General features: G+C 43.4%; 51 protein-coding genes and 1 tRNA gene (2 of these 52 running past the window's edge). 17 read left to right on the top strand and 35 right to left on the bottom strand.

What is annotated here, in order from left to right; all coding sequences use genetic code 11:
* Positions 1–2,823, bottom strand: the 5' portion of a protein-coding gene (locus IEV39_RS11815) for a beta strand repeat-containing protein (protein WP_005283057.1). 2,394 nt of this gene lie to the left of the window's left edge; the window shows 2,823 of its 5,217 coding nt (coding positions 1–2,823); the start codon lies at positions 2,821–2,823; the stop codon falls past the left edge of the window.
* A 516-nt stretch (positions 2,824–3,339) separates the two neighbouring features.
* On the opposite strand from IEV39_RS11815, the gene IEV39_RS11820 reads away from it, so the two are divergent.
* Positions 3,340–3,416, top strand: a tRNA-Arg gene (locus tag IEV39_RS11820).
* A gap of 41 nt (positions 3,417–3,457) precedes the next feature.
* On the opposite strand, the gene IEV39_RS11825 is transcribed toward IEV39_RS11820, so the two are convergent.
* Positions 3,458–4,756 (bottom strand): SRPBCC family protein, encoded by a 1,299-nt coding sequence (locus tag IEV39_RS11825; RefSeq protein WP_005283060.1) that lies wholly within the window; start codon positions 4,754–4,756, stop codon positions 3,458–3,460.
* 367 nt (positions 4,757–5,123) lie between these two features.
* On the opposite strand from IEV39_RS11825, the gene IEV39_RS11830 reads away from it, so the two are divergent.
* Both IEV39_RS11830 and IEV39_RS11835 read left to right on the top strand, forming a co-directional pair.
* A complete protein-coding gene (locus IEV39_RS11830) occupies positions 5,124–5,621 on the top strand; it encodes a YcxB family protein (protein ID WP_032868683.1) in 498 nt (165 codons plus the stop codon).
* A 33-nt stretch (positions 5,622–5,654) separates the two neighbouring features.
* Positions 5,655–6,299, top strand: coding sequence for a fumarylacetoacetate hydrolase family protein (locus IEV39_RS11835; RefSeq protein WP_005283066.1), 645 nt, complete (start codon positions 5,655–5,657; stop codon positions 6,297–6,299).
* A gap of 75 nt (positions 6,300–6,374) precedes the next feature.
* Here the strand turns inward: IEV39_RS11835 and IEV39_RS11840 are convergent, their stop codons facing one another.
* Positions 6,375–7,175 (bottom strand): AraC family transcriptional regulator, encoded by an 801-nt coding sequence (locus tag IEV39_RS11840; RefSeq protein WP_005283068.1) that lies wholly within the window; start codon positions 7,173–7,175, stop codon positions 6,375–6,377.
* 107 nt (positions 7,176–7,282) lie between these two features.
* Between IEV39_RS11840 and IEV39_RS11845 the strand changes: the two genes are divergently transcribed.
* Positions 7,283–8,188: a DMT family transporter gene (locus IEV39_RS11845; RefSeq protein ID WP_005283071.1), complete on the top strand. Its 906-nt coding sequence runs from the start codon at positions 7,283–7,285 to the stop codon at positions 8,186–8,188.
* Positions 8,189–8,214: 26 nt separating this feature from the next.
* Here the strand turns inward: IEV39_RS11845 and IEV39_RS11850 are convergent, their stop codons facing one another.
* Complete coding sequence (locus IEV39_RS11850) at positions 8,215–9,465, bottom strand: YihY family inner membrane protein (RefSeq protein WP_005227359.1); 1,251 nt, start codon at positions 9,463–9,465, stop codon at positions 8,215–8,217.
* Positions 9,466–9,577: 112 nt separating this feature from the next.
* Here IEV39_RS11850 and wrbA point away from each other — a divergent pair, with 112 nt between their 5' ends.
* Entirely contained in the window at positions 9,578–10,177 is a 600-nt protein-coding gene (gene wrbA, locus IEV39_RS11855) for an NAD(P)H:quinone oxidoreductase (protein WP_005283074.1), read from the top strand.
* Here wrbA and IEV39_RS11860 read toward each other — a convergent pair.
* Both IEV39_RS11860 and lgt read right to left on the bottom strand, forming a co-directional pair.
* Positions 10,174–10,539, bottom strand: coding sequence for a hypothetical protein (locus IEV39_RS11860; protein WP_005283077.1), 366 nt, complete (start codon positions 10,537–10,539; stop codon positions 10,174–10,176). The two genes, wrbA and IEV39_RS11860, sit on opposite strands and share 4 nt — an antisense overlap.
* 102 nt (positions 10,540–10,641) lie before the next feature.
* A complete protein-coding gene (lgt, locus tag IEV39_RS11865; RefSeq protein WP_005283080.1) occupies positions 10,642–11,454 on the bottom strand; it encodes a prolipoprotein diacylglyceryl transferase in 813 nt (270 codons plus the stop codon).
* Positions 11,455–11,560: 106 nt separating this feature from the next.
* Between lgt and IEV39_RS11870 the strand changes: the two genes are divergently transcribed.
* Positions 11,561–12,343 (top strand): NRDE family protein, encoded by a 783-nt coding sequence (locus IEV39_RS11870; protein WP_005283083.1) that lies wholly within the window; start codon positions 11,561–11,563, stop codon positions 12,341–12,343.
* Positions 12,344–12,393: 50 nt separating this feature from the next.
* Here the strand turns inward: IEV39_RS11870 and IEV39_RS11875 are convergent, their stop codons facing one another.
* The 4 genes from IEV39_RS11875 to tatA all read right to left on the bottom strand — a co-directional run bounded on the left by IEV39_RS11875 (position 12,394) and on the right by tatA (position 15,990).
* Positions 12,394–14,379 carry a PhoX family protein gene (locus IEV39_RS11875; RefSeq protein WP_005283087.1) on the bottom strand — a complete coding sequence of 662 codons (1,986 nt, stop codon included), beginning with the start codon at positions 14,377–14,379 and terminating at the stop codon, positions 12,394–12,396.
* 181 nt (positions 14,380–14,560) lie between these two features.
* Positions 14,561–15,325, bottom strand: coding sequence for a twin-arginine translocase subunit TatC (gene tatC / locus IEV39_RS11880; RefSeq protein WP_005283090.1), 765 nt, complete (start codon positions 15,323–15,325; stop codon positions 14,561–14,563).
* Positions 15,322–15,762, bottom strand: coding sequence for a Sec-independent protein translocase protein TatB (tatB, locus tag IEV39_RS11885; RefSeq protein ID WP_005283095.1), 441 nt, complete (start codon positions 15,760–15,762; stop codon positions 15,322–15,324). The genes tatC and tatB overlap by 4 nt, the downstream gene beginning before the upstream one ends.
* A gap of 12 nt (positions 15,763–15,774) precedes the next feature.
* Positions 15,775–15,990, bottom strand: a complete 216-nt coding sequence (gene tatA / locus IEV39_RS11890; protein WP_032876465.1) for a Sec-independent protein translocase subunit TatA — start codon at positions 15,988–15,990, stop codon at positions 15,775–15,777.
* A gap of 153 nt (positions 15,991–16,143) precedes the next feature.
* Here tatA and IEV39_RS11895 point away from each other — a divergent pair, with 153 nt between their 5' ends.
* Positions 16,144–17,031 (top strand): AEC family transporter, encoded by an 888-nt coding sequence (locus IEV39_RS11895; protein WP_005283098.1) that lies wholly within the window; start codon positions 16,144–16,146, stop codon positions 17,029–17,031.
* A 17-nt stretch (positions 17,032–17,048) separates the two neighbouring features.
* Here IEV39_RS11895 and rdgB read toward each other — a convergent pair whose 3' ends face one another.
* From rdgB to IEV39_RS11945, 10 genes are all read right to left on the bottom strand, one after another.
* A complete protein-coding gene (gene rdgB / locus IEV39_RS11900; protein ID WP_005283101.1) occupies positions 17,049–17,672 on the bottom strand; it encodes an RdgB/HAM1 family non-canonical purine NTP pyrophosphatase in 624 nt (207 codons plus the stop codon).
* 59 nt (positions 17,673–17,731) lie between these two features.
* On the bottom strand, positions 17,732–18,277 hold the full coding sequence (locus IEV39_RS11905; RefSeq protein ID WP_005283104.1) for a hypothetical protein: 546 nt from the start codon (positions 18,275–18,277) through the stop codon (positions 17,732–17,734).
* 142 nt (positions 18,278–18,419) lie between these two features.
* Positions 18,420–19,007: a tetratricopeptide repeat protein gene (locus tag IEV39_RS11910; RefSeq protein ID WP_005227336.1), complete on the bottom strand. Its 588-nt coding sequence runs from the start codon at positions 19,005–19,007 to the stop codon at positions 18,420–18,422.
* Positions 19,004–19,597: a methionine biosynthesis protein MetW gene (gene metW, locus IEV39_RS11915; RefSeq protein ID WP_004775800.1), complete on the bottom strand. Its 594-nt coding sequence runs from the start codon at positions 19,595–19,597 to the stop codon at positions 19,004–19,006. The genes IEV39_RS11910 and metW overlap by 4 nt, the downstream gene beginning before the upstream one ends.
* Positions 19,597–20,757, bottom strand: a complete 1,161-nt coding sequence (gene metX, locus IEV39_RS11920) for a homoserine O-succinyltransferase MetX (protein WP_005283108.1) — start codon at positions 20,755–20,757, stop codon at positions 19,597–19,599. Before metX ends, metW begins: the two co-directional genes overlap by 1 nt.
* Positions 20,758–20,883: 126 nt before the next feature.
* The gene (leuA, locus tag IEV39_RS11925; protein WP_005283111.1) at positions 20,884–22,581 is read right to left on the bottom strand and encodes a 2-isopropylmalate synthase; all 1,698 of its coding nucleotides are present in this window, start codon (positions 22,579–22,581) and stop codon (positions 20,884–20,886) included.
* A 536-nt stretch (positions 22,582–23,117) separates the two neighbouring features.
* The gene (locus IEV39_RS11930; RefSeq protein WP_005283113.1) at positions 23,118–23,552 is read right to left on the bottom strand and encodes a Fur family transcriptional regulator; all 435 of its coding nucleotides are present in this window, start codon (positions 23,550–23,552) and stop codon (positions 23,118–23,120) included.
* Between the two features lie 312 nt (positions 23,553–23,864).
* Entirely contained in the window at positions 23,865–24,548 is a 684-nt protein-coding gene (locus tag IEV39_RS11935) for a Fe2+-dependent dioxygenase (protein WP_005283116.1), read from the bottom strand.
* Positions 24,549–24,654: 106 nt separating this feature from the next.
* Entirely contained in the window at positions 24,655–26,952 is a 2,298-nt protein-coding gene (locus tag IEV39_RS11940; RefSeq protein ID WP_005283120.1) for a TonB-dependent receptor, read from the bottom strand.
* A 507-nt stretch (positions 26,953–27,459) separates the two neighbouring features.
* Entirely contained in the window at positions 27,460–29,634 is a 2,175-nt protein-coding gene (locus IEV39_RS11945; protein ID WP_005283123.1) for a TonB-dependent receptor domain-containing protein, read from the bottom strand.
* Positions 29,635–29,882: 248 nt separating this feature from the next.
* On the opposite strand from IEV39_RS11945, the gene tig reads away from it, so the two are divergent.
* The 4 genes from tig to IEV39_RS11965 all read left to right on the top strand — a co-directional run bounded on the left by tig (position 29,883) and on the right by IEV39_RS11965 (position 34,402).
* Positions 29,883–31,214, top strand: a complete 1,332-nt coding sequence (gene tig / locus IEV39_RS11950; protein WP_005227325.1) for a trigger factor — start codon at positions 29,883–29,885, stop codon at positions 31,212–31,214.
* 364 nt (positions 31,215–31,578) lie between these two features.
* Positions 31,579–32,184, top strand: coding sequence for an ATP-dependent Clp endopeptidase proteolytic subunit ClpP (gene clpP / locus IEV39_RS11955; RefSeq protein ID WP_004775790.1), 606 nt, complete (start codon positions 31,579–31,581; stop codon positions 32,182–32,184).
* A 39-nt stretch (positions 32,185–32,223) separates the two neighbouring features.
* On the top strand, positions 32,224–33,534 hold the full coding sequence (clpX, locus tag IEV39_RS11960; RefSeq protein WP_005227324.1) for an ATP-dependent Clp protease ATP-binding subunit ClpX: 1,311 nt from the start codon (positions 32,224–32,226) through the stop codon (positions 33,532–33,534).
* 151 nt (positions 33,535–33,685) lie between these two features.
* The gene (locus IEV39_RS11965; protein ID WP_005283126.1) at positions 33,686–34,402 is read left to right on the top strand and encodes a DUF2846 domain-containing protein; all 717 of its coding nucleotides are present in this window, start codon (positions 33,686–33,688) and stop codon (positions 34,400–34,402) included.
* A gap of 22 nt (positions 34,403–34,424) precedes the next feature.
* Here the strand turns inward: IEV39_RS11965 and IEV39_RS11970 are convergent, their stop codons facing one another.
* The 3 genes from IEV39_RS11970 to IEV39_RS11980 all read right to left on the bottom strand — a co-directional run bounded on the left by IEV39_RS11970 (position 34,425) and on the right by IEV39_RS11980 (position 37,602).
* Positions 34,425–34,967 (bottom strand): DUF2059 domain-containing protein, encoded by a 543-nt coding sequence (locus IEV39_RS11970; RefSeq protein WP_005283129.1) that lies wholly within the window; start codon positions 34,965–34,967, stop codon positions 34,425–34,427.
* Positions 34,968–35,069: 102 nt separating this feature from the next.
* Positions 35,070–36,596: a fumarate hydratase gene (locus IEV39_RS11975; protein WP_005283132.1), complete on the bottom strand. Its 1,527-nt coding sequence runs from the start codon at positions 36,594–36,596 to the stop codon at positions 35,070–35,072.
* 145 nt (positions 36,597–36,741) lie between these two features.
* A complete protein-coding gene (locus tag IEV39_RS11980; protein ID WP_005283134.1) occupies positions 36,742–37,602 on the bottom strand; it encodes a helix-turn-helix transcriptional regulator in 861 nt (286 codons plus the stop codon).
* Between the two features lie 183 nt (positions 37,603–37,785).
* Here IEV39_RS11980 and IEV39_RS11985 point away from each other — a divergent pair, with 183 nt between their 5' ends.
* Together IEV39_RS11985 and IEV39_RS11990 are read left to right on the top strand one after the other, a co-directional pair.
* Positions 37,786–38,691 (top strand): DMT family transporter, encoded by a 906-nt coding sequence (locus IEV39_RS11985; RefSeq protein WP_005283136.1) that lies wholly within the window; start codon positions 37,786–37,788, stop codon positions 38,689–38,691.
* Positions 38,692–38,760: 69 nt separating this feature from the next.
* Complete coding sequence (locus tag IEV39_RS11990) at positions 38,761–39,438, top strand: DUF6348 family protein (RefSeq protein WP_005283139.1); 678 nt, start codon at positions 38,761–38,763, stop codon at positions 39,436–39,438.
* A gap of 34 nt (positions 39,439–39,472) precedes the next feature.
* On the opposite strand, the gene pta is transcribed toward IEV39_RS11990, so the two are convergent.
* The 3 genes from pta to IEV39_RS12005 form a co-directional block, all read right to left on the bottom strand.
* Positions 39,473–41,608 (bottom strand): phosphate acetyltransferase, encoded by a 2,136-nt coding sequence (gene pta, locus IEV39_RS11995; RefSeq protein WP_005283143.1) that lies wholly within the window; start codon positions 41,606–41,608, stop codon positions 39,473–39,475.
* A 35-nt stretch (positions 41,609–41,643) separates the two neighbouring features.
* On the bottom strand, positions 41,644–42,819 hold the full coding sequence (locus IEV39_RS12000; protein WP_005283146.1) for an acetate/propionate family kinase: 1,176 nt from the start codon (positions 42,817–42,819) through the stop codon (positions 41,644–41,646).
* A 294-nt stretch (positions 42,820–43,113) separates the two neighbouring features.
* Complete coding sequence (locus tag IEV39_RS12005; RefSeq protein WP_005227310.1) at positions 43,114–44,379, bottom strand: glutamate-5-semialdehyde dehydrogenase; 1,266 nt, start codon at positions 44,377–44,379, stop codon at positions 43,114–43,116.
* Positions 44,380–44,733: 354 nt separating this feature from the next.
* On the opposite strand from IEV39_RS12005, the gene IEV39_RS12010 reads away from it, so the two are divergent.
* Entirely contained in the window at positions 44,734–46,047 is a 1,314-nt protein-coding gene (locus tag IEV39_RS12010) for an alpha/beta fold hydrolase (RefSeq protein ID WP_005283150.1), read from the top strand.
* A 68-nt stretch (positions 46,048–46,115) separates the two neighbouring features.
* On the opposite strand, the gene IEV39_RS12015 is transcribed toward IEV39_RS12010, so the two are convergent.
* The gene (locus tag IEV39_RS12015; RefSeq protein WP_005283153.1) at positions 46,116–46,958 is read right to left on the bottom strand and encodes a class I SAM-dependent methyltransferase; all 843 of its coding nucleotides are present in this window, start codon (positions 46,956–46,958) and stop codon (positions 46,116–46,118) included.
* Positions 46,959–47,244: 286 nt separating this feature from the next.
* A complete protein-coding gene (gene nagZ / locus IEV39_RS12020) occupies positions 47,245–48,270 on the bottom strand; it encodes a beta-N-acetylhexosaminidase (RefSeq protein ID WP_005283156.1) in 1,026 nt (341 codons plus the stop codon).
* Between the two features lie 237 nt (positions 48,271–48,507).
* On the opposite strand from nagZ, the gene IEV39_RS12025 reads away from it, so the two are divergent.
* Positions 48,508–50,691, top strand: coding sequence for a carboxy terminal-processing peptidase (locus IEV39_RS12025; protein WP_005283159.1), 2,184 nt, complete (start codon positions 48,508–48,510; stop codon positions 50,689–50,691).
* 248 nt (positions 50,692–50,939) lie between these two features.
* Here the strand turns inward: IEV39_RS12025 and IEV39_RS12030 are convergent, their stop codons facing one another.
* The 6 genes from IEV39_RS12030 to IEV39_RS12055 all read right to left on the bottom strand — a co-directional run bounded on the left by IEV39_RS12030 (position 50,940) and on the right by IEV39_RS12055 (position 54,766).
* On the bottom strand, positions 50,940–51,383 hold the full coding sequence (locus tag IEV39_RS12030) for a DUF2147 domain-containing protein (RefSeq protein WP_005283162.1): 444 nt from the start codon (positions 51,381–51,383) through the stop codon (positions 50,940–50,942).
* 207 nt (positions 51,384–51,590) lie between these two features.
* Positions 51,591–52,034 (bottom strand): DUF2147 domain-containing protein, encoded by a 444-nt coding sequence (locus IEV39_RS12035; protein ID WP_005227299.1) that lies wholly within the window; start codon positions 52,032–52,034, stop codon positions 51,591–51,593.
* 87 nt (positions 52,035–52,121) lie between these two features.
* On the bottom strand, positions 52,122–52,790 hold the full coding sequence (locus tag IEV39_RS12040) for an LrgB family protein (protein ID WP_005283165.1): 669 nt from the start codon (positions 52,788–52,790) through the stop codon (positions 52,122–52,124).
* Positions 52,791–52,801: 11 nt separating this feature from the next.
* A complete protein-coding gene (locus IEV39_RS12045; RefSeq protein WP_005283168.1) occupies positions 52,802–53,164 on the bottom strand; it encodes a hypothetical protein in 363 nt (120 codons plus the stop codon).
* A gap of 43 nt (positions 53,165–53,207) precedes the next feature.
* The gene (gene hflX / locus IEV39_RS12050; protein ID WP_005283172.1) at positions 53,208–54,551 is read right to left on the bottom strand and encodes a ribosome rescue GTPase HflX; all 1,344 of its coding nucleotides are present in this window, start codon (positions 54,549–54,551) and stop codon (positions 53,208–53,210) included.
* Between the two features lie 74 nt (positions 54,552–54,625).
* Entirely contained in the window at positions 54,626–54,766 is a 141-nt protein-coding gene (locus tag IEV39_RS12055) for a hypothetical protein (RefSeq protein WP_005227295.1), read from the bottom strand.
* Between the two features lie 190 nt (positions 54,767–54,956).
* Here IEV39_RS12055 and IEV39_RS12060 point away from each other — a divergent pair, with 190 nt between their 5' ends.
* On the top strand, positions 54,957–55,787 hold the full coding sequence (locus tag IEV39_RS12060; RefSeq protein ID WP_005283175.1) for a lysophospholipid acyltransferase family protein: 831 nt from the start codon (positions 54,957–54,959) through the stop codon (positions 55,785–55,787).
* Here the strand turns inward: IEV39_RS12060 and IEV39_RS12065 are convergent.
* Positions 55,780–57,342 carry a phospholipase D family protein gene (locus IEV39_RS12065; protein ID WP_227554517.1) on the bottom strand — a complete coding sequence of 521 codons (1,563 nt, stop codon included), beginning with the start codon at positions 57,340–57,342 and terminating at the stop codon, positions 55,780–55,782. The genes IEV39_RS12060 and IEV39_RS12065 overlap by 8 nt on opposite strands.
* 169 nt (positions 57,343–57,511) lie before the next feature.
* Between IEV39_RS12065 and IEV39_RS12070 the strand changes: the two genes are divergently transcribed.
* A protein-coding gene (locus IEV39_RS12070; protein WP_005283181.1) for a metallophosphoesterase crosses the window boundary here: on the top strand, positions 57,512–57,671 show its beginning. It continues 851 nt past the right edge of the window; 160 of the gene's 1,011 nt are visible here — the first part of the coding sequence; the start codon lies at positions 57,512–57,514; its stop codon lies off the right edge, out of view.

Here is a 57,671-nt window from a genome sequence, read left to right on the forward strand (position 1 = left end):
CCCGTTACCAATACCGTAGTTGTGTTCACCGTTGCCTGCACCGACACCATTTAATAAACCACCACCGACACCATTCCCTGCCGTACCACCAACACCACTACTGCTATTGCTATTATTAATGCTGTCATTGTCCTGGAAATAGTTGGTGGTTTTGGTCGATGAGTCATTGACCGAGTTTGAAGTGGCATTGCCAAAGATTGAGAAGGCATTTCCCGAACCACTGATTGGCGTTGTGATGGGTGCGACCACACTTGAATCATTGCCAATACCATTGCCAATACCATAGTTATGATCACCATTCCCTGCAGCAGGGCCATTACCCCAACCACCCACGCCATTGCCAGCAGCACCATCTGTCAGGACCGTACCACTGTTACTATTGTCAGTCGTGTCATTGTCTTCATAATGATTGACGGCTGTGGTCGATGAATTGTTGACTGAGCTTGTGGTTGAGTCTCCAAAGACCGAGAAGGAGTTGCCCAAGCCGCTGAGAGGGGTGGTGATTGGCATGACCACACCAACGTCATCACCATTACCGTTGCCAATACCGTAATTATGTTCGCCGTTGCCAGCGCCGACACCATTGAGTAGGCCGCCAATGCCATTGCCTGCACCACTGCCAACACCGCTGTTGCTATTGTCCGTTGTATCATTGTCTCGGACAATATTGGTGGTGGTGGTCGAAGCATTGTTATGCGATGCGTTATTGGCATCCCCAAAGAATGAGAATTCATTGCCTAGGCCATTGATTGGCGTCGTGATCGGGGTGGTAATGCCGACGTCATCGCCGTTACCATTACCGATGCCATAGTTTTGCTCACCATTGCCTGCGCCAATACCGCTCAGTAGACCTCCGATGCCATTGCCGGCAGCACCTGCGCCACTATTACTATGGTCGATATGATCATTGTCTTCGACGATGTTGGTGGTATTGGTTGATCCATTATTGACCGAGGTATTGCCGGTATGAGTCGGATCATTGCTGCCAAACCAGGAAACATTATTTCCCATGGCATTGATCGGAGTCACCACAGGCGAAGTCCAGTCTGCGTCATCACCGTTACCATTGCCGATGCCGTAGTTGTGTTCACCATTACCGGCGCTGATACCGTTGAGTAAGCCACCCAGACCATTGCCAGTGCCGCCGGTACCTGTACCACTATTGCTATTATCCGTGCTGTCATTGTCCTGAACATGGTTCAGTGTGGTGGTCGGTGCCGAATTGGTTGATGAATTATTGCCACCACCGCCAACAGAATTGCCGAGTACATTTAAAGGTGTGGTCCAAGGCACCGTAATGTCGACATCATCTCCATTACCGTTACCAATACCATAGTTTTGTTCGCCATTCCCCGCAGCAGGGCCATTGCCTAAGCCCCCCACACCATTACCGACGCCACCCGTAGCTGTACCACTATTACTATTATCGGTCGTGTCATTGTCCTGAATAATATTGGACGTGGTTGTAGGAGCGGTATTGGTTGAGTTCACATCGCCATCACCCAAACCTGCAAAGGAATTGCCGAGTACATGCACAGGTGTGGTCCATGGTACGGTTACGCTGGCATCGTCACCGTTGCCATTGCCAATACCGTAATTGTGTTCATCATTGCCTGCACTAATACCATTCAGCAATCCGCCTAGTCCATTACCGCTACCCCCGGTACCTGTACCGCTGTTGCTATTATTGGTGGTGTCATTGTCCTGGAGATTAGTCGTCGATGTGGTCGGTGCGGTATTGACGGAATTCACATCTCCACCGCCAAGACCTGCAACTGAATTGCCGAGTACCTGAAATGGTGCAGTGACGGGTGTAGTGACACTGGCATCGTCACCGTTACCATTGCCAATGCCATAGTTTTGTTCACCGTTACCAGCGCCCACGCCGTTTAACCAGCCACCATCACTGCCATTACCCGCGGCACCGGTGCCAGTATTGCTGTTATTAATGCTGTCATTGTCCTGAATATTGGTGGTCGAAGTGGTCGGTGCAGTATTAACTGAATCAATATCGCCACCACCCAGACCCGCAATCGAATTGCCCACCGCTTGAACGGGTGTGGTCCATGGGGTAGTCACTGTGGCATCGTCGCCGTTGCCATTACCGATACCGTAATTATGTTCGCCATTTCCAGCTGCTACGCCATTGAGTAAGCCGCCACCGTTGCCGTTGCCAGCTCCTGTACCCGTATTACTATTATTTGTGGTGTCATTGTCCTGAATATTGACGCTAGAGGTAGTTGGTGTGGTATTAACCGAGTCCAGTCCGCCTTGACCCAGTGCGGCAACTGAATTGCCCAAGGCCTCGAATGGCACTGTGACCGGGGTTGTCAGGTTGGCATCGTCACCGTTGCCATTACCGATACCGTAATTATGTTCGCCGTTGCCAGAGGCGATACCGTTTAACACGCCACCATCACTGCCATTTCCAGCGCCTGCGCCAGTATTGCTATTATTGATGATGTCATTATCGTGAACCTGGGTCGAAGCGCTGGTGGTGGCGGTATTAATAGATGAAGAGTTGGCCGACCAGGGAAATGAATTTCCTAATGAGTGAAAAGCTGTGGTGAAAGGAAGGGGAAAATTAAGGTCTTGGGCATTACCAACGCCAACACCGTAGTTTTGAGGACCATTGCCTGTAAGTACACCGCCGAATAAACCGTCACCAGAACCATTACTATTATTGGTGATGGTGGTATCTTCGACCTGAACATGATTTGTTGTCGATACGGTGTTGACAGGAATTGGCGCCGTTGTTTGGCTATTACTACTCGAGAATGAGAGAATACCCGTAATTGGTGATAAAATATTTTTAAATAACATGTCGATATACCTATAATTATTGGAGTTTTGTTTTATTTAGCTTAATAATTATGTGACTCCTGTCGCATAATATACCAATTAGTATTGGTTGATTAACGCTTTAATGTCAATATTGCAGTATGTATCATATTTTTTAATGAGCTATAAAAATTATATAAAACAAAGAATTGGATTTTGATTTTGGAACTTGGATTTTTAATTGCTATTAATATTATGAAATTATAGATTATTTATAAAAATTACAGAGTGGTTTGAAGTGCCTTTTATAGACTGTTATTTATTTAATTGAATTTTAATCGTTAATTTATATCCAATAGTTTGCAAGCGCTGATTTGATTTGGCCTGTTGTGAAATTTCGCGGAGTAGGAATGATTTCTGGCATGGTTCGGTCGGTTTGCCACAGTCGTGGTGATTTAATCTGAATAAAACGCTGAATCTATAGCCAGTTGATCACTCATGCTTGAAAAAGGCCTTATCTTTTAGCAAAAAGTGCGTATAATGCCCTCCATCAAATATGCGCTCATAGCTCAGCTGGATAGAGCACTTGGCTACGAACTAAGGGGTCGGGAGTTCGAATCTCTCTGAGCGCACCAATTTGAAAAAAGAAACCGCTTAAATGCGGTTTTTTTGTGTCTTAAATTTTTGCCTTGAGCTTCTGTACAAATACCGCATTCCCACCAACCGCAGGTAGCACGTCATGATAAGGCAGGCTTCGCATTGCCCTGAGTAAAAAGGGTGCCTTTTCATCGACTTTCATGCTTGTTGTCATTTTAAATAAGGTCCCTTGATCTTGAGCAGCAAGGCGCATTTCTCCTTTGATAAAGCGTAAGTCTCCGCCATTGGCATAAAAACGATTCTCAGTCGTGTTGGGATAGTTAAAATGCAGTTTAAAAGCAAAGGGAATATTGATCACGCCCAAACCCACATTGACCTGTAGATCGGCATCCTGGGCCTGATTCTGAACAGGTGTCGTGACCACTTTCTTGATTTGGCGGGGGAACAGTTCCTGATAGGCATTAGGACTCAACCATTTTTGTAAGGGTTGAGGGGATTGCGTATAAAAACGATAGGTTGTGGTAAAGCGCATGGCTTCACGTCCATGGGTATAGAGTACACTGGTGGGCGCATGTAGAAAGCTCACCGGCTGCTGGGCATTCTGGCTCAGTTGTGCGATTTTTAGCAATTGTGCGCGATTCAGTTGCGGGCTGGGAATTTGTCCGGCATTCAGGGCGATTATATTTTGCTGATTAAAACGGTTTCTGAGCGCCTCCATTACAAAAGCATTGGTACCGCTGGGAATGCCCAGCTTGACTTCAGGAATGGCATTCAGAATTTTCTTAAAAATAAATCCCTTGGGTTGGTTCAGATCTCCCCATTGGGTTAAGGTGATTAAGGTGTGGTGTTCGTCCAGAGAAAACCATTCAAATTTACCTACGCCATAAGGAATGGGTGCATCAATCACCAGACTGGAAATACTATTGGGTTGAATCTGATGCTGTAAGGTGACATCTTCATTGAAGTTCAGCACGGGAATAGGTGTCGGAATCGAGACCCGATATTTCATCTGTACAATATTGCCTGAGTGTTCCAGGGCTTTGGCGGATTTTAAGGTCGGGAATAAACCGACATATTGCTTAAAATCAGTTAAGGTTTTGGCCACCTGCTGGGCGTTGACCGGTACAATCATCGCAGCCGAATTGAAACTCACGCTGGGTTGAGGATTGGTTTTTAAGGTGGGGAGTGCCGTTTTTGTGACAGGATGTCCATAGATAAAAATCGTGTTTTGGGTATAACCTGCCAGTATTTTGGGGTTATTTTGAAATGGCTGTAAGGCACTGGGGATATTGTCATTCCACGACAACAGTTGAGCAAAACAACTTTGTGTTGTGCCTAGGAAAATACAAGAGATAAGTAGTCCATTCAAATAACGCATCACATTCCTTTGCTTTTTATTCGTGATTTGGTGGGCAGGAATTAACACCCTGTGATTGAGTGTATTCACGCCCATTATTAATAAGATTTTTTGGTGTTAAAAAATAGTCGCATTGTGTAAAACTTCGCCAGAAACTTGATTTGATTGGTTGAGCATATAAATATATATGCAGGCGATTTAAGAACAAAAGACGATATTTTGCAGGACTTTAAAATCAAAGCATCGGGATAAATTGATATAAAAAAAGAATCATCAAGTCAGCTTAAATCGCAGATTGAAATTTTGTATCAAAACGCCAGAAAGGTGATTTACCTGTGAAGCATTTATGTTCTAATAGGTCAGTTTTTTTCAAATGTTAGAAATCAAAATGTCTGAACAACGTCCAACGGTCTCTGTGCGCTATTATCTGAATCTGGAAGAATCACAGGATGGTTTTGCTCTGGTCACTTTTGGTAAAAAGACCTTTAGCCGTTTTCTAACACCCGTGATTAGTATCGCGATTATCCTATGGGGGATTTATTTAGGCTTCTCAGGGGTCGGGCGCTATTATGTGGCGTTGGGTGCGTTCTTTCTACTGATGCAGGGCGTGATGCGCTACTGGTTATTGCCGATGTTATTCAAGCGCCAGTTTGTCCGTTACCAGTTTGGTAAAAGTGAGCAGGGGATTGATTTATATCAGGATCATTTTGAACTGTACGCAACAGGCAAAACCCAGAGAACTCAGTATACCGAAGTACAATCTTTTGCAATTGGCAAACTGACCTATATGCTGGAACTGAAAAATCATACCGTGATTATTGTACCGAAACGTGCATTTGCAAATACTTCAGATCAAACCAAATTTGAAAATAGCTTTAAAAAGTAAATTTATCAGCGGTTCAAAGAACAAGGAACATTCATGAGTACACGTCCTTCAAAAATTGTGTGTGTCGGCCGAAATTATGCAGAACATGCCAAAGAGTTAGGCAACCCTATTCCTGATCGTGCGATCTTATTTATCAAGCCACCGAGCAGTCTGAGTCCTTTATCACAGGGAATCAGCTGGAATCAGGCTTTAGGGGAGTGTCATTATGAATGTGAAATCTGTTTGAAAATCACCCATCCTCTATCTCAAGAAACGGATCAGGTCAAAGCTTTGGAAGCCGTTGGTGCTGTGACCTTGGGGCTGGACTTAACCTTGCGTGATTTGCAAGGGGACTTAAAAGCCAAAGGCGAGCCATGGGAACGTGCTAAAGCCTTTGACGGAGCCTGTCTTCTGGCGGACTGGATCGAAGCGGATGAAATTGGCGACTTGCAGGAGCTGGAACTCATTTTTACTATTAATGGGGTGGAGCGTCAGCATGGATTTAGCAAAGACATGATTCGGGACATTGGTGCGTTACTGGTTGAGATCAATCAATGTTTTAGTCTGGAAGCAGGAGATGTCATTATGACCGGTACACCTGCAGGTGTCGGCGCTTTACGTGCCAATGATCAGTTGACCATGAAACTGATTACCCAGTCTGGTGAATATGATTGGGATAGCTTTGTAAAAGCACAATAAAAATAGCAAGATAAAAAAGCGCTGCTCAATAAATAGCAGCGCTTTTTTATTGGAAGGCCGCTATCCAAGCAAAGCTTAACTGCCTTGATAGAGCTTGCGAAACTGGTCAGGGGTGAAATGCATCCAGCGTTTAAACATATAAATAAAAGCAGATGAGCTGGCATAACCCAAATCCAGCGCAATACTTTCAATGGTCTTACCCTGATTGAGCATCGACATGGCTTTCATGACTTTTAATCGCTGCCGCCACTCATGCAGCGACATGCCCAATTCTTTCTGGCTATAGCGGGCCAGCGTGCGTTCGGTCATGTTGATCATGTGGGCAAGCTGTTTAAGGGTGCTGTTATCGGCAGGAAATTCATGCAAATGGCTCAGAACCTTAGCCAGTGCCGGATGTTGCGTGGTGGGCAAATAGCTGCCGACCAGTTCAGCATGGGTCAGTGCGTCCAGTAAAACCTGAAGTAGGCGGATATATTCGGGGTCATGTTCTGAAAATGCGGTGTGACGAAGATGTTCCAGCAGCGCGGAAACCAGCGGTGCGGACAGTAAAATCCCGGCCTGTTGTGGCATCCGTTGACATAATGATTCATGGATATAAAGCGTACAATAGGTCACATCATTCCGGTTAATCCCGCTATGTTGCAGATGCGGTGGCAGCCAGATGCCATAAGGCGGCGGGGTCAGGTAATTGATCTGCTCAATATTGACTTCAAGCACCCCGTCAAAGGCATAAATAAACTCCCCCCAGGCATGCGCATGTTTAGGATAAAAAGTCTCTGCAGGTGCATCCCGAACCCGTAACCATAAAGGTGCCGGAATATCATTGTAGGTTGGAATGGCCTGAAAATCCTGAATCCGTTGTGCTGACTTTTTCATAAGAAGAGAATTGCCCGAAAACACGCATGTCTTGTCAGATTTTCACTATATCATGAAAATCTGACAGCCTTATATTGGTGCTCAAATAATAGAATCGGGAGCGTGCGATGGATGAGCGCAAAGCATTAGATGCAACTGCATCGGGCCTGATGGTCGTACTGTGTATGATCTGGGGCTTACAACAAGTCATTTTAAAAATGGCAGCTCCCGATATTTCGCCCTTAATGCAGATTGCATTGCGGTCAGGTCTGGCTGCAATTTTGTTATTGCCGTTGCTGTATCTGGATAAAGCCAGTCAGTTATTCAATTGCCAGAATCTCAAGGCAGGGGCACTGGTCGCTTTTTTATTTTCTTTGGAGTTCTTTCTGCTGGCGCAGGCCTTGCAATGGACATCTGCATCTCATGCGGTGGTGCTGTTGTATACCGCTCCCATTTTTGTGGCTTTGGGGCTGCACTGGAAACTGCCTTCCGAGCGTTTAAGTGTATTGCAGTGGAGCGGTATCGCCATTGCATTTTTAGGAATCGTGGTCACTTTTATGAGAGCAAATCAGGGTGCCACCCAGCTAGAACAGCAGATGTTATGGGGTGACTTACTCGCTTTGGCAGGGGGGATTGCCTGGGCGGCAACCACGGTGACAGTGCGTTTATCTTCACTGGCTCAGGCCGCCGTTACCCAAACCTTGTTTTATCAACTGGCAGGCAGTTTTGTATTGCTGTTCGGTTTGGCATTTTTTCTCGGACAAGCCACCATTCATTTTACCCCGCTGGTGATCGGCAGTCTGGCCTTTCATACCCTGATTGTGTCCTTTGCCAGTTTTCTGGCCTGGTTCTGGTTATTACGCAATTATCTGGCTTCGCGATTGGGTGTATTTTCATTCCTTACGCCGTTATTTGGCATAGCCTTTGGCGTCTGCTTGCTGGGCGAAAAAATTGAACTGAATTTTGTGATGGGCTCAGCCTTGGTATTACTTGGCATTGTGGTGGTCAGTCTGCAAGGCTGGATCAGAAAATAAAAAAGGCCTCGATTGAGGCCTTTTGACTATTTCTGTTCAAAGATGGTGGACAGCGGAATGGAGAGCTTGGCAGCTAAATAATCATTACTTTCAATCAGGGATGGGCCGAGTCGTTCCATCCATTCATCGTCCTGATGAATATTTTCAACATCGGGACGTAACGGTAATGGATAAGGCAGGGCGGTAAAGAAACTCCAGAAATCGACCTGCGCCAGATTCCGCACCAGTACATATTCGTCTTTATCGGTACGCATAATCAGGTTCTGCTGTTCCAGTTGCAGGATATAAGCCGGTAGTCGACCTAATTCGCCACGACCGATAATATTTAACAGCTCTTTCTCACTGACACTTTGTCCAATCTGCTGCTTCTTGTAAAACAGTTCCAGAATGTCGAGTAACATCAAGATCGGATGACGTTTCTGTTCTTTGCCAGAGTGAAAGGCGGTGAGAGCATAGCTGATTTCAACCCCCAATAAAATGATATTCCAGGACAGATAAATCCAGAGCAGGAAGATCGGCACTGCGGCAAATGCACCATAAACGATTTCATAGCTGGTGAAGTTGCTCATCACCCAGCCGAAAAAACGTTTTAATATTTCAAATACGGTCGCACTAAAACAGGCAGCAATAAAGGCTGAAAAAACCGGGACAATACGGTTCGGGATGGTCCAGTATAAAATAAAGAAGCCAACAACGGTCAGTAAAAACGAGATCAGCCAGAGCAGGAAGGCACCATCCAGCTGATAGCCTGCAAAATTATTGCTGAGAATACTCATCGAGGCGACAGTTGAAGACAGTACAAAAGCACTACCTAACACAATTGGGCCCAGTGAAATAATGGTCCAGTAACGCATAAAACCGACCAGACCCGTGCGAGTTTCCTTAACACGCCAGATGCGGTTAAACACATTCTCAATCGAAGTCAGCATCAGCACGGTGGTAACAAACAGGAACAGCACACCAATCACGGTAAGATTGCTGGATTTCTCGGTAAAGGCATTCAAGGCCTTGTCAAAAGCAATGGTACTTTTCGGTAGAAAGTTACTATAGATTAGCTGTTGCAGCTGTTGCCGCGCAGGTTCTAAAGCTTTAATCGAGGAGATAATCACCAGAAAAACAGTCAACATGGGAACGACTGCAAACAGGGTGGTATAGGTCAGTCCTCCTGCCTGTTCCCGACAGCGATCCGCTTCAAAACGTCGTAACACAAACACAATAAATTGAAACCATGTTTTTTCTAAAAAAGGCAGTTTTTTTAGATAACGGTCTAAGATCATGGGTTCTATCCTAATTATTTTTAATAAGATCCTGCAAAAGCACAGGACTTGTAACAGCCTAAAATGTATAAAATGTCGTATAGTGTCCTTTTTAACAAAATTCTTGAAAGTGATGCAACCTTACGTTCTTGTTCTTTATTACAGTAAATATGGTTCCACTAAGCAAATGGCACATCTGTTTGCCGATGGCATTGAAGCTGCAGGTGTGACAGCACGCATTCGAACCGTGCCGAATTTAGCCACCGTCGTCACTGAAGCGGCGCCTAGTATTCCAGCAGATGGCGACCTTTATTGCACTTTGGACGATCTCAGCCATTGCTCCGGTTTGGCCTTGGGTTCGCCAACGCGTTTTGGCAATATGGCCAGTGAGATGAAGTACTTTTGGGATCAAACCACCAGTTTATGGCTGAATGGCGCTTTGCATGATAAACCCGCCTGTGTTTTCACCTCTTCAGGTTCCATGCATGGCGGGCAGGAAAGTACGTTATTGACCATGTTGCCGCCATTATTCCATCACGGCATGATGATTTTGGGCTTGCCCAATTCGATTCCAGCCTTGTCGAATACCAAAACCGGTGGAACACCGTATGGCGCCAGCCATGTCAGCGGGCCTCGCCATGATCAAAGCCTGAGCCAGGATGAAAAGGTTCTGTGTGAAGCACAAGGCAAGCGTTTGGGTGAAGTCGTTAAGGCGTTGGCTGGAAAATTTTAAGTCTGGGACAGTCGGTATTGTTGTCCGACCCGAACCAATTGCCAGAAGTGTAGAGGATCGGTTGGATAGGCAATCACGCTCTGATTTTCACTGAGCAGTGAGATCTTATCGAGATTGCCTTGTGCTGAGATCAACATGGCATAGACATAATCAAGCAGATCGATAGCACTGAAAACCTGTTTATAGGCATCTTGCAGTTCAGCATTTTGATTGGCAAAACATACCCGATGTGGCTCATCTTCATTAAGGAAGGAAAGGCCAAGTGTCTTTTCTATTGCTGTCACAATCTCCCGATTTAATTGTAAAGGGGAGAGCGATAGAACGAGTTGGTGGCTTTTAAAGCCTGCATGGTGATCTAGCATCGCTTTAACCTGTTGCGATTGGGATAGTTTCTAAAATCACTATACGCTTTTTATTGATGATAAATACAGCGCAAAAAAATGGGAGCTTTTGCTCCCATCATTTTATTTCTTTAACTGCCAGTCATAGATGTTTCGACGATAGGCGTACCAGATCATCCACAGACCAATAATAATCATTGGGAAACTGAGGATCTGGCCTTTGGTCATCCAGCCAAACAGGATAAAGCCCTGGTCTGCATCGGGTTGACGGAAGAATTCCATAAAGAAGCGGGCAACACCATATCCGGTCAGGAACAGCGCAGAAACCGCCATACGTGGACGTGGCTTGGAACTAAACCACCACAGTACGATAAACAGGATCAGTCCTTCACAGATGGCTTGGTAGATTTGTGAAGGATGACGGACCAGACCTAATGGATCGGTCGGAAAAATCATCCCGAACGGATAGTTTGAATCTTGCACCTGACGGCCGTAGAGTTCCCCGCCAATAAAGTTACCAAAACGTCCAAACATAAGGCCTGTCGGTACACATGGTGCAATAAAATCCAGGGTTTGAAACCAGGTTTTCTGATACTTTTTGCACCAGAACAACATGGCAATCATGACACCCAGGAAACCGCCGTGGAAGCTCATGCCGCCGGTCCACACCTGAAATAACCATAGAGGATTTTCCAGAAACTTACCGAATTCGTAAAACAGCACATAGCCGACACGTCCACCCAGCACAACACCCAGCGCACCGTAAAACACCAGATCTGAAACCATATCGGCAGTCCAGCCATCACGTTGTTTAGCGCGGTACGATGCTAAACCCCAGGCACATAGAAAAGCCAACAGATACATGAGTCCATACCAGTGCACCTTGACTGGTCCTAAGCTCAGCGCAACTGGATCAATATTTGGATAGGTCAGCATTGCTGTTCCTCAATGTAGAATTTGAAATTAAGTTTTGATCAGATTGTAGCGGAATGATGTGAAAAATGTTGTACATTCAATGTGTAAAGATGTGAGAACCAAATCAATGTGTATTGTCGCTTTCGCATGGCATGTACTGGATGAGATGCCATTATGTCTACTTTCAAACCGTGATGAATTTTATCATCGTCCTAGTGCCGCTTTACATCAGTGGCCCGCGAGTCCGATTGTGGCCGGACAGGACTTGCAGTCAGGCGGGACCTGGATGGGCGTGACTGCATCGGGACGATGGGCCATCCTCACCAATTTCCGTAATGGCCGGGATCAGCAATCCTACACCACTTCACGTGGCCATCTGATCCAGTCTTTTCTGGAAAGTGAGCTGGCACCGATTCGTTTTGCCCAGCAACTAGAACAGCAACAGCAGGATTATGCAGGCTTTAATCTGTTTGTTGGTGATCGGGAGCAGGCCGTTTACATGAGTAACCGGGGTGAAGCGCCTCAGGTACTGGCAAATGGGGTATATGTGGTATCGAATGGCTTAATGTCCGAAGATTGGCAAAAGACCCAACATTTACGCAAGCGCTTTACCCAGGAGTTTTTACCGATGCTGCAACAAGCACAAATATCTGAGGCCGAGCTCAGACATGTGGCCTGGGATATTCTGGAAGATGAACGTAAGGTCATTGCAGACCTGTTGCCTGACACCGGCATCAGCACTGAAATGGAAGCCTTATTGTCTTCGACTTTTATCCAGAGTCCGGTCTACGGCACACGCTGCTCAAACTTTTTAAGACTCAACTCAACACAATGGCAATGGCTGGAAAAATCCCAGCAAGGGCAACAGCAGGGACAGATTGTTGCGTTAGAGCTCGAGTTGAATCCATAAAAAATGCCGACATGAAGTCGGCATTTTCTTTTTGCAATGAAAGCTTGGATTTAAGCTTTTTTCTCAATTGATGGTGCAACTGGGTCAGCAGTGATGTAGCCGACGCTGGCACTATAACCACCATTGTAGTTGGCTAAAACGGTTGCTTTCAAGTCAGCAGGCAGTTTTGAGCTATCGCCTGCATGCTGGAAATTGCTCATGATATAGGTCCAGCCATTGACTGAATCAACCGCATGTAAACCGGTTGATTCTGCACCTGCTGGTGTCGAAAGAATTCGGTCTAAAGATTTGGTATCCACGTTATATGCCCACAGGAAGTTATTGGTATGGTTACCGCTATCTTCACCGATGAACAGGGTACGTAAGGTTTCAGAGAATTTTAGGTTATCTGGACTGGCGATATTGTCTGGATCAGCCGTATTGCCCAGACCGTCCACAGGAATATCCTTGCCCATCAAGACCATATGACTTTGATAAGGTGTCCATTCACTGTTGATGACACCATTTAAGTGATCGATCTGGCTGCCTTTAAGGTCATGTGCAAGTACACCACCGGCTTTCAGGGTGTTTTTGAATTTCACATTATGTTCAGCCACCCAGCCTGATTTACCTTCAATCATGGAGTCCTGAATATTGGCCAGTGCAGAATAAGCCACTTTATCCTTGATATTGACCGTGGTGCCTTCCATTTTGGTGAAAGCCATACTACCGCCTTTGAGCGCCGCATAACGGTGAGTTTCAAGGAAAGCTGCCGCCAGTTCGATTTCGGCTTTGCTGAAACCGTTATTGGCCTCTTTTAACTTGACCCACAAAGTTTTCTTATCCAGTACAATCTGGGTATAACCGGTCAAATCTGCTGGAGCAGTGCTTAAGCTTTCCATAATATTTTCAGCTTTAATGCCACGAACATTGACCAGATCTTCAATGGTTTTACTGTTGGTATGGCCCAGTTTGATCCACTTAATCGGTGCAGTAGAGGTTTCATTCAATTCAGCTGTGTATTTCGCAACGTATAGGCTGCCTGCAGAAAGATCTTTTTCTTTATCTGCAACAAACATAAAGAAACCGCCGTTGGTATAGTCATCGCCCATGATCACGGTGCGGTTATCTGGCATCACCTGAATCAGTTCGTGTGAAATACGGCCTAGGCAATAATGTTTAACCGCAGTACCACGACCTTTACCATCCAGAATGATTTCTGGTAAATGGCCATAGTTATAGACATTCGCCGTATTTTCATTGCCATACAGATTTTTACTATAGGCTTTCAAGGTTGCGAGGCTGCTACCGATCTGATCAAAAGCATCTGGTTCATATTCTTCACTGGAAAGATGGGTATTCCAAGGGGAGAGGCTCGCACCACAGGTAATCCATAGCCCGTGCACTTTGGACATATCGACATTGAAGTATTTTTTCAATGCCAGATGACCTGTTTTCTGATCCTGATCTAAAGTCAGTACCGCAATTGGAGAAGGTAATTGCCCATACATACTTTGTTGAGCCAGGTTTTGTGTGGTGTATTCGAACTGCACCACATGGAAGACTGGATTATTGACGCCCGGTACTTGTGCACCTTGAAGATGAATCATTGACGAACCATCTGGACAGTCAGAGAAGAATTGACGTTCCTGACCTGCAACCGAGGTATCCCGGATCGGTTTATTGTTGATGTCGTAATAGCTACCGGCAATAATTTTTCCACCATCGATATTGTCGACTTGCATGCCTGTGCGGAAAAATTCCTGATAACCCAGTTTATATTCGGTGGTGGTGTTGTCTTCCCAGGTCACGGTCAGGCTAGACTTGACTGAAGTAGTGGCCATTTCTGCTGTGGTTGAGGGCGCTGCCATAGGGGTAAATTTGGCATTTTTAAACTTAACCAGTTTTGCTGGGGGTGTAACAACATTGTTATCGTTGTCATCATTACAACCCGTTAAAGCTGCAGCTGTACCCATTGCCCCCAATGGTAAAAATGGAACGCCAGCGAACCATTTTAAAATATCACGACGACTTGGCTGATTAGTATTGGCTGTCATAATAATTCCGTATCTATAATATAGGGTAAATAAATCCTGATCGATTCTATGAAGTGGAGATGACAGTTTTTTGACAGTTTGAAGGCAGTTTCAAGACAATTGAATTTTTATAAATAGCTAAAAAATATAAATTTAAAATAGAAAATCCCTGAAGCATGCTCAGGGATCTGATTCGGTTCACTTAAGCGGATGCTTTACGTTTTTCGAGTATTTTTCCAAACAATAAACCCAGTTCGAATAACATCCACATCGGTACCGCCAGCATAATCATCGACAAGGCGTCAGGTGGGGTTACAAACATGGCAACAAAGAAACAGCCGACCACAATGAAACGGCGTTTCTCAATCAGGCTCTGGGTACTCACCACACCAATTAAAATCAGAACCAGGGTAATGATGGGAATTTCGAAGGTAAAACCAAACACCAGAAACAGTTTTAAACAGAAACTTAAATAACTGTTGATATCGGTCATTGGAGCAACGGTTTCAGGTGAAACACTGATAAAGAAATGTAAAATTGCCGGCAAGGTAATAAAATAGGCAAAGGCCACACCCAGATAAAACAGCACGATACTGCCCAGTAGCAGAGGAATAGCCAGATGGCGTTCCTTTTCATACAGGGCCGGTTTGATAAATGACCAGATCTGGTAAATGATATACGGCATGGCCAGCATGAATGCTACAAACAGATTCAGCTTGAATGGCGCCATGAATGTTGCCGTGACATCAGTCGCAATCATGGTTGAACTGGCTGGTAGCTGTTGTCTTAACGGTTCTGAAAGCCATTGATAGGTCGTGTTTCTAAACGGCAATAAACAGAAGAACAGCAGAATCGTCACCCCAACAATCTTGAACAGATATTGACGGAGTACGATCAAATGCTGCATCACTGGCATTTGTTGCAGGGTTTCTTCAGGATTTACTGAGGTCGAAGGTAACTGGCTCATACGGCAATCTTTAATTCTGTATCAAACGTTTGAGTCGATAGACTCGGCTCAGGCTTGAAAGGTAATTGCTTGTGATATTCAAGACTGAACGGCAGGATCGCTTGCTGCGGACTCAACGTATAGATGTTAGAAGCTTTAGTCTCGGCTTTGACTTGTTCACTCTCGGAAGGCGTTTGTGTATTTTTAAGCGCATCTAGCTGTTGTTGCATCCTGCGTTCAAGTTCTGTGATTTTATCAATTTCTTTTTGCATTTCTTCGCGGAACTCGGAAAGGCGAAGTTCGCGGTCAATTTCATTCTGAATATTGTTGATAAACTTTTTAATTTTTCCATACCATTTCGCTACGAACCGGGCAGCTTCTGGTAATTTATCAGGACCGAGCACCAGCAATGCAATCACTGCAAAGCAAAAGATTTCGGTCATTCCCAAATTCAGCATAGTCGTGCTCGCTTAACTTTTTACCGAGCTTTCAGTATTTTTAACTTGAGCATCAATAGTGCGAGGTTCATTTAAAGAGGCCGCCGTTTCGTCTTCTTTCATGGATTTCTTGAAGTCTTTCACTGCGCCACCGACATCTTTACCCAGATTTTTAAGCTTTGATGTACCGAAAAGTAAAATCACCACGATTGCAAAAATCAGTACATGCCAAATTGATAAACCCGCCATCATTCTATTCCTATAAAACTTTGGATATATCTCAACAGTTTGGCATGACAAAGATGTGACATTTATATTGCAGTTTTAAGACAGTGCATTTATCCCATACTAAATAGTGCTAGCATAAGCAGCCTATCAAGACACGATAAAAAATAGATCGACATGACCTTCATTCTTCCAGTAAGTGCCTTTATATTCGGGCTATTGCTTGCTCAGTTCAAAGTCGCAGAACAGGCGAAGAAAGTCCTATCTTCCTTATTGGCACGGCTTTTTATCCCGGCGGTGATCATTTACAACATGGTGTTTTATCAGGCAGGTAGCTTGGCCTTGATGGGATTTAGTTTTATTACATCGATTATTTTATTTTATGGTTTTTTCCTTCTTTCGAAGGATCGCTTACAAGCGCTCTGTGTGAGTTATAGCAACATCGGCTGGTTGGGTTTTCCATTTGCTATCGCCTTATTTGGAGAGCAGGTCAGCGCAGCCATGATTGCGTTATATATTGGTGGTTCACTGTTTGGTAATATCTGGGCGGTGGCTGCGGTTTCAGACGGGCCGACGGATTACCTTGCAACATTGCAAAAAGTACTGAAATCACCCCCTGTATTGGCCTTGTTCGCAGCCTTGGTTTTATGGCTGTTGGGAGGGCATGATTTGCAGGGCAATGCGCTGGTAGAAGGAGTGTATGAGATTGCCAAGTTTGGGATGAGCTTTGCCGGCATGTGCATTCTGGGAATGTGGCTGAGACATACCCGTGTACATGTAGCTGATTTGCTGCTGAGCACTAGAACCCTAATGTTCAAGCTATTCTGTGGCGTCATCATATGTACCATGACTTATTATTTTATCGCCATGCCGCAGATTGAATTTTTGATTCCAGTTCTGTTTTTCTTATTCTGTCTACCGCCTGCCGCCAATATTGTGGCATTGGAGACGCATTACCAAGGTACGGGCGTTTCAGCTCGCTATATTGCTGCAGGAACCATCGTCAGTTGTATTGTGATTGTGATCTATGGTCTATTGCTACATATAAAAAGTGCCCTCATATAGGAGAGCACTTTAGGGTTTTAAACCAGACTGGCTTTAAATAGCTGCATGGCTTGGCCACGATGGCTGATCTTGTTTTTCTCAGCTTTGCTGAGTTCAGCACTCGACATATTGAGTTCAGGTAGCCAAAATAAAGGGTCATAACCAAAGCCATTTTCGCCACGCGCTGCTGTTAAAATCTCACCTTTCCAGATACCTTGGAAAATTTGTGGCAGCGGGTCTTCTGCATGAGTGACCAGTGCAAGTACACACACAAACATCCCTTCAATCACTTCGCCGTTTTTACGAAAAGGTGCAAGATCGGCCAGCAACTTTTGATTATTGGCAGCATCGTTACCATGTTCGCCTGCGTAGCGCGCAGAGTAGATGCCAGGTGCACCACCTAAAATCGGAACGCATAGCCCTGAGTCATCTGCTAGCGCAGGTTTACCCGAAAGCTTAGACGCATGACGTGCCTTGATAATGGCATTTTCAACAAAGCTGAGACCATCTTCGATCGCATCTTCAATATCCAGTTTGCCTTGGGGAATAATTTCAACAGGAAGGTTGAGCTGTTGAAAGAGGTGTTCAAATTCGACAACTTTGCCTTTGTTATTACTTGCAAGCACAAGGCTGCCTTGGTTGAGCCAGGATTGGGTAGACATGAGTTAAACCTATTTAAGTTTTGTGTATTTTAACGCATTTCCAGCATGAAATAGCGGTATTATGAATATGGGCGAATAGAACATTTTTTCTGATTAAAAATAATTTGGGCTTTATAGTTTTCTGTTTCAATAAAAGAAGTTTGTTGCGGGCGCTTACTTTTACAATCGAAAGAAATACCACCATGAATCGATGGGAGATTGAGGTCAATATACGAGATAGGATAAGAATGCTCTTGAGAATATGAAGGGAGTTGAAAATAAAACTGATGATTTGTCTTTTGTAAGATGTTACTGATCTCTATATCTGTATTTTTTCTAAGCATAGGCAGCATTAAGATGGTTTCACGTTGTAGGTGGGTTGTGATAAAGGGAACAAAATAATCAGATTCATACATTGCATAAGCCGCTGAATTAATTTGCTTTAACTCATTTAAAAAATCATTTTTTGTATAGCCATTTTTATAAGATATAATTTGAAGTGTAAAGTCTAACTTTTTTGAGTGATCAAATAAGCGGGGTTTTAATAGCTGAAAAATAATAAGACTGACAATTATAATAAAAATACTGATATAAATTGATTTCTTAAGTATATTTCTCTCAAACATTAAGCTTTCTCTTTTTAATAACTTTAAGCGAATAAGCATTATTTCTTATGGGATGTTCTATTTTTACTGGGCTCGAACCATGGTAATAAAAAACCGACTCTTACAAGTCGGTTTTTATATCACTCAATAGCTCTAAACAAGATTATTGCGCTTGAATCCATTTATCAGCACGGTCACGTGCAGTACGAATCTGGTCTTGGGTCAAGTTTGCAGCCAACGCCGTTTTCTTACCTTCAGAAAGTTTGATCACTTTGGTATCGAGCATGCCATCACGGGTTGAAAGCTCGTACCACTGATAAGCGCCCATATAGTTTTTCTTTTGCTCTTCCATCATGGCAAGATTAAAGCTGGCACGGTTATCGCCATTGCTGGCTGCTTTCTCGAAATATTTACGAGCCAAAGCTTCATCTTTCTTGGTGCCAATACCATCGGCATACATACGGCCCACATTCAATTGTGCTGCAGATAAACCTTGATCCGCAGCAGCCTTGAATAAGGTAAATGCCTGTTTCTCATCTTTAGCCACGTCTTTACCATACTGATAACGGGTCGCTAAATAAAACTGTGCCCCCGCCTGACCAGATTTGGCTGCGCTTTGTAATCCACCGATGTCCATCACTGAATAACGCGCTGCCTGTGTTGCGACCGATTGTGGTTGGGCAACATAGTCAGCGTGCGCTTGTATACTGATCAGACCAAATAAAAATGTGCTGATTAATGTCTTTTTCATAGAGCGCTCACTCGATAAATTGCGACTTCACCAAATAGGTTCGGCATATGCTTGCTGAGCATACTACCTTGTTGGTCACCATTAACGGCAAGTCGATTAATAATTTTAATCCGGTTCTCGGCACATAAGGCTTCAAAGTCACGGAAAGTACATAAATGAATATTCGGGGTGTTATACCACATATAAGGTAAAGCTTCCGAAACAGGCATTTTCCCTTTTAATGCAAGAAAAGAACGCGTCTTCCAATGCGCAAAGTTTGGAAAAGTAATAATTGCCTGTTTGCCGACACGCACCATATCACGGAGTAATACATCGGGTGCATCTACAGCTTGCAAAGCTTGTGCCATTACAACAGAGTCAAAAGACTGGTCGGCAAAGCGGCTTAAACCGAGGTTCAAGTCCTGTTGGATAATATTTAACCCCCGACTGATGGCAATTGCAATCTTTTCTTGATCAATTTCTAACCCATAGGCACGAATATTGTGCTGTTTGCTCATGTGAGCCAGCAATTCACCATCACCACAGCCTAAGTCTAACACGCTAGAGTTCGGGTTAATCCATTTTTCGGCAAGTTGTTGATCTATACGCATCAGTGCTGCTCCTGTCGTGTCGATTGCAACTGTTGTTCTCCACCTAAAAATGCCCGTAGTGTTTTTACATAGAGGGGAATAGGGAACAAGAATGAGTCGTGACCTTGCTCAGCATCAATATCCAGATAGCTGACAGGCTTATGATTATCAATCAAGGCATCTACCAGTTCCTGTGAACGGCTCGGACTAAAACGCCAGTCCGTGGTAAATGAAATCACCAGAAACTGGCATTTCGGCTTACTCATGGCCTTTGTTAAAGAATGCTCATATTCACGGGAAGGGTCAAAATAATCTAGTGCCTTGGTCATAATCAAGTAAGTATTTGCATCGAAATTGCGACTAAATTGTTCGCCTTGGTAACGCAAATAGCTTTCAACCTGAAATTCGACATCGAAACCATACATAAATTTGCCTGACTTGAGGTCACGGCCAAATTTCTGCTTCATGGCTTCTTCAGATAAGTAGGTGATATGCCCAACCATACGTGCCAGAATCAGGCCGCGTTTCGGATAGCTGTCATTTTCCAGATAGCGGCCATGATGGAAGTCTGGATCAGAGAGAATTGATTGGCGTGCCACCTCGTTAAAGGCAATATTCTGAGCCGAGAGTTTAGGTGCGCTGGCAATCACGGCACATTTTTTGAGGCGATCCGGATAATCCAGTGACCATTGCAAGGCTTGCATACCGCCTAAAGAGCCACCAATAATGGCATACCAGACGTCGACACCGAGTCGGTCGGACAGCATGGCCTGGGTTTTGACCCAGTCCCGCACGGTGACCAGTGGAAAGTCTGGACCATAAGGACGATTTTCATTTTCTGGATTCGGTGAGGTTGGGCCGGTAGAGCCGCTACAGCCCCCGATATTATTTAATGAAACAACAAAGAAATGATCGGTATCAATTGCTTTTCCTGGTCCAATACAGCTATCCCACCAACCTGCTTTTTTATCATCCTCATGATGATAGCCAGCAGCGTGATGATGTCCTGAGAGTGCATGACAAATCAGAATGGCATTGGATTTATCTGCATTGAGTGTTCCATAGGTTTCAACCATTAAATCAAAACGTGGCAATATGCGACCACATTCAAGCTCTAACGGTTGTTCAAATTGAAACTTTTGTGGTGTGACTAAACCCACTGAATCCGATGGAAAAGACACTGGAATGATTCGCCCTATAATAAATCATTAATAATAAAAGGATACCAATTCAGGTATCCTTTCAAAAGTCATTTTTTCTGATATTACAACTCAGCTTTACTGACGATTATGTGATATTTCACTCATCTAAACGGCTGCGGCAGCCACTTGATCGGTGGTCAAGACACCTTGCTCAATCAAGCGGTTGGTACATGCAATAATGGCTTCAATTGATGAGGTCACGATGTTGTCATGTACGCCAGCACCGAAAGCGCTCTTACCTGTACCTTTCACCTGAAGTTCAATCAAGGCAAGGGCTTTGGCATTGGCACCTGAACTGATGCTGCGTTCTTCATAATTCACAACATCAATCGGTAACTGTAAAGCATTCAACATGGCCGAGATCGGGCCATTGCCTTCACCGCGTAGACGTTGAATTTCACCATCAATTTCAACGTCTAATTCAATGATTTGTGTACCATTAATATCCGACAATTGATAATGCTTAGTGTGATAGTGGCTATTTTTTACGTCCACATAGGTTTTTTCAAACAAAGACCAGATTTCATGGGCGCTGATTTCAGTGCCATTTTCATCGGTATGTTGCTGTACGATCTGGCTAAATTCGATTTGTACACGACGTGGCAAGGCAACGTTGTAATTCGACTCTAACAAGTAAGCAATACCACCTTTACCTGACTGGCTATTGACACGGATCACTGCATCATAGTCACGACCCAAGTCTTTCGGATCGATTGGCAAGTATGGCATATCCCAGATTTCTTCGTTTTTCTGGAACTCGAAACCTTTCTTAATCGCATCCTGATGTGAACCCGAGAATGCGGTAAAGACTAAATCACCGGCATATGGATGACGAGGATGCACAGGTAAGCCCGTACATTCTTCGACCGTTGCAATCACTTCATTGATATTGGAGAAATCCAAGTTAGGTGCAACACCCTGGGTATACATGTTCAAGGCAATTGCCGCAACGTCAACGTTACCAGTACGTTCACCATTCCCAAACACACAGCCTTCAACCCGGTCAGCACCCGCCATAATTGCCAATTCAGAGGCTGCGATACCGCAACCACGGTCATTGTGACAATGTACCGAGATAATCACGCCATCACGACGTGCCAAATTGCGGTGCATCCATTCGATTTGATCGGCATAGACATTCGGCGTCGACACTTCCACGGTTGCAGGCAAGTTCAAAATGACTTTATTGGTCGGTGAAGCTTCCCAGATTTCAGTCACCGCATCACAGACTTCTTTGGCGACTTCTAATTCGGTTGCGGTGAAACATTCTGGACTGTACTGGAAAATCCACTCTGTTGCCGGGTACTGTGCCGCATATTCCTTGACTTTGCTTGCTGCATTCATGGCAAGTTGTTTTGAGCCATTGGCATCGACATTCAAGACTTTCTTGCGGAAAGTCGGCGAGTTTGAGTTATAGATATGCACGATGGCACGTTCTGCACCGACCAATGCTTCAAAAGTACGTTCAATCAAGTGATCACGTGCTTGCACCAATACTTCGATATAGACATCATCCGGAATCAAATTTTCTTCAATTAACTTACGGGTGAAGTCGAAGTCGATTTGTGACGCAGAAGGGAAGCCGATTTCAATATGTTTAAAGCCAATCTTGACCAACATATGGAACATTTTTAATTTTTGTTCCATGTTCATCGGTTCAAAAATTGCCTGATTACCGTCACGAAGATCGGTACTCATCCAGATCGGTGCCTGATTGATTTCATTATTTGGCCACTGGCGATCGGGTAAATCGACGCGCTGGTACATACGGCGGTATTTTTTGCTTGGGTCAGCCAACATCATGAGATAACTCCTTGTCGTAGCATGGTTGCTGAGTCAAATAAAAGGCAACGTGCTACAAATATATATGGTGTCTATAAGAATTAATTTAAAGCAAATCTGGGGATCGAGAGCCTAAAAAGGTAGGCTAAAAATTTATACGCGCGCGAGGCGCAGCATCAGGAGAAGAGCAGCAAGATGTGTTGTATGAGACGGGTGGGTAAAGCCGCGATTTGTTTTCATCATCTACCATTCGTATGGGTTATTTAATTTTGCAGTTATATTAATCATCTAACTGGGTTCAGTCTAGGCGAAAATACAGACGGCTGCAAAGGTCTATAAAACATTTTAAAGAGAGTAATGCGAAAAATTTTGTCTATTTTTTTCATTTTTTTAAATTTGTTCGGGAAAATTTACCGAAATTTCGTTGGATAGAGAAAAAATAATATCCTTCTCATCATTTGAGAAAAATATAGTTCTAAACGTTAATGGAGTATTAATGTAGCGGCTATGACATCAGGGCGTGTGAAAACCTGAAAATTATCTGGTTACATTAGGAGCTAAGCTCTAGTGCAAGCAACACAGAGTGTGTTTACAGTCAGTGTAAAGGAGTTAAGTTCATACTGATGTTTTTTAGATAAACTTTCGATCAGTTGCACTAAACTTCGTTCTTCCTTTTCTTGCAGTGTTTCTAAAGTAAAGATGGTCTTACAAGCGCTACAGATGAATCTTATGGCGCTATAACTTTTTTTAAAAGAGAAGGAGGCTTGGATATCCCCATCTTTATATCTTTGGATAATACCAACTTTCTCTAATTCTCTTAATACATGATAGATACTCGAAATTTTAGCGCTGTTTTGATGGAATAATTTTTTTTGAATATCGGTTGCAGTTAATTCGATAGATGCGTCTTTTAATATGCGAAGAATTTTGATGCGTGGAATCGTTACCCGAAGTTTCTTGCTCTTTAAAATATCAATAACTTCTTTATCCATAATGTTCTGTATTACTCATCCTTTAGTAGCTCTTAATCTACTGTAATGCTTTTTTTAGTGCAAAAAATATGTTGGAGATAAAATTTAGCATGAAATTTATTTTTCTTAATTTTTTGATATTGAAGGGGTTTTATTAAATTTTTTTTTAATGCTCTAATATTTTTAGTCCTCTTTTGTATTAAATTTCAGTCTTTTAGGTTTAAATTTTAATATTATTTTATTGAGAGAAGTCTGAATTGCTTTGGTGGGGATTTAGCAAGTAAGTGATAAAGGTGATAAATCTTTACCTCTACCACCAAAGCACGCCTTAGATTATAGTTCAGACCACATCCGGATCAGATTGTGGTAAATATTAGTGAGTTTCATCACTTCTGGATAAGCATCGCCATGAGTTTTACGCAGTTCACGGATACTTTCATCTAAAGAGAAGAGCAGGTGGCGCTTGCTATCATCCCGAATCAGACTTTGGACCCAAAAGAATGATGCGAAACGGGTGCCCGAGTCAATACTACTGACTTCATGCAAACTGGTTGATGGATAAAGCACCACATCACCAGCGGGAAGTTTAATCTCATGGTAGCCATAGGTATCTTCGACCACCAGTTCGCCGCCTTCATATTCTTCTGGTTCGCTTAAGAACAGGGTGCAGGATAAATCGGTGCGGATTTGCTCGGATGTGCCACGAATCAGACGAATCGAATTATCGACATGAAAGCCAAAGCTTTCTGACTGATCATAACGATTGAACAGGGGCGGAATAATTTTATGAGGTAATGCTGCAGCCTGAAACAGTGGATGTTGCCAGATCGCTTTGATCACAATATCACTAAGCGCATGGGTCAGGGGATCTTGTTCTGAGAGCTGCTGATTTTGTTTCACTGAAGCAGAGAGGGTCCCCGCAGTCACTTTCCCACCCACCCAATTTGCATCTGCCATTAACTGGCGGAATTCTGCAACTTGTTGTTTGCTTAATACATTGGGAATATGATGGATCACGCTGAACACCTTTTGAATATTTATTGCATTTGTAAAAATAGCCTCATGACGAGGCTATTTTATACGAACTCAGTTGAATGCCATAAAGTTATTATGGCGCTGTTGCTTAGTATTTAAAATTAACAGCAAGTACCGCGTTACGACCATTACCTTCGAATGCATAATGTGCAGCATGTGCGCTGGTAAAGTAACGTTTATCACCAATGTTATTCACGTTAAGTTGTAAATTCACATTTTTGTTTACATCGTATTTTGCCATTGCATTGTAGATGGTATAGGTTGGCAAGAATTTCGGTGCTGTCGTGTTTACAAACACTTGATCACGATATTCTGCGCCCGCACCTAGTGTTAAGTTCGGTAATACTTTATATGTTGACCATAAAGTTGCACTGTTTTTCGCAACGAATGGAAGTGGTTTACCTTCTTGAGCGACGGCGTTATAAGCTGCCTTAGTGATTTCGCTGTCCAGATAGCTATAACCTGCAGAAATATCCCATTTATTGGTAATTTTGCCGTTTAAGCTCACTTCAAATCCATCTACTTTACTTTCACCCGCATTGGTGGTTGTGGTTGGATCAATTTGAATACGGGTATTTTGCTTTTCAGTACGGAAAATAGCTGCGGTTAAATTGGCACGTTCATTAAACAGATCCCATTTGGTTCCGATTTCAAAAGTCCGTGCTTCTTCAGGTTTCAGGTTATTCACAATATCTGTCGTACCGAGTGCATTATCACTGCTATCACCTTCAGCTAAAACACCGACTGGATTTGCTGAAGTCGCAAAACTTGCATAGATACTGCCTGCTTCAGTTGGCTTAAACACTAAACCGGCCTGATAAGTAAAGAAGTCAGCATCACTTTCGTATTTAGTGCCTTTAGCTGTGGCAACTTTGGAATAGTCATAAGCGCCTTTATCTGTCGCATAGACATCTTTATTATATTTCTTCTCGGTATCAAATTTGTCCCAACGAACACCTAAGTTAAGTAACCATTGTGGGTTAAACTCAATACTGTCGAGGGCATAAACAGAGGCAGTACGGCTACGTGTTGTTGATTGACCTTTGATACTGCCTAAACTGTCAGTAAAGCGACCATTGCCTGGATTATTTAAACCCGTACACCAGCCATTTGACGTAGCGGAAGCTGTGTCACAACCACTGACATTCGAAGCCAGAATAGTTGAAGTCGTTTGGCCAGCCGCATTGGTAAAGGTATGCATGCCCTGATCGGTATTTTGATAGCTCCACTCAGTACCTACATTAAATGAATGTTTAAATGCACCAGTGTTGAACTTGCCTCTTAAAGACAGCTGATCGCTATAGGCATCGGTATCCAGAATACGGCTTAAAGCACGGCGAGCAATTGTACCGCGATAAATATTGCCATTTGAGTCATCCGCATTGGTATAGACATAGTCCGACTTTGATTTGTTATAAGTCATCACATTTGACAAGGTCAGATCTTCATTGAAATCGTGTTCTAATTTGAAGGTACCAATGTGATTTTCACGTTTGTCAAAATCACGATCTTTCCAGCCATAGTAAGTGCCGGCTTTGACGCTTACTGGGCGACCATCACCTGGGTTAAGCGTTACACCCGCAGGAGCGCGTGTTGGATTATTAAATGGAATACCAGCATCTGGTTCGTCATTACTACGTAAATAGTAATAGCTGAATGTACCGCGTGTTGCTGTGTCTAAGCCAAAAGCAAGACTTGATGCGAGACCTGCACGAGCAAATTCTGCACCATTGTGTTGACCCGGTTTTTCATTTTCATGCCCCATCACTACAACACGACCTGCGATACCATTGCCGAAATCTTTATTGGCATCCAGCTGGATATGGCGATAGTTGTCGGTGCCCCCTTGAATGCTGCCCTGATATACATCACCCTGATGAGCCACTTTCGGGACAAGGTTAATGCTACCACCCACACTGCCACCTCCACCGAGGGCAGAAGAAGAACCTTTAATGACTTCAACCTGTTCAATCGCGAACATGTCGCGGCTTTGTGAGGTGGTGTTACGTACGCCATCTACATAAATTGATGATTGACCACTATAACCACGAATATAGGGCATATCTGTAAATGGTGTACCCCCTTCACCCGCACCTAAAGTAATCCCTGGCTCGTAACGAAGTGCTTCGAGTAAGGTATTAGAGTTGGTATCTTTGATCAGTTTTTGAGAAAGGATAGAGACTGATTTCGGAGTATCTTTAAGGGGTGCAACAAATTTTGCATTTGCAGAGTTATCAACCTTGAGGCTCTGTTCTTGTTCTGCATGCGTATGAATAGTTGGGAGTTGAACGGGTTGTTCTTGTGCAATCGCAGGCACTGCAATAACCGAAAGTGATGATGCAATTGCAGAAGAGACAAGTTTCTTCCGTGATTTGATAAACGACATGAGACACGCCTAAACAGTATAAAAATTTATGCAAAGAATAATCATTCTTATTTCTATATGCATTTGTTTGGAATTGATTTTTCCAATTCCCTCAGCTTTTAATTATGGAAATATGAATGAAGTTTTGTTCTTAAATGTAGTTAATTTGTTGATTTTTTTCTTTAATCTATAAAAACGATTGTACATTAAGAGTTAATTTTTTATTTAGATTTAATTGTTTTTTCATTCGAATGAAGTGAATTCTGTTTTTTCAATAGCCACTCAATATGAAAGCTTTTGAATATCAGCTTGTTATTTTTAATGGAAAAGTGAAGATGATCTGAACCTTGGGCTCTAAACAATATGCTCAAGGTTTAAAAGCGAAGACAGTAGAAATTTTAAAGTTTAATTTAAACTCTGAGTATAAAAAATTGTCCAAGCGATGACTTCAAAAAGCATGGTATGAGCGGGGGAAAAGTGTAAAAAACCTGCATGTGCAGGTTTTTTATATAGTGATGTATAGATTACTTAGAAGTCGTAGGATACAGATAACCAGTAGTTACGGCCTGCTAGATAAGTACCAGACATGCCTGAACTAATTTGCATATAGTCATAATAAGAGGCCGGATTACCATTGGCATCAATATATGAACCATTGCTGCTAAAGTCTTTGTCGAGCAGGTTGTTCACTGAACCATTGAAACGCAATTGATCATTTACACGATAACTTGCACCTAAATTAAATAAGTTATAACCCTTTAATTTATTGTTAGTTGCATTATAAATAATAGCGGCATCACCTGCGGTTTGCTCTGTATTGTAGCGCTTACGGTCTGATTTATATTCATGTTGTAACCATACATCAAATGCATCATTGATGTGCCAGGTTGAGGTCATATTAAATGCATTTTTAGGGACATTACTTAGATAAGAACCTTTGTTCTTACCTTTGGTAATTTCTGATTCCATATAGGTGTATGCAGCTTTAATGTCCCATTCAGGAATAATGCTGTATTTCAGACTGAGTTCAACACCTTTGGTTTCAGCTTCATCTGCATTGATTTTTTGTGCAAATGTATCCTGAGTAATATGTGATCCATAGCTCACACAACCGGGTTGATTTGGATTTTTTTCAGAGAAACAGTTCAGTAATTCAGGCCCTTCAGTAATCAGGTTCTTAATCTTATTAAAGAATGCTGTGGTGGTGAGGTCTAAATTACCGTTGTTATAGTTGAAGCCAAGTTCATAGTTGGTTGATTCTTCTGGTTTTAAGTTAGGAGAGCCAATGTTAAATGAGGTTCCTTGCCCACTAATACTTACAATACCATTGTGAAGGTCTTTTGCAGAAGGTGCTTTATAACCTGTGCTTACTCCACCTTTAATTGTAAGTTCGTCATTTGCATTCCAAACGAGGTAAGCGCGCGGGCTAAATTGACCACCGAAACCTGAGTGATCCTCATAACGACCACCGAGCGTAAAGCCAAGGTTATCTAAGATGCGCCATTCATCTTCTGCATAGACAGAGAACGAGTCTTTTTTGAATGTTGCACCAAGACCAGCAATATCATCTGCAATTTTTGCTTCTTTATATTCAGCGCCAACGGTGAGTTTATGATCTGCAATTGGCATAACTACATGTGAGTCGGCAACAAAATCCGTATTTTTTAAGGTACGGTCCTGACCTGCTGCTGCATTCCCAGGGAAAGTATTTCTTGGAATGGTACGGCCAATTGTTTCTGTTTTAGTCTGGCTGACATAAGAGTTCCATTGACCAAAACTATAGTCACCATGGTGACCTGCAGCAATCTGATCTCGTTTGAATTCCAGCTCGTCTTTATAGCCATTGGCTCGTTCTGGTGTATCCAATGTACCTAAACGGTTATCATCATTTTTATAAGTTTGACTTGAGTGAAAACCATCTACCCAGAAGCTATTTTGATCATCCAATTTAAAGGATAATTTTCCACCGACATCATAAATATCTGCTTCACTTGGACGTGGGTCACGGCCTGAAGTGCCTGGAACCCGTTCTGACTTTTGGCGATCTAAATATGAACCACGTAACTGGAAGCCTAGTTTGTCCTGAATAATTGGACCATTCACCACGACGCTGGTTTTCCATGAGTCGGCTTCGCCGCCATGTTCCATCACATTGCCACTGACGGTGACATTACCATTCCATTCATTGCTAATTTTCTTGGTAATAATGTTAATGACACCACCCATCGCCTCGGAACCATAGCGCGTTGCCATTGGTCCACGAATGACTTCAATCCGTTCAATTGAAGCGAGTGGAGGTAAAAAGCCATTTGCCGATTCGCCAAAACCATTTGGTGTCACATCAGAAGAAGTAGTTTGACGGCGACCATCAATCAGAATCAGGCTGTATTCATTGCCTAGGCCACGCATTTTAATATTTAAACCTGAGGTCTTTCCAATACCATCGCGGATATCAATGCCTGGCACGTCCGAAAGTAGATCTGCAATACTGGTTGCATTTTTCTTTTCAATATCTTCTTTAGTCACTACGCTAATAGAAGCTGGTGCATTTTTAATATCTTGTTCGAAGCCAGAAGCTGATACCACAATGGTTGCGAGCTGGTGTGTATTGGTATTTTCAGGTGTTGTTGTATCAGCAAAAGCCGAAGTGGTCATTGCCCCAAGTAATGCAAAAGAAAGCGGGGATAAATTAAATTTACTCATAACTAGAGTTCCAAAGCTGGACGAGAAAAAATAGAAAAGTGCTCAAAATCAGTGCGAATTATAGTGATAATATTTATCATTAACAACAAAAAGTAACATTTAATTTAAGATTCATTTAAGAAAACTATGATTTCGAACAAAATGAAAAATATATTTGCTTTTTTAGCTTCCGATTTTGTATATCCAGAAAGTTGTCATATAATGTGGCACTTTAAAAATGTTACTACTAACTATATATCGAGGAAGCCATGCAAGTAACGACTGAAGCGGTTTCGGGCGTTGCCCGTCGTTTAAATGTTTCTGTACCGACGAGCCGTGTTAACGAGCAGTTTGAAGCTCGCTTAAAACGCACTGCCAAAACTGTGAAGATCAACGGCTTCCGTCCAGGTAAAGTGCCTTTAAATGTTGTCCGCCGTGAATATGGTGCGGGCATTTATCAAGAAGTTGTGAATGACGTCATTCGTGACAGCGTATTCGAAGCAATTCAACAAGAAAAAATCAATGCAGTGGGTATGCCAAACATTGAGAAAGTTGAAAACAAAGATGATGCTTTAGTTTTTGAAGCAACTGTTGAAGTTTATCCAGAAGTAGAAGTAAAAACTTTTGCTGACTTGGAAGTTGAACGTAAATCATCAGAAATCAACGATAAAGACGTTGACGTGATGATCGAAAACTTGCAAAAACAACGTCAAACTTGGGCTGTAACCAAAGGTATGGCGAAGAAAGACATGCAAGTGACTTTCGACTTCGAAGGTACTGTTGATGGTGAGAAGTTTGAAGGCGGCGCTGCTGAAGACTTTAAACTTGTACTTGGTTCAGGTCGTATGATCCCAGGTTTTGAAGACGGTATCGTTGGTATGAAAGCTGGCGAAGAAAAAGTTATCGATGTAACTTTCCCAGAAGACTACCAAGCTGAAAACTTGGCGGGTAAAGCGGCTCAATTCAAAATCACTGTGAAGCAAGTTGAAAAACCAAAACTTCCAGAAATTGATGCTGAATTCTTGAAAATCTTTGGTTTAACTGAAGAAGAAGGCTTAGACAAGTTAAAAGCTGACGTTCGTAAGAATATGGAACGTGAAGTTCGCAACGGTCTTCGTAACCAAGTTAAACAAGCTGCATTTGATGCGCTTGTTGCTGCGAATGAAATCGAAGTTCCAGCATCTATGGTTGCTCAAGAAATTGACCGTCAACGTCAACAAATGATCCAGCAATTCACGCAACAGTTTGGTGCTCAAGGTGCAGGCGCATTTGACAGCAGCATGCTTCCAGATGAATTGTTCAAAGAGCAAGCTGAAAAATCAGTGAAGCTTGGCGTATTGGTAAGCAAGGTATTGGCTGATGCTAAACTTGAAGTTGACCAATCACGTGTTGATGCTTACATCGATGACATGGCTTCTTCTTATGAAGATCCAACTGAAGTGGTTGAATACTTCAAAAATGACAAACAACAACGCGCTCAAATCGAAGCTGTTGTTTTAGAAGATCAAGTGGTTGATCACATCTTAGCTGCTGCTAAAGTAAAAGATGTTGCGATTAGCTACGAAGACTTATTGAAAGAACAACAAGCTCGTCGTGGCTAATCCTTCAAAAGTTGTTTAAAGAAAAAAGGCGCTTAATGCGCCTTTTTTCTTTAGCATTGAGCTGTATGTATAAGGTAGAACGTTAAAAAAATGAATTGAGCAGTTATGGCTCTCATCTCGTTCTATTCTCTCGTATGCGAAATGCTGGGGAGCAGGGCTTGTAGAATTCGAAAATTTCTATCCTCGAAAGTATTGCTGCAAGTGCTTAAAAGCCTATGTTATGAAAGTGTTAATTTCTCGAAAAATTACCAGATTTTAGTCTAAATAATCGAATATTTCAGATTGAACCTTTTGCAATTTCATCGATTATCCCTCATATTGTTGGCATAGATCGGGTCACAATAATTTAGGAATAAGTAAACATATGTATGTTCCAACAATTGAAAATGCTTTAGTTCCTGTTGTCGTTGAACAATCCTCTCGTGGTGAGCGTTCATTCGATATTTTTTCACGTCTATTACGTGAGCGTGTTATTTTCTTAACGGGTGAAGTTGAAGATAACATGGCGAACTTAATCGTTGCGCAGATGTTATTTCTTGAAGCAGAAAATCCAGAAAAAGACATCCACCTTTATATCAATTCACCAGGTGGCTCAGTCACTGCGGGTATGGCGATTTATGACACCATGCAGTTTATTAAACCTGATGTTGTCACTTACTGCATGGGCCAAGCTGCATCAATGGGTGCATTCTTGTTAAATGCGGGTGCCAAAGGGAAACGTTACTGTCTGGAAAATGCACGTGTCATGATTCACCAGCCACTGGGCGGTTTCCGTGGTCAGGCCTCAGATATTGAAATTCACGCGCGTGAAATTCTATTCATTAAAGAACGTTTAAACCGCTTGATGGCCGAACATAGCGGCCAGGATTATGAAACGGTTGCGCGTGACACAGATCGTGACAATTTCATGACTGCACAAGCAGCCAAAGAATATGGTTTAGTAGATGAAGTGCTAAGCAAACGTCCCTGATTTAGGACCTAAGTTTAAGATTTAAGTTGTGGAGTAAATATGTCCGAACATCCTCAAGGACAAAAACATTGTTCATTTTGTGGTAAGACGCAATCTGAAGTTGGAAAATTGATTGCTGGTGAGGACGCATATATTTGTAATGAGTGTGTGGATGTCTGCTTGGACCTGGTGCAAACCAGTCAACAAGTTGAAGCAGGTGATTGGGCAACCAAGCCATTGCCAAAACCACACGAAATACGTGCTGCCTTGGATCAATATGTAATCGGGCAAGATGTTGCCAAGAAGACCTTATCTGTTGCGGTTTATAACCACTATAAGCGTTTGAAAGTGGGCCAGTCGAACCATGGGCATCAGGATATTGAAATTGCGAAAAGTAATATTCTGCTGATCGGCCCGACCGGTTCAGGTAAAACCTTACTGGCGCAAACGCTGGCACGTTTACTTGATGTACCGTTTGCGATGGCAGATGCAACCACCTTAACCGAAGCCGGTTATGTGGGTGAAGATGTTGAAAACATTGTGCAGAAGTTATTGCAAAAAGCAGATTACGATGTAGAGAAAGCGCAGAAAGGCATTATCTATATTGATGAGATTGATAAGATTACCCGTAAATCTGAAAATCCTTCAATTACCCGTGATGTGTCTGGCGAAGGCGTACAACAAGCATTATTAAAAATGATTGAAGGTACGGTTGCTTCTATTCCGCCACAAGGTGGTCGTAAGCATCCACAGCAAGAATTCATCCAGATTGATACTGCCAATATCCTGTTTATTTGTGGTGGTGCATTCTCTGGGCTGGAAAAAATCGTACAGCAACGTCAAGAGAAGGGCGGAATCGGTTTTACCGCGGATGTGAAGAATAAAGATGACAGTAAAAAAGTCTCTGAATTGTTCCGTCAGGTTGAAGCAACGGATCTGGTTAAATTCGGTTTGATTCCTGAATTTATTGGTCGTTTGCCCGTGATTGCCACTTTAGAAGAGCTGGATGAAGAAGCATTGATGCAGATTCTGACAGAGCCTAAAAATGCATTGACGCGTCAATACCAGTACCTGTTCACGATGGAAGATGTCGATCTGGTCTTTGATGAGTCTGCATTACGTGCTGTTGCGAAGAAAGCGCTAGATCGTAACACCGGTGCACGTGGTCTGCGTTCAATTCTGGAAAATGTCTTGCTTGAAACTATGTATGACTTACCAAGTCGTACTGATGTCGGTACCGTGATTGTGGATGAAGCGGTTATTAATGGTACGGCGAAGCCAACCTTTAAGCCGGAACGTCTACCACAGACAGGTACACCCGAACTGATTGAAAAGAAGGATTTGAAGGTGGTCGATTCTAAATCGGCTTAATCTCGTCCATCCGAAAAAGCATGAAAGGCTTGGCTTTTCATGCTTTTTTTATTTGCAATTAGGCAACGAGGTGTTAATCTTAAAATTGAAAAAAATCCGCATAGTTTTGCGTTGTTAAAAATAAATTCAAGAAAACGCCTTGAGGGATGTCATGCGTTATTTAATAGTGTCATTATGTTGTGCAGGGGTGCTCGCTGGCTGTCAAAGCCATAAAGCTGTTGAAGAAAAACCAACCGCACTGACGGCAACATTACCCCCTGTGGATACAGAAAAAGAACCAGGTTTATTTGATCAATATCATGTCGGCGGCTTTAGTGTGGGCGGTTGGGTCAATCAAAAATTAGGGCAATATTTCGCGCCGGTTAAACCACAAAATGAACAAGCGGCGGTGGTCTATTTATATCGTCCAGATACGCGCTGGAACCGTCAGGAAATTGCAGCAGCCAATTTATTTATTAACGGACACCGTATCCCAAGTCTATTGCATAATCACTATTACTGGCTGGAATTACCCGCAGGGACCTATCGTCTGAGCGTGAGTCGGCCATTGGCTGGACTGCATTTCCAAAAGCCGAAATATCTGGACTTTACTGTCGATGCTGCTCAGACTTATTTCATCAAGTATGACGAAGAAAATAAAATTTCCCGTAGTGAACATACGGGACCATTTATGATCATGCCCGATAAAGTGGCACATGAGGAAATCGCCTTTACCCGACTAAAATCATCCAGCTATAACTTTGTTGCGCAGGATGCATCAGGCAAGGTGCGTTCTAAGCCACAAGAGTTAAAACCGGCCAAGTATGATGCAAAGTCGGAAGTGCATCTGGTCAAACCGTTTAAGCTGTGGAACCCGTTGACCTGGTAATCATGACAATGACAACAGCCGTTTATTCTTCCTGAATTAACGGTTTAATAATCGTCAGGAACTGCTCTTTAAGCTGTGAACTTTGCTGGGGATCGCTCAAGGTCTTTTGACTGATGTTATTCATGTATTGAAAAACATGAGTGGTGATTTGTAGGGTTTTCTGGTTAATCGACTGGCCTTCCGGTGTTTTTAAAAATTTTAAATAGGCTTGGACTTCTTCTTCACTAAGTGCTTCGGCGTAGATTTTTTCAATCGCCTGAATGGTTTCAGGCCGGGCAAACATTTTTGCGCTGGTTTCTTTCAGTAGTTGACTCAGTTCCAGCACCGCAAGATGCTCTTGCGTGGTGGTAAGTTCATCTTTGCCTAGCACCCGTAACAGGATATTTTCAGCTTCAAGATCCAGTGTGGGTTGCATTTCATCCAGTGAGGTATTTAGGACATGTTCAAGGTCACTGAGTTTGATCAGCTCTTTGATCGATTTGCTTTGTGCAGGAGATGCAAAGCTATGCTGGATATTGCCAAGTAAACTCAGACCAAGCAGCATGCTGAGTAAATATTTATTCATTTGCATTTCCTTATTCTTCTCATCTTTATAATCTAGCAGAAGCTTTAGGCAAAAAAATAGCCGAATACGATGATTCGGCTATGATTATTGTATGAGTATTATTTATGACGCAGCGGCATCAACCACTGGAATCTTGCCAATTTTAGCTTGCCAGATTTTTGGTGCAGTGGCATGGATTGAAGTACCATTCACATCAACCGCAACAGAGACAGGCATATCTTCAACCACGAATTTGTAGATTGCTTCCATACCTAAATCAGCAAAGGCAACCACTTCAGCTTCACGGACTGCTTTAGACACGAGATACGCAGCACCACCAACAGCCATCAAATAAGTTGCCTGGTTGTCTTTGATCGCTTCAATTGCAGCAGGACCACGATCCGCTTTACCGATCATACCGAACAAGCCAGTTGCTTCTAGCACTTGACGGGTAAACTTGTCCATACGGGTTGCTGTTGTTGGGCCTGCAGGACCAACCACTTCATCACCAACTGGATCGACTGGACCCACGTAGTAAATGAATTTACCTTTTAGATCGACTGGAAGCTCTTCGCCATTGTTGAGCATGTCGACCATGCGCTTATGAGCAGCATCACGACCGGTATAAATCGTACCGTTCAACAATAATGTATCACCTGGCTTCCAGGCATTCATTTCTTCTTGCGTAATGGTATCAAGGTTGACACGTTTCGATTGAGACGAATCCCAAGTCACAGCAGGATAGTCTTCAAGTTTTGGTGCCTGAATATGTGCAACACCTGTACCATCTAACTGGAAGTGCGCGTGACGAGTTGCAGCACAGTTCGGAATCATACCGACTGGTTTACCTGCTGCGTGGCATGGGTAATCCTTGATTTTAATATCAAGCACTGTGGTTAAACCACCAAGACCTTGTGCACCAATACCTAATGCATTCACTTTCTCGAAGATCTCGATACGGAGTTCTTCCATCTTGTTTTGTGGACCACGACGAAGTAATTCGTCCATATTGATTTCTTCCATGAGTGCTTCTTTCGCAAGCATCATGGCTTTTTCGGCAGTACCACCGATACCAATACCGAGCATACCTGGCGGACACCAGCCTGCACCCATGGTTGGAACAGTCTTAAGTACCCAGTCCACGATTGAATCAGACGGATTCAACATCGCGAGTTTAGATTTGTTTTCTGAACCGCCACCTTTTGCAGCCACGGTAATATCGACTTTATTCCCCGGTACGAGTTTGTAGTGGATGACGGCAGGGGTATTGTCTTTGGTATTCTTACGACCAAAAGCTGGATCTGCTAAAACTGAAGCACGTAGTACGTTTGAGTTCTCTAGGTAACCTTGGCGTACGCCTTCGTTGACTGCATCATCCAGACTCATGGTTAAATCAAATTTAACGTCTAAGCCAACTTCAAGGAAAACGTTAACAATCCCTGTATCCTGACAGATTGGTCGGTGACCTTCAGCGCACATACGTGAGTTGATGAGGATCTGTGCAATAGCATCTTTTGCAGCTTTGTTTTCTTCACGATCATAGGCACGGCTCATCGCTTGGATGAAGTCTTGCGGGTGATAGTAAGAAATAAACTGTAGGGCATCCTTGATTGATGTAATCAAGTCATCTTGTTTGATGATCGTTGTCATATCAAATTTCTCTTGAGCGGGCGATTAGCTGGCGGGCTAAATTATATGACAAAAAGGAATGATTGTGGGAGTTTTAGCTTAGATTTGGCGAAAGGTCTAACAATGAAAAGCAGAACGTAAGAATATATCAGGAGAAATTTCTGTTTTAGTTTTTTCTGATTTGCGAGGGTGAATAACCAAACTGCTTTTTAAAACGATTGCTAAAATGGCTACTGGAGCTAAAGCCATATTGGGTGGAAATTTCAGTCAAATTTAGATTGCTGCTGTGTAATGCCTGATGTGCCAGTTCAAGACGACGTTGCATCACATACTGATGTGGTGGCATCTGCATTGACTGTTTGAACATGTGGGCAAAATGATACTCGCTGAGTTGTGCTTGCTGAGCCAGATCCGATAAGGTCAGACTTAAATGGAGATGTTGATCAATCCATTCCAGTAACTGTTTAAGCACATAAGGCGAGAGACCACCTTTGACTTCAGGCGCTTGCCATTGGGCATGACTGTAATTTTTGATCAGATGATTCAGTAATAGCGTGGTTGCGGTACTCATCTGCAAATGGTTTTCACGTTCTTGCCAGGCACCATTCAGTAAAAAGTGCCGATAGAGCATGGAAATTTGCGGGTCCGCTACAAAAATCTGCGGATTAAGGGTGATCTGGCTGGGTTCGCGATCCCAGACTTGTTCAGCCACGCGTTGTAAATGCTGTTCGGTATAGTACAAATGTACAAATGTCAGTGGATCACGTAGATCCCAGGTCGATTCAAAATCCTGTGGCATCAGGCACATCCGATCAGGTCCACCCCCATTGTGCCAGCCTTGCGCCGTCTTTTGATAGCTTTCATAACCCCCTTGAACATACATGCTTAAGGTATGGTGATTACTACAGACACTGACACGATCCTGATTGTTTTGCCACATGGCCAACTGCATACCCGAACCCAGTTCTACCGAGTCGAGCAATTGCGCTTTATATTGCTGTAATTGATCTAGAATCTGATATTTCATCTTCTATACGCAGTGCCAAATATGATCCAGTTAAGTGTAGAACGTTCAGCCAGTTTTGTCATCTGGTCAAAAAAATCCGAGAAAAACGCAAATCCATGATAAGCACCGCAAGATTGTGCAAGAATCCGGGCCATCAAATCTCGCAAAATAATCGTCTTGGTGATTAAGTTGGGTTTAAAAGAGATGAATGCGCTGTTATATGCTTTGGTGGTGGTGATCTGGGGAACCACATGGATTGCCATTACCTTGCAACAACAAAGTGGAATTTCAGCCAATGTTGCGGTGTTCTGGCGTTTCTTTATCTCAGCACTGGTGTTGTTTGGTTTTATTGCGCTCAGCCGGAAATTGCAAAAGCTGGCAGCTAAAGATCACTTATTCTGTATGTTACAGGCCTGCTGTATTTTCGGCTTTAACTTTGTCTGTTTCTACTATGCGGTGCAATATATCAGCAGTGGTTTAGAAGCGGTCATTTTCTCGATGGCGGTGATTTTCAATACCCTTAATGCCCGATTATTTTTCTCTCAGCAGGTTTCTTCACGCTTTTATCCTGCCGCCTTACTTGGTGTGCTGGGGATTATTGCCTTGTTTTGGCATGACGTGGTAGGCACCACTTTAAATCGCAATACCTTGATCGGTATCGGGCTATGTATCCTAGGCACCTATGGTTTCTCTTTGGGCAATATGATCAGTACCCGGCATCAGAAACACGGGCTGGATATTTTTACTACCAATGCCTATGCCATGTTGTATGGTTCATTATTGATGGCTTTGATCTCATGGTTTAAACAGGACAATTTTTTCCCAAGCATGTCCTTTAGTGCGGTCAGTGCGTTGCTGTATTTAGCAATCTTTGGCTCGGTAATCGGCTTTACTGCCTATTTCTTTCTGGTAGGGCGTATTGGAGCAGGCAAGGCGGCATATAGTACTTTGCTGTTTCCTTTGGTGGCTTTGGTCATCTCGACGGTATGGGAAGGTTATCACTGGCAAATGAATGCTGTCATCGGGGTAATTTTAATTCTATGCGGTAATGCGATTTTCTTTGTGAAGGGGCCGCAGTTCAAAAGAATTGGGGGTTCAAAACAAGCCTGAGTATGAAATTTGATTTATTAGTTGGTAGATGAAGCTGATATATTGAATAAAAAATATGGAATAGGCTTTATGAATAATCAATCAGTCACACAAATAATGATTGATTTGTTAGAAGAGCATGGTGTTTCGGTTCAAACGTTTGATGACTGGATTGTACCTTATGGGCAACTCCCAGCGATGCGTGCCAATTGGTTGGAACATGAGACACATGGTCGTCTAGATGTTGAGGTGATGTTAGAGGATAAGCGAATCATCACTGAAAGTTTTGCTGGCATAGGGGTGGGAAACACAGGGGTACTGAATGCGGTGCAGAATTTTTCTGTTAATTCATTACATGTTTTTCTTGCCGCTTTCTGGAAGCAGAATGACCACACTGAAGTCACTGTAGAGCAATGGCAAATAGCAGGAAAAAAATATACAGCTTATATTGGTAATATTGGACAGCGTAGCGATCTTAATAATTCACCAGCACCACCTAGCGAATTCTTTTCTTCAATTGAACAGGCCATTCTAAAACACAAACCAGCTCATGATTTTGCGTGGTATAGAGTATTCTTTTGTGATTTTAAGGGTGAGCAAACGTTTGAAGCACTAGCTGAAAACCAAGACTGGGCAGATGGCTTAGAAGCTTTAAAACAGTTAAGTTGGGAACCAAGTTCTGGGTATTATAGTGTTCGTAATTTTATTATATTAAAACGCAAGAAAGATCGTGGTTGGGAACGGATTAGAAATTACTTTAAAAACTGATGTAGCAAAACCTGCTACATCAGTTTTTTTATTCTTACATTGATTGAGCTGCCTGAATCGCGGTCAAGGCAATGGTAAATACAATATCATCTACCAATGCCCCACGGGACAAGTCATTCACAGGCTTATTCAGGCCTTGTAACATCGGACCGACACTGACTACATTCGCTGCACGTTGCACCGCTTTATAGGTAGTATTGCCTGTATTCAGGTCCGGGAAGATAAATACATTGGCACGGCCCGCCACTTGAGAATCAGGCGCTTTCTGGCGACCAACGCTTTCGACTGAAGCAGCATCGTATTGTAATGGTCCATCGATCAATAAATCAGGGCGACGCTGTTGTGCAATTTTGGTGGCTTCAGCTACTTTTTCGACATCGGCCCCTGTACCCGAAGTTCCTGTCGAATAGCTGATCATGGCTATACGCGGATCAAGACCGAAAGCTTTAGCAGAATCTGCTGACTGAATGGCAATTTCAGCCAGCTGTTCGGCATTTGGATCAGGGTTAATGGCACAGTCACCATACACATAGACTTCATCTGGCAACAGCATAAAGAAGATCGAGGACACCAGTGAATAGTTTGGTGCTGTCTTGATCAACTGAAATGCAGGACGCACGGTATTGGCGGTGGTATGAATTGCACCAGAAACCAGACCGTCAACTTGATCCAGCGCCAGCATCATGGTGCCAAGCACTACGGTATCTTGCAACTGTGCTTTGGCTTGCAAGGCATCCAGCTTGCCTTTACGCAGTTCCACCATCGGTTCAATGTATTGGTCGCGGATGCGATCTGGATCAATAATTTCCAAGTCCTCGGGCAGTTGAATACCTCGCGCTTTTGCCACTTCCGCCACTGACTCCGGTTTTGCCAATAACACACATTGCGCAATACCACGTGTCTGGCAAATTACTGCGGCCTGTACGGTACGAGGTTCATCACCCTCAGGTAATACAATCCGTTTCTTGGCTGAAATCGATTTCTGTACCAGTTCATAGCGGAAAGCAGACGGTGACAGACGAGGGTGCAGATTGTTCTGGGTATGTTGATCAAGCCAGTGATTATCAATATGGCTGGACACAAAACGCGTCACTTGTTCGGCACGTTCGGTATCATCAATTGGAATTTCATTGCCAAAACGATGCAGTAGTTGTGCTGTTTCCAAAGTGTCTAAAGGCGTGTGTAAGATTGGGAGTCCTTGCTTAATCGCGCTTTGGCAAAACTCGAGTACATTGCTTGCAGGCGCTGCTTGTTCGGTTAAAACCAGACCCGCAAGTGGCGTACCGTTACTGCTGGCAAGGCTCGCTGCCAAGATCGCATCGGTGCGTTGTGAGGCGCTAATGATCAGTTCACCTGCCACAAACTTATGTAACTCAGATTCGATATTGGATGCAATTAAACTGGTATGCAGAATGCGACGTTGTTTGGCTTCACCTTGATGTAACCAGGTTCCTTTAATCACAGGAGCAATATCCAGACTCCGCGGTACACTGAGAATATTACTGAAGGGCACCAGTCCAATAATCGGCAGGTCATTGCTGCCCATATAACGATTATAACGTTGCAGTTCTAGGGCAAAGGCTTCGATATGCTGGTCTAGGCGTAAGCCTGGATCAAGCGTCACTGGAATTTCTGCGGTGCCTTCTGGAAGTCCTTTGGTGCGCATAAACAGCACGCCAGTGGTCCGCGCCGATGCGGCGCCGCCAAACAGGCGTAAATGGGCATCGACTTTTTCCGCTGTTTTACGAGGATCGGCCAGATCGGCAGTACTGACCAGAACCACTTGGGCATCGAGTGCTTGCGCGAGTGCTGCATTGATTTCGCCGGCAAAATGATCTTGCCCATTCGGCACTAGCCCTTCAACAATAATCACATCATGATTGGCGGCAATCTGGCGATGCAGTGCTACGGCTTCTTCCAGCAATTCATCGGTTTCGCCCAAGGCAATCAGCTGGGTCAGTTTTTCATAGCTAATCGGTTCAACCGAAGGGTGTTGAAATAAATGATGGTAGAGCGTGGTGGTGCGATCTACAGGCGCATCGGCAATCTGTGAAAATGGCTTGAGGAAACCCGCATTGATCCCTTTACAGTCCAGCGCATAAATCATGCCTAGACAGGCAGAGGTTAAACCAACACCTTCCCCAGTAGGGATGAGTAAAATCGTATTCATACTGACTTGGTCACTCTTTTATATTTTTGAATAAATTAAGCGTTTGGCTCAATCACTTGACGGGTTTCTTTGGCAATACGGCCTTCTTCATCGGTTGGAATGACCCAGATTTGTGGACCCGTGCCATTATCAATACGGCCTTCGCTACCGCGTGCCAAAGCATCATTTTTCTCTTTGCTAAATTGCAAACCAAAGTGAGATAAATAGCCCAAGGTTTTTTCACGGACATAGGCTGAGTTTTCGCCAATACCGCCTGTGAAGACTAAACCATCCAGACGTGGCAGGCCACAACTTAAAGCAGATAAGGATTTGGCCAGACGATAGCAGAACACTTCAATCGCAAGCGTTGCATCTTCATGTCCATTTTCAGAGGCTTCTACCAAGGTGCGCATGTCATTGGATAAGCCCGACAAGCCGAGTAAACCGCTTTCTTTATTGAGCATGCTGTCAATTTTCTGGATATCCCAGCCCAGATTGCTGGCCAGGAACAGATGCAGACTTGGATCGACATCACCGCTACGGGTACCCATGACCACGCCTTCAAGCGGAGTCATGCCCATAGAGGTATCGACACTATGTCCATTCCATACGGCACAGGTTGAGCTACCGTTACCTAAGTGGGCACTGAGCCAGCCCCCCTGATTCTTGTTGCCCGCCAGTTCGCTGGCACGTTCAGTGACATAGGCATGGCTGGTGCCGTGGAAGCCATAACGGCGCACTTGATGTTCGGTATATAAATATTTTGGCAGTGCATAACGATAAGCGTGTTCAGGCATGGTTTGATGGAACGCGGTATCAAAGACAGCAACCTGTGGCAGTTGCGGGAATAAGCGCATGGTAGCTTCAATCCCGATGAGGTGTGCCGGATTGTGTAAAGGGGCAAGAGGGGTCGCGGCTTCAATACGTTCAACGAGTTCAGGTGTAAGCAGTTCTGCTTTGGTGATATTGCCGCCGTGTACCACACGGTGTCCAATTGCTTGCGGATGATAGTTGGCTAAACGTGCCAACAAGGTTTCCAGTGCTTTGGCGTGATCTGCATAAGGAATTGAAAGTTCTAACGGTTCGCCACCCAGGGTGACCCCTTTAATACGGGCATCTGCTGCGCCCAGATTTTCTGCCAAACCATAAATACGATCTTCACGGCGTTCCGAGATCAGTGCGTATTTGATTGATGATGAACCACAGTTAATTACTAATACAGATATAGCCACGTTTGAACACCTAACAGATTTTAAATTTTATGATGAACACTCTGATCTTGCTGCAATGCATGAGCAGTGGAATCAAGCGCAATGTTTTAACATGGGATGTCATCTTGGCGAAGATAGACTTTAGCCTATACAACCCGTTTATAAATCAACCTAATCAGTATAGGCTGGAAATCATATCTTCTTTTAATTGATCTGTAGGTTTTATCATTATTTTTGTATGCAAGTATATAAAAACACGATAAAGATCAATTAAATGGCCTTTATCGTGTTGCTGTGTTGCAATAGGTGTTTCTATTATTGGCGGATTTGACCGTCGCCAAACACAATCCATTTTTGAGAGGTTAAACCTTCTAGGCCAACTGGGCCTCGGGCATGGATTTTATCGGTTGAAATGCCGATTTCTGCACCTAAACCATATTCAAAACCATCGGCAAAGCGTGTAGACGCATTGATCATGACTGAGCTTGAATCAACACGTGCCAAGAACTCACGGGCTAGACTAAAGTTTTCGGTGATAATGGCATCGGTATGGTGTGAACCATACTTATTGATATGCTCAATCGCTTCATCCATACCTGTGACTACTTTGACTGCCAGAATTGGTCCGAGATATTCGGTATACCAGTCTTCCTCTGTGGCTGTTTTTACAGATACACCTAGGATACGTTGGGTTTCCGCACAGCCGCGTAGTTCAACCTGCTTTTCAGCATACAGCTCAGCAATTAGAGGGAGGAATTCTTCTGCAATCGCTTCATCAACCAGTAAGGTTTCCATGGCATTACATACGCCATAGCGATGGGTTTTGGCATTCAGGGCGATCGGCAAGGCCTTTTGCAAATCGGCCTGGGCTTCAACAAATACATGGCAATTGCCATCTAAATGTTTAATCACAGGAATACGGGCTTCATTGCTGATACGTTCAATCAGGCTTTTACCACCACGCGGCACGATCACATCGACAAACTCGGTCATGGTAATCAGATGGCCAACTGCGGCACGATCTGGGGTGTCAATCACCTGCACCGCATGCTCAGGCAAGCCTGAAACCTGTAAACCATGCTGGATCGCAGTGGCAATGGCCTTGTTAGACTCGAGCGCTTCCGAACCACCACGTAAAATAATTGCGTTGCCAGATTTTAACGCCAGGGATGCGGCTTCAAGCGTTACATTCGGTCTTGATTCGTAAATCATCCCGATCACGCCTAAAGGCACACGCATTTTACCCAACTGGATACCCGATGGACGGTAAGCCAGGTCAGTAATTTCCCCAATCGGGTCCACCAGACCAATGACATCTTTTAAACCTTGCAGCATGCCTTTAAAGCGTGCCGGAGTAAGCTCTAGACGATCCAGCAGGGCACTGTCCAGTTGACGCTGGCGACCATTGTCCATATCAATTTGATTGGCCGCTAAAATCTGGGCCTGATTATTTTCCAAAGCGGTATAGATCGCAGATAAGGCATGATTTTTCAAATGCGTTGAGGCACTGGTTAACATACGAGATGCCTGACGTGCCTGCGCACCGACCTGTTGCATATAATTTTGAATAGAGTCTTGCATAGCAGTTTGATATTTGCATGTATTTATAAAGATAGTAACAGTCAAATGCTGAACAATGAATAGGCGAAACTGACAATTCAACAAATTATAAAACGTTAATTGGCGCAAAATTTTTTATTTTAGTGCGATGAAGATATTGAATCTAAAGCCAAGACTACATATTTTGCAAAAGATTATTCATTTAAACAAGATGAGTGGTTAAGGAAATGATTGCGTATAAAACGTGCATACGTATAGAATGAAAAAGTATAGGATAAATGTAATACAAATTTTATAAATTTGTTAACTTGCAAGAGCAAATCGCTGAAAATGAGATGCTTGCAACAGAAAAATAAACAAGGATGGAGGAAGGACATGAATTCCATTATCCAAATGGACTCGGATATAAATCATACCTACACAGGCTTTGGTTTTTTCGACATTTACAATAAAAACAGTTTCAAGCAGCCAGCACGTACCACGTGGATTGATGGCTGGAAAATTGAATATATGGCTATTGCAGATCCTAAAACGATCTATAACACGCCAATTGTAATTGTCGGGGGCGCATTTCAAAATTTTAACTCTTATAAGTATTGTGTTGAGCAACTCTTTGAGAGTGGTCCTGTGATTTTAATCGATTTACCTTCAATGGGCGCGAACCAGCAGATTCGTAATGTTGATACTGGTGAATCTGCTGGAATTCTGGAACTACCTGATTTATCAAAAATGCTCGGTCAATGGCTGGATATTGTTGGAATCGATAAGGTTTCAATGATGGGGATGTCATTGGGGTCGGTGGTCGCTTCTTCATTTGCCGATCAACGTCCAGAACTGATTGACCGCATGGTGTTGATGGGAGTGATGCAAAAGACCCGTAAAAGCTGGCGTATGCTGCTGGAAGAGTCTTTGCATTTAATGCGTGAAGATCGTATGGAAGAGTTTGGTCAGGCGGTGATTCTCTATCTTGTCAATCATGCCAAACTGGACAAGACACGTATGTCACCAACAGCTAAGCGTCTGTTCTTCAAACAGATGGCAGAGTTTAGTGCCACAGAGCGCGAGCGTTATGAAATTAACTGCAACCGTTTATTGCGTTTAAGCGATGTGCCGGTTCCGCAATGTAAGACCTTGGTTGCAGCCGGACAATATGACAGCTTTACCTTACCGCATGAAAATGCCGATTTTGCCTTACAATGTCAGGATATGCAGTTTGCCCTAATTGCCAATGCAGATCATGTACCGCAATTGCAACGCCGTAAAGAAACCATGAATCTGTTTACTACCTTTTTAAAAGGGGAATCTATCGACAATCTGGATGGTATCATTCCGATGAATCGTGAACAGATGCAGCAGATGGAACGCCGTGGTGAAGAACGGATCGCAGTGCTACAACCCGAAAGTAAACTGACCCATCGTCATTTGGATACTGAGGTAGCGGTGAGCATTGTGGATATCACCTTCTTTGGCGTGTACTTAAAACTTCATCAGCTAGAGCAGCTTGATTTTATCACGCAGCATCCACGTGACTTAGCCCTGCAGTTAACAGATGAAGAAGGCGAGTTTAAAATTGAATGTTTAATCTTTGATGCAACTGAGCAAGGACTGCGCATCTTGTTTAAACATGGCAGTTTTGATATCGCAGAGCGTTTGACCCGTTTTATTCAACGTCAGAAGCCAATTGAATAACACCTATTGTGGCATTAAATTGTGGCATTAAAAAAAGTGGCAATTTGCCACTTTCTTTTTGGCTGATGTTATTGATTGCTCGCCTGAATCATCCAGACCAGGTCTCCTAAATGTTGCTGTTTGTTTTCTAACGCGGTGTGCTCAAAAAATTGCTTGGGTTGTAGGACCTCAACCTGATGAAAACCGGCTTCCTGAAAAAAGTGTTCGACTTCAGCAGGGGTTTTAAAATGAAAACTAAAGGCACTGCGAGACATCCATTTCAGCAAGCGGCTGCTGTTCCAGATAATCGTCGCCAGTTTATTTTGGGTTGGTTCCGGATAGATATCGGTTAAATAGTGCAATGTTTGAAAGTCTTGACCATAGTGGGCAATCGCTTGAATAAGTTGTTGCAACAATGGTTTTTCAAAGTAGTTGATCAACCCTTCACTAATGATCACCAATGGACGTTTCTGATCAAAGATTTGAAATGCCGAAGCAAAGGCTCCCGTAAACAGGTCTAGCGATAATACATCATCGCTATGACTTTCAATTTGCTGCAATGCTGCCTGTTTGGTGGCCGCCATATCCGGTAAGTCCAGTTCACGATAGCTGATTTCAGGGTAATGTTGTCTAAACCACCAGCCACGTGGTGATAGGCCACAGGCAATTTCTAGCACTTGTAGATCAGGATGTTGTTCAATCAGTTTTTTTAAATGGCTATCCAGCATGCTATGACGTTGTTTGAGTGTAGTACGCATGCTGCCACCGACATATTTTTCCGCCCAGCTTTCGATGGGATGGACTAGGGCAGCGAGTGTTTTGCCTTTTTTTGTTGCCAGTGCTGGATGTGAGATCCCCATTTGATACCAGATATAGCCTGTGTAGTGTGCAGTAAATGAAATATGGCGGTGTTTTGAAAGTTGTTGTGTCATCTGTCCTAGACTCTATTTTTTCCTAATTTAGATATAAAATTCATCTCTTTAAAATACAGAGTGCTTTGACTACATCTTGATTTAGGCTTGTTATTTACTATCGTGGGGCGGCATGGATGCCGCCGTTAGGCTGGGGTTACAAGGATGTACCCTCAGCCTAACAAAGGATTTTTGCTTACTTTTCATCCCTGAAAAGTAAGTCGAGCCGACGGCCAAATCCTTTAATCAGATGAGCACTCGGCAAGATTCCATCGTGTGAATAGAACAATTAAAAATCTAATCAAAGTTAGAACGAATTCTTAAATTCTTCAATGACTTTTCTGACGTTATGCCAGTTTTCATCGTCTAACGTTAAGGTAGTAGTACCGATTTGGATATTTGGAATTTTACCGCGCATACGTTCTAGGCGTTGCTGGTTTGGTAAAGGCAGTGACTGGATGCCTTCCAATGCGTTACACGCGGCAGCACGGTCATTACATACCAGTCCCATATCGCAACCTGCATTTAACGCGGCTTGAATACGGGCGTCTGCACCGCCAGCGACACAGGCAGCTTGCATACTCAAGTCGTCCGAGAAAAGTACGCCGTCAAATTTAAGTTGTTGACGTAAGATTTGTTGTAACCAGAATGGTGAGAAACCTGCCGGATTTGGATCAACCTGATCATAGATCACGTGCGCAGGCATCAAGGCATCCAGCTGTGGCATTAGCTTGATAAAGCTTTGCATATCCTTGTCATAGATTTCCTGATATGAACGACTGTCGATTGCTGCGGCAACGTGCGAGTCAGCCTTCACTGAACCATGACCAGGGAAGTGTTTACCTGTTGTCGCCATACCTGCTTTTTTCATACCGCGCATAAAGGCATCGGCAAGTGGAACGATGTCCTGCATATTTTTGGCAAAGCCGCGATCACCAATCACATCACTGACATCATTCAGGTCTAGAACGGGCGCAAAGCTGAAATCAATACCGACCGCCAATACTTCCGTTGCCATGAGCCAGCCGCATTGTTCAGCCAGCTCAACTGCCTGTTCAGGATGAGTGAGATAACGCTCGCCTAAACGTCCCATAGCGGGTAACAAGGTAAAGCCCTGTCTTAAACGCTGTACACGGCCACCTTCCTGATCGACAGCAATCAGAATTTCTGGACGGATCTGACGCATATGATCGGTTAGAGCACGGACCTGTTGAGGGGATTCAATGTTGCGCGCAAATAAAATCATGCCGCCGACTTGCGGAGCTTGTAATAGTTCAATATCTTCTTGGGTGAGTTCTGTGCCAGCAATATCTAGCATCAATGCGCCGATCATAAGGATTCCGTTTGAATTTTGATGAAAAAAACGATAGCTAAATTGTGCAATGATTTGCTACATTTTGTCAGTACAGAATATGATAAAACTACATGATATTGATGATAAGTGCTTATTGGTCATTTATTTATGACGACTAATCAGTACTGCAAGTTGGTAAAGTATCGAATGAAATGTGTTCATATTGACAGTATCAGCGTGTAATAATTGCCATATCCAAGGAAGTACCAAAATTTTATGAAACTTCAAATGATAGCGTGTGCAGTTGCAATTGCGACTGGTGGTTTATTTTTCTCTCACACCATGAATGAGGCGTTTGCGGCGACAGAAACACCAGTGGTTTCAACCGTTATCAAGCCAACACAAGAACAAGCGCTCGTATCACGTCAGCTCGCAACCTTGGTTGATCGCCAGCATTATTTGAATATGCGTTTAGATGCAACCACGTCAAACCGTATTCTGGATATGTATCTCGACAGTCTTGATCCAGATCATTCATTATTTTTAAGCGGTGAAGTTGCAGACTATAAGAATAAGTATGGTTCCACTTTTGGTAGCTCATTAAAAGCCGGTAACTTAACCGGGCCTTTTGCTATTCATGCGCAATATCGTGACCGTTTGAAACAATTCTATGAGTTTATGTTGGCCGAATTGAAGAAGCCGCAGAACCTGAATCAGAAAGATGTCTATCTGGAAACCGATCGTGAAAAAGCGCCTTATTTCCAGACGGCTGCTGAACAACAGGCACATTGGCAGAAAATGCTGGTGTCACAGCTGATCAATCTGACCATTAGCAAAGAAGAAGAACAGGCCAAGCAGAAAGCATTAAAGGCAGATCCATCACTGGCCAATGGTCAGGACTTGACTGGTCCAGAAGATTTAACCCCGGTTCAGACTTTAACCAAGCGCTATACCCGTCAGTTGGAACGTATTGGTCGGGTCAAGAGTGACGATGTCCTCGACAAAACCCTGAATGCGATGATGGCGACCTATGATCCACATAGTAACTATTATCCGCCCATTGATGCGATGGAGTTGAATCGTCAAACCACCTTGCAACTTGAGGGCATTGGGGTTTCGATCCGACCAGAACGCGGCAATGAAGATTACACCAAGATCGAGACCATCGTTGAGGGTGGTCCGGCAAGTAAATCAGGTCAGGTCAAATCAGGTGACCGCATCATTGGTGTCGCTCAAGACGGCGATAAAATGGTGGATGTGATCGGCTGGCCGAGCTCGGAAATTGTGGGCTTGATTCGTGGTAAACGTGGCACCAAGGTGGTAGTGCGTCTACTAGGTGCAGGGGCACCGATGAGTCAGGCACGTAATGTCACTTTAACGCGTGACATTATTCAGGAAGAAGATGCTGGTGTTCGTTCGCGTACGGTTGAAATCACTCGTGATGGTAAAAAACACCTATTTGGCGTACTTGAAATTCCTTCGTTCTACTTTGATTATCGCTCACGTCGTGCGGGAACCGAGTACCGCTCAGTCTCAGAAGATACGGCTAAAGCGCTGGAATCATTGAAAGCACAGAAAGTAGAAGGGGTACTGGTGGACCTGCGTAATGACCCGGGTGGTTCTTTGGAAGAAGTTGCGCGTATGCTCGGTCAGGTGATCAAGTCAGGGCCAGTGGTTCAGATCCGTGATGGCAATGGTAATGTCAATGTCTTTGAAGATACCGATGGTGGCGAGCAGCTTTATGCAGGCCCGATGGCGGTATTGGTCAACTTGGCATCGGCTTCTGCTAGTGAAATCTATTCTGCTGCGATTCAGGACTATGAGCGTGGCATCATTATCGGTAGCACGACTACAGGTAAAGGTACGGCTCAAGTGCAACTGGATTCACTTGCTTATGGTCAGGCAACCCTGACACAGCGTAAGTTCTACCGTATTACCGGTGGAAGTACGCAAAATAAAGGTGTAATCCCGGATATCAAACTGGTGGATATCTACAATGAAGAGTTTGGTGAGCGTAAAGCCAAAAATGCCTTGAAGTGGGACACCATTCCAACCGCACCATTTAAGCGTGAAGGTTCAGTTCAACCGTATATTGCCAAGTTAACGGAAACATCTCAGCAACGTGTTGCCGTAGACTCACAGTTCAAGTATCTAGAAGCGCGTAAAGCGATTGCCAAGAAAACCTCTGATCAGAAGAAAGTGGTACTGGATATCAACCAGCGCCGTGCTGAATTGATTGATCTGGAAAAACAGACCTTGAATGCTGAAAACCAGCGTCGTGCGGCAACAGGTCAGGCACCTTATGCCAACTGGGAAAGTTATCAGGCTTCGATTGACGCCTTGGTTGAATCTCGGGCCAAGATGAAAGCACATTTACGTCCGCCACTGCCTGAAGAAGAAACCTTTATTACAGAAGCGGCAAATGTCCTTTTAGATTATGCCAAGCTGCAAAATCGTTAAGTTGATATGCTTTTAAATAAAAAGCCCTGTTTGATACAGGGCTTTTTATTGCTGTCTTGATGGTGATTTCAATCTGGACGTATAGATGTCAGTATCATCGGGTGCCGGCGTAATTTGATGGTTCTAAATCTTAAATAGAATAAGCGTCCTTATCCATTGTTCAGTATAAAGACGCTTTGGGCTTAAATAATAGAGCAGTGCCGCTGCATGATCCGAGTAATCTTTTCTACCTGTTTTAGCAACAAGTGCTACTCAGTGCGTATCCAGATCTGATTACGACCCAGCGCAGAAATCCCCAGATAACCCCGTAAATGCAGACGTTTGCCATTGGCGCTTAATTTGGCTTTCATGCTGTAAATCTTGCCTGTATTCGGGTCGAGAATACGTCCACTGGTATAGTTAAGACCTTCACTATGTTTTAAGCCTGTCACCACATCCAGCCCGATAATCGGTTTATTGGTATAAGGTGCAGGGCAGTCCACACAGATTTCCTTGGGTACATAGCCTGTTCGTGGGGTAATTTTCACAACTTTACCTGTATAGGTGCCATTGGCCTCTTGGCGAATTTCAACGATCCCTTTAGGTGCGCCTGTTTTATCATCGATACTTTGCCAGAGACCAGTGATGTCTTGGGCAAAGCTAAAGCTGCTGATCATGGTTAAAAATAAAATACTGATTAAGCTTTTACTCATTATTAAAAATCCGTTTAACAGTCATTTTTATTATGTAGGATATCTAATAAGCGATTCAATCATTATTTTACATTTGTATATTAATATTTGAAAATTCAATGGTTTTTAATTTTTTGATTAAAAAAGCCTCTCCATTTTAAAATAATGAAGAGGCTTTTTAAATTTATTTAAATATACGTCGGGCCGTTTGATGCTCCCTACAAATATTTACTCTGCCCGAATCCAGATCTGATTCCGGCCTAATGCAGAAACACCCAAATAACCGCGTAAATGCAGACGTTTACCGTTGGCACTGAGTTTGGCTTTCATACTGTAAATTTTACCTGTATTCGGATCGAGAATCCGGCCATGGGTATAATTCGAACCATCACTGTATTTTAAGCCGGTGACCACATCCAGACCGACAATCGGTTTGTTGGTGTAGGGTGCAGGGCAATCTACACAGGTTTCTTTAGGTGTATAGCCAGTACGTGGTGTTATTTTTACAACTTTTCCGGCATAGGTGCCATTCGATTCTTTACGAATTTCCACCAGTGCCTTCGGTGCTCCGGTTTTGTCATCAATACTTTGCCAGAGCCCCGTAATATCCTCTGCAAAAGTAAAACTGCTGATTGCAGTCAAGCATAACGCCCCGATTAATTTTTTCCCCATTATTAAAAATCCTTTTAATATTCAAGCATTCATTATGAAGGATTTTTGACAACCAGTTCAACCTTTAACTGATATTTGTGGCAAATTTTAAGATAAAGATAAAATAAAAGTCGGCAGCCAGATTGCGGTAAATACGCCATTCACAGCCATACCAAATGCAGCATATCGGCCCGCAACAGGTCCACGTTGCCATGCCTGTGCAGTACCAATGGCATGTGCTGCCAGACCTAGGGCCAGGCCCGAAGCACGTTCATCATGGATATGTTTTAAGATCCAGGGAGAAAATGCGGCGCCAATCACTCCGGATAAAATGACGATCAGGGTTACCATCATTAAAGGGGCATGTAGCAGGGTTGCAATATTCAGTGCGATGGGTGTGGTTACAGCACGGGTAGCAAATGCCAGAATGGTCGGTTCGGACATATGCAGCAAATACGCTAGTCCCATCGGTAAAGCCACTGCACTGATACTTGCGAAACACAAGATACCGATCATGGATTTAAGCGGTAAGTCATCATAGCGCATCGCAGCCAGAGGAATCGCCAAAGCCACGGTGACGTAGCCGAGCAGGTGATTAAAAACATTATTCACATGATCCATGTACTGCTGATAGGGAATCCCGAAAATGGCTAAGAACGTGATGACAATAAACATGCCGAAAACGATTAAGGGAATCTGTGGAAATTTCTGATTCAGCGGTTTGGCCAGAAGATAACTGATCAAGGTAATGATAAAGCCATAGATAACCATAGACATCGATCAGCTCCTTATAACCAACGCTTCGCCATTTTGGCATAGATCCATAATGGCAATAATGTACTGAATGTTAAAATAAATAGAAAGGCAGGAATTTCCTTGCCCATATGCACCAGCATGATTAATGAACCGGCACAGATGGGCAAAAAGGCAAACGCACTTTCTTTCAAAATTTTATTGTTGGTATCAATCAGACGATTGGAGATTTTTTTAAAGCGTCTCCAGATGAATAAGGTCATTAACAGACTAATCAGTCCGACCAGATTGCCCAGTTCAGGATGACCAAAAGCCGTTGTGATCGCGACAGCTCCTTCACGATAGCCAATAATTAATAAAATCGTGCCAAACCAAGCTGTCCAATCAATATTCTTCATTTTATTTGTTACTCTCGTTAATCTAAACGATGGCTGATCGCAATTAGGATGAGTGAGGGTCGATCTCAAATTCTTCCAAAGGTCGCTGGAATAGGGAAGCTTTTTTTCCCAGTATTTCGTCTAATGGCAAATGAGCCTGTTTAATGAGTTGTTCCAGCTTATGTGGTGCAATACAGACCGACAGGTGTAAATTGCCATGATCATCATAATGTTCAGACTGAATGACATTCAGGGTATATAACTGGGTGCGTAATTTCCCATAAGCAGGTTTTAACACTAAATCAAAATCTTGTAACTGGCCCAACAGACATTGTTGTACCGCTTGCGCAAGCAGCTCCAAGCCTTGACCTGAATGTGCCGAAACATAGACCCGATCAGGCTGGTCTGCCGATTTATAAATAATTTTGGGCGCATCACCGCTCAGGTCAATTTTATTGTAAACATGCAAGATGGGCGCATCGGCACCAATTTCTTTGAGAACAGATTCAACCGCTTCAATTTGCTCTGGCATATTCGGACTGCTGCTATCAATCACATGCAGCAGTAAGGTGGCCTCTAGAGTTTCTTCCAAGGTTGCTTTAAATGATTCAACCAGATCATGCTGCAGATTTCTGACAAAGCCGACGGTATCTGCGAGTACTACCGTGCCAATACCATCCCAGTCTAAACGGCGTAAGGTTGGATCGAGCGTGGCAAACAGTTGATCTGCGGCATAGACATCACTTTTTGCCAGCAGATTAAATAAGGTTGATTTTCCCGCATTGGTATAACCCACCAGTGAAATGGTCGGGATCGCGGCTTTTTGTCTTGCGGCACGACCTTGCAGGCGGGTTTGTTGTACTTTGACCAGTTTATCCTTGAGCTGGGTAATTCGCACCCGAATTAAACGACGGTCGGTTTCAAGTTGTGATTCACCGGGTCCACGCAGGCCGATCCCGCCTTTTTGCTGTTCCAGATTACCGGTAAAGCCACGAATCAGGCGCGTGGATAAATGCTTGAGCTGGGCCAGTTCGACCTGTAATTTACCTTCATGGGTCCGCGCGCGTAAGGCGAAAATGTCCAGAATTAACCCCGTGCGGTCAATCACACGACATTTCAAGATCCGTTCCAGGTTACGTTCCTGGGCGGGTGACAGGGAATGGTCAAAAATAACCAGCTCAGCTTCGAGACTTTGTACCAGTTCGGCGATTTCATCGACTTTACCTGAGCCAATGAAAAATTTCGGGTCAGGTTTATTGCGTTGTACTACAAGATGTTCAAGGATTTCAGCGCCAGCGGATTGAGCAAGCAATCGAAACTCTTCAGCATCAAGATCATCGAGGAGCTGAACAGACACACTGACTAAAATTGCCCGTTCACCGCTTTGACGCTGCTCAAAATTTTCCACGCGACTATGTAATCCTTATTTTTAAAGTCTTATTCTAGAATAAACTTCAAGCAAAGGGCAAAGGCTTACACGATTTATATGACATTACGACGTAAAAGCTCAATGAAACCGACCAGTGTGCCCATATATAGAATTGACCAGCCGAGAAACATTCTCAGCGCATAGCCATAAGGAACGGGGGTTTGGGTTTCTGATGTTGTGCTTTGTAGATTCATCACATCACCTTTTAATCAGTAAATTCGATTTATTTATATTAATTGATCTAATAAACCTTTTAAAATTGAAAAAAATTATGCTCGCATTCGCTTTTTATGATGCAGATAACTTCTATAAGTCGATATTGGCATGATATAACTGGATGAATTCAATGCACATGTGCATCTATGCGTACGGTTTTAATGATTTATGACTCAAGAAGTAACAGCGGTAAATAAAACCCCATTAAATTTAATCTCTAAATTGAGTTTGTATAGTAAAAAATTAGCCTCAGGCCTGGAAACAATAGGTGAAGGCTTTTATCTGATTTACCGTCATGGTCTATATAAAGATCCCAATAATCCAGTCAATACCCGATACGTACAGTACTTCTGTCGCCGTTTATGCGAAGTGTTCAATATCGACGTCGAAGTCCACGGGACCATTCCGCGTGAACCTGCGCTTTGGGTCAGCAATCATATTTCATGGCTGGACGTTGCGGTGCTGGGGTCGGGTGCACGAATTTTTTTCTTGGCCAAAGCTGAAGTTGAAAGATGGCCGATTCTGGGAAAACTGGCAAAAGGCGGCGGAACTTTATTTATCAAACGTGGATCAGGTGATTCGATCCGTATCCGTGAACAGATTACAGAATTCTTAAAACAGGATATTCCGGTTCTGTTCTTCCCGGAAGCGACCACAACAGATGGGCGTAAAGTCAAAAAGGTGCATGGACGTTTATTGGGTGCGGCCATTGAGGCACAACGTCCGGTACAGGTCTGTGTGATTTGCTATGTCAACCAGAACGGAGAACTCGATCTGGTGGCGCCGTTTATTGGTGAAATGACCTTTGCAGAACATGTGCAGCGTGTCTTGGAAATGCCGAAAGTTACCGCACATCTGATGACTTTACCTGCGATTTCAGTCGAAGGGCATACTGTAGATAGCCTGACCAAAGAAGTGGATCGTCAGATGCGTGCCGGTCTGGCCAAATTACAGCAGAAGGTGTTGACGGTCTTGCCAGAAACGGCCGAGTCTACATAAAGCCTTCGATTGGCAACCATGAAATGATTTTTACGCCAGCTTTTTGCCACCATTTCATCTTGGGTTCTTTGGTATAAATCAAAGGACCTCTAGGTGTTTCTCTCTGCCAGGTAATTTTCTTATTGGCATCCAATACTAACCGATAGGCATAGGTTTTCAGGTTTTGATCCATGGTGGCATGCACGGCTTGTGCTAAGGGTGGGCTATTCAGCAATACCCCGATTTCAGTATTTAAATAGGCAGAACGGGGGTCAAAATTAAAGGAACCAATAAATACCTGTTTCTCATCCAGTGCCATCAATTTGGCATGCAGGCTGGAACGACTCAGTCCCTTAAGATTGACCTTGGCTTTTTTCGCTAACTCTTCAGTATGTTTATCTAAATCATTTTTATCCAATGCGGGGAGGAACTCATACAGTTGTACCCCATTTTCCAGCAATTCCTGACGATATTTCCCATAAAAGGCATGAACCACCGCCACGTCATTGGCTTTAAAGGAGTTGGTGAGTACTCTGACCTTGACTCCATCTTGTGCCAGTTCACTTAAAATTTTTGCGCCTTTCTTTTCCGGTACAAAATAAGCCGAGATCAGATCAATATTTTTTTCAGGTTGTTCCAGATGATTGATCAGCTGGAAATTCAAGTGCTCTTCTTTTTTGGCTTTGGATTTAATTTTATCCGGGGAGTCCTTCACCACCTCGGCCTTGACCCATTCCAGAGAAATATCCCGATTCATGAGTGAATCAATGGCTTGGGAACGGCTGGTCAGGTCGACATAATTCTGTACCGTAATCCGTTTATAGTGCTCATCCAGTTGCTGCTTTAAACTTTCATAGCTCAGTCGATGCGATTTTGGATTGACAATTTCCCTGACATCGTAGGCATATTCGTGATTCCAGTAATCATCAAAAGATTTGGAAATATCATTGACGGCTGTGCCGAACAGCATCACGTCCACATCGGAAAACTGGTAATTATCACTGACATTATAATACTGGTTGGTCATGTTGCGACCGCCAATCAAGGCCACCTGGTGATCGGCAATAAAACTTTTGTTATGCATCCGGCGGTTAATACGTTTCAGGTCGAGTACCATATCCAGTGCACGGTATTTACGAAACCGGTACGGGTTAAATAATTTAATTTCTATATTGGGATGCTGGGCCAGCGCCAGAAAAATACCTTCCGTATGTTTGGCATTATTATCATCAATCAGTAATCTGACTTTTACCCCACGATCAGCGGCACGAATTAAAGCGTGTAGTGCTAAAGCCCCAACTTTGTCGTTATCCCAGATATAGTATTGTAAATCCAGTGTTTTTTCGGCTTTATCAATCAAACGAAGACGCGTTGCCAGTGCTTCTAGCGGTTCATATAAGACGTGATAGCCAGTCAGGTCGGGATGTTGTTCTTGTAAAGGACGGATCACCTGAGCCAAAGAAGTTTGGGTGGTATCGATCTGGGCAACGGTTTGGATTACCGGTTCCAGCTTATGCTTGGGGAGCGTACTACACCCCGTCACAGTCAACACAATGGCGCAATAAATCGCAAGCATATTTTTATTGTAAGCGGTTGTACTTATCTTTGTATGTTTGCCATTTAAATGAGAAAATTGCGTCATAATCGTTACTGATTAAAAGTTGGGCTCGAGTATACCATTTCATCGAAAAAGATAAATATAAGATGAGACGTATGTCCCTAAAGTGAAGTTAATGAGGGCTGTAATGTCGGATTCAGATACTGTTATTGTTGGTTTTTATCTTATTTTTGCTGTTCTAGCATTGTGGGCATTGATTCAGGCCTGGGTCCATCAGGCACGTACAGAAACCATTCATCCTTTTAAAGCCTTTGTACATTTGCTGGCGTTTTATCTTTCGTATTTAT

It is taken from the genome of Acinetobacter courvalinii (genome assembly GCF_014635545.1).
Lineage (GTDB): Bacteria > Pseudomonadota > Gammaproteobacteria > Pseudomonadales > Moraxellaceae > Acinetobacter > Acinetobacter courvalinii.

What these genes read in the sequence shown, in the direction of transcription:
- IEV39_RS11825 (WP_005283060.1), bottom strand. Translation starts at nt 4,756, where the DNA reads ATGCGTTATTTGAATGGACTACTTATCTCTTGTATTTTCCTAGGCACA.
- IEV39_RS11830 (WP_032868683.1), top strand. Translation starts at nt 5,124, where the DNA reads ATGTCTGAACAACGTCCAACGGTCTCTGTGCGCTATTATCTGAATCTG.
- IEV39_RS11835 (WP_005283066.1), top strand. Translation starts at nt 5,655, where the DNA reads ATGAGTACACGTCCTTCAAAAATTGTGTGTGTCGGCCGAAATTATGCA.
- IEV39_RS11840 (WP_005283068.1), bottom strand. Translation starts at nt 7,175, where the DNA reads ATGAAAAAGTCAGCACAACGGATTCAGGATTTTCAGGCCATTCCAACC.
- IEV39_RS11845 (WP_005283071.1), top strand. Translation starts at nt 7,283, where the DNA reads ATGGATGAGCGCAAAGCATTAGATGCAACTGCATCGGGCCTGATGGTC.
- IEV39_RS11850 (WP_005227359.1), bottom strand. Translation starts at nt 9,465, where the DNA reads ATGATCTTAGACCGTTATCTAAAAAAACTGCCTTTTTTAGAAAAAACA.
- wrbA (WP_005283074.1), top strand. Translation starts at nt 9,578, where the DNA reads ATGCAACCTTACGTTCTTGTTCTTTATTACAGTAAATATGGTTCCACT.
- IEV39_RS11860 (WP_005283077.1), bottom strand. Translation starts at nt 10,539, where the DNA reads ATGCTAGATCACCATGCAGGCTTTAAAAGCCACCAACTCGTTCTATCG.
- lgt (WP_005283080.1), bottom strand. Translation starts at nt 11,454, where the DNA reads ATGCTGACCTATCCAAATATTGATCCAGTTGCGCTGAGCTTAGGACCA.
- IEV39_RS11870 (WP_005283083.1), top strand. Translation starts at nt 11,561, where the DNA reads ATGTGTATTGTCGCTTTCGCATGGCATGTACTGGATGAGATGCCATTA.
- IEV39_RS11875 (WP_005283087.1), bottom strand. Translation starts at nt 14,379, where the DNA reads ATGACAGCCAATACTAATCAGCCAAGTCGTCGTGATATTTTAAAATGG.
- tatC (WP_005283090.1), bottom strand. Translation starts at nt 15,325, where the DNA reads ATGAGCCAGTTACCTTCGACCTCAGTAAATCCTGAAGAAACCCTGCAA.
- tatB (WP_005283095.1), bottom strand. Translation starts at nt 15,762, where the DNA reads ATGCTGAATTTGGGAATGACCGAAATCTTTTGCTTTGCAGTGATTGCA.
- tatA (WP_032876465.1), bottom strand. Translation starts at nt 15,990, where the DNA reads ATGGCGGGTTTATCAATTTGGCATGTACTGATTTTTGCAATCGTGGTG.
- IEV39_RS11895 (WP_005283098.1), top strand. Translation starts at nt 16,144, where the DNA reads ATGACCTTCATTCTTCCAGTAAGTGCCTTTATATTCGGGCTATTGCTT.
- rdgB (WP_005283101.1), bottom strand. Translation starts at nt 17,672, where the DNA reads ATGTCTACCCAATCCTGGCTCAACCAAGGCAGCCTTGTGCTTGCAAGT.
- IEV39_RS11905 (WP_005283104.1), bottom strand. Translation starts at nt 18,277, where the DNA reads ATGTTTGAGAGAAATATACTTAAGAAATCAATTTATATCAGTATTTTT.
- IEV39_RS11910 (WP_005227336.1), bottom strand. Translation starts at nt 19,007, where the DNA reads ATGAAAAAGACATTAATCAGCACATTTTTATTTGGTCTGATCAGTATA.
- metW (WP_004775800.1), bottom strand. Translation starts at nt 19,597, where the DNA reads ATGCGTATAGATCAACAACTTGCCGAAAAATGGATTAACCCGAACTCT.
- leuA (WP_005283111.1), bottom strand. Translation starts at nt 22,581, where the DNA reads ATGATGTTGGCTGACCCAAGCAAAAAATACCGCCGTATGTACCAGCGC.
- IEV39_RS11930 (WP_005283113.1), bottom strand. Translation starts at nt 23,552, where the DNA reads ATGGATAAAGAAGTTATTGATATTTTAAAGAGCAAGAAACTTCGGGTA.
- IEV39_RS11940 (WP_005283120.1), bottom strand. Translation starts at nt 26,952, where the DNA reads ATGTCGTTTATCAAATCACGGAAGAAACTTGTCTCTTCTGCAATTGCA.
- IEV39_RS11945 (WP_005283123.1), bottom strand. Translation starts at nt 29,634, where the DNA reads ATGAGTAAATTTAATTTATCCCCGCTTTCTTTTGCATTACTTGGGGCA.
- tig (WP_005227325.1), top strand. Translation starts at nt 29,883, where the DNA reads ATGCAAGTAACGACTGAAGCGGTTTCGGGCGTTGCCCGTCGTTTAAAT.
- clpP (WP_004775790.1), top strand. Translation starts at nt 31,579, where the DNA reads ATGTATGTTCCAACAATTGAAAATGCTTTAGTTCCTGTTGTCGTTGAA.
- clpX (WP_005227324.1), top strand. Translation starts at nt 32,224, where the DNA reads ATGTCCGAACATCCTCAAGGACAAAAACATTGTTCATTTTGTGGTAAG.
- IEV39_RS11965 (WP_005283126.1), top strand. Translation starts at nt 33,686, where the DNA reads ATGCGTTATTTAATAGTGTCATTATGTTGTGCAGGGGTGCTCGCTGGC.
- IEV39_RS11970 (WP_005283129.1), bottom strand. Translation starts at nt 34,967, where the DNA reads ATGAATAAATATTTACTCAGCATGCTGCTTGGTCTGAGTTTACTTGGC.
- IEV39_RS11975 (WP_005283132.1), bottom strand. Translation starts at nt 36,596, where the DNA reads ATGACAACGATCATCAAACAAGATGACTTGATTACATCAATCAAGGAT.
- IEV39_RS11980 (WP_005283134.1), bottom strand. Translation starts at nt 37,602, where the DNA reads ATGAAATATCAGATTCTAGATCAATTACAGCAATATAAAGCGCAATTG.
- IEV39_RS11985 (WP_005283136.1), top strand. Translation starts at nt 37,786, where the DNA reads ATGAATGCGCTGTTATATGCTTTGGTGGTGGTGATCTGGGGAACCACA.
- IEV39_RS11990 (WP_005283139.1), top strand. Translation starts at nt 38,761, where the DNA reads ATGAATAATCAATCAGTCACACAAATAATGATTGATTTGTTAGAAGAG.
- pta (WP_005283143.1), bottom strand. Translation starts at nt 41,608, where the DNA reads ATGAATACGATTTTACTCATCCCTACTGGGGAAGGTGTTGGTTTAACC.
- IEV39_RS12005 (WP_005227310.1), bottom strand. Translation starts at nt 44,379, where the DNA reads ATGCAAGACTCTATTCAAAATTATATGCAACAGGTCGGTGCGCAGGCA.
- IEV39_RS12010 (WP_005283150.1), top strand. Translation starts at nt 44,734, where the DNA reads ATGAATTCCATTATCCAAATGGACTCGGATATAAATCATACCTACACA.
- IEV39_RS12015 (WP_005283153.1), bottom strand. Translation starts at nt 46,958, where the DNA reads ATGACACAACAACTTTCAAAACACCGCCATATTTCATTTACTGCACAC.
- nagZ (WP_005283156.1), bottom strand. Translation starts at nt 48,270, where the DNA reads ATGATCGGCGCATTGATGCTAGATATTGCTGGCACAGAACTCACCCAA.
- IEV39_RS12025 (WP_005283159.1), top strand. Translation starts at nt 48,508, where the DNA reads ATGAAACTTCAAATGATAGCGTGTGCAGTTGCAATTGCGACTGGTGGT.
- IEV39_RS12030 (WP_005283162.1), bottom strand. Translation starts at nt 51,383, where the DNA reads ATGAGTAAAAGCTTAATCAGTATTTTATTTTTAACCATGATCAGCAGC.
- IEV39_RS12035 (WP_005227299.1), bottom strand. Translation starts at nt 52,034, where the DNA reads ATGGGGAAAAAATTAATCGGGGCGTTATGCTTGACTGCAATCAGCAGT.
- IEV39_RS12040 (WP_005283165.1), bottom strand. Translation starts at nt 52,790, where the DNA reads ATGTCTATGGTTATCTATGGCTTTATCATTACCTTGATCAGTTATCTT.
- IEV39_RS12045 (WP_005283168.1), bottom strand. Translation starts at nt 53,164, where the DNA reads ATGAAGAATATTGATTGGACAGCTTGGTTTGGCACGATTTTATTAATT.
- IEV39_RS12055 (WP_005227295.1), bottom strand. Translation starts at nt 54,766, where the DNA reads ATGAATCTACAAAGCACAACATCAGAAACCCAAACCCCCGTTCCTTAT.
- IEV39_RS12060 (WP_005283175.1), top strand. Translation starts at nt 54,957, where the DNA reads ATGACTCAAGAAGTAACAGCGGTAAATAAAACCCCATTAAATTTAATC.
- IEV39_RS12065 (WP_227554517.1), bottom strand. Translation starts at nt 57,342, where the DNA reads ATGCTTGCGATTTATTGCGCCATTGTGTTGACTGTGACGGGGTGTAGT.